Here is a 54,767-nt window from a genome sequence, read left to right as displayed (position 1 = left end):
GTGGCGGCGTCTTCCGACTTTTGAGGCTTGCTTTCGTGACGCTTTACGCGCTCACGACGCTTGTCGCCGTCCTGATGCTCCCCGCGCATGCGGCCGATGGCGTTGGAGCCGCCGCGCCGACGGGCGCGTCGATCACGACCGCTGTTTGCGCCGGCCAGCAGGGTAAAGCCGGGAGGTCCAACCTGGCATCGGTCTGCTGCGATGTTTGCGACTCCAGCGTCTCCACCGGGCTCGAGCCGCCATCCGTTGCGACTTTCCTGATCAGGCACGAATTCTCGACACGCCTGAATTTTGCGCAAAGGCTCGGCCGCGTCGCCGACGCCACGCCCGACGACTTGCGATCCAGGGCCCCTCCAGCCCCCTGATTTTTCGAAAATGGCCCCGCCGCGTCGGCAATCGCGCGCGGACCCCGGAACAAGCTCCCATCTCGCGCATCCAGCGCCGGCGTCTCGCGGCTCGCATCGGCCTTCGCATGGCTGCGGCCGTTATCGCTGGCGGCTGGCGGAGCCATCGCGCACCGTCTCAAAGGAAAATGCTCATGCAAAAGAACGCGATTAACGGCGCCGCGCTGGCGGTCGCCGCCGTCTCCATCGTCCTCGCCGGGGCAGCGCCGCCCGCGAAGGCGGCGGCGACCGCAAAGGTGCAATGCGTCGGCGCGAATAGCTGCAAAGGCAAATCCGACTGCCATACGCCGAAGAACGCTTGCAAAGGCATGAACGCCTGCAAGGCGCAGGGTTGGGTCTATGCGGATTCGGCAAAGGCCTGCGAGGAGGCCGGGGGGAAGGTCCGCGACTGATTGGCGGCGCGCGCGCCAAGCCCCCGCGCGCCGTCCGGCCGGCGTCCGCCCCCTGTCCCTCTACGGGCGCCGGCCTTTTTCTCTGCGCATCCTTATGCGCGCCATCGCTTCGCGCGGGGGTTAACCGCCCGCTCGGGGACTCCCTCCCAAACTTGCCCCGCCTCGCATTCGAGGCGGGGTCTTTTGTCTAGCAGATCCGCGGCAATTGCTCGCCCGCGAGCCAATCGACGATGCGGGAGCCGCCGAAAGACGACTTCAACTGCACGAAGCGCCGATCGTCTTCCGCCGCCACGCCGATGAGCGCCGCGGCCTGGCCGAGCGGATGCGCGCGCATGGCGTCGAGGAGCGCGTCCGCCGCTTCAGGAGCCGCAACGGCGACGAGCTTTCCTTCATTGGCGACATTGAGCGGATCGAGGCCCAGCAATTCGCAGGCGGCGGCCACTTCAGGCTTTACGGGAATAGCCGCCTCGTCGAGCCGAAAGCCGACGCTGGACTGCTGCGCAATCTCGTTGAGCGTCGCCGCAAGGCCGCCTCTCGTCGGATCGCGCATCAGCCGCAGCGAACCTCCCGCCGCCGCGACGATATGGGCGACGAGGCCGTGCAGCGCCGCTGTGTCAGAATGAATCCCGCAGTCGAATTCGAGATTTTCCCGTTTCGACATGATGGCGACCCCATGGTCGCCGATCGAACCCGAAATCAAGACGACGTCGCCGGGCCGAGCTTTGTCGCCAGAGAGATCGAGGCCTTCGGGGACGACGCCGACGCCGGCGGTGGAGATGAAGACGCCGTCCGCCTTGCCGCGCTCGACGACCTTGGTGTCGCCGGCGATCACCGGAACGCTGGCTGCGCGCGACGCCGCGCCCATGCTCTCCGCGATGCGCGCCAGATCCGAGAGCGGGAAGCCTTCCTCAATGATGAAACTCGCGGAAAGATAGAGCGGCCGCGCGCCCGACATGGCGACGTCGTTGATCGTGCCGTGAACGGCCAGCGAACCGATGTCGCCGCCAGGGAAGAAAAGCGGCGAGACGACGAAGGCGTCGGTCGTCATCGCCATGCGGCCTTTGACGGTCTCGAAAACCGCCTGATCGTTGCCCTGTCTCAGCCAGTCATTGTCGAGCGCTTCGTGGAAGATTTCGGCGATGAGCTGCGCCATCGCCCGCCCACCCGCCCCATGGGAAAGATCGACACGCCCGGCGAGGTCGAGCTTGCGGCGATACGCCTTGATGGTCACGGCGGCGATTTTCCTTTCCCGCGCTAGGCGGCGTGCGCGTCGAAGCGGCGATATGTCCATTGCGCCGCGCAGGCGCCCTCCGACGACACCATGCAGGAGCCCATCGGCGTCTCGGGCGTGCAGACGGTTCCAAATAGCTTGCAATCGCGCGGACGCTTGGCGCCCCGCAGGATCGCGCCGCATTCGCAGGCGGGATTGTCCTTCGCGGCTGGGGTTTCTATCCCGAAGCGCCGCTCCGCGTCGAATGACGCATAGGCGCCTCGCAGCCGCAGCGCGCTATTTGGGACGGCGCCCAATCCGCGCCATTCGAAGCTTTCTCGCACTTCGAAAATTTCGGAAATCTCGGCCTGCGCTTTCACGTTCCCGCTCGAGGCGACCGCTCGGCCGTACTGGTTTTCGACGTCGCTATGGCCTTCATTCAGTTGACGCACGAGCATGACGATGGCCTGCATCACGTCGAGCGGCTCGAAGCCGGCGACGACGAGCGGCTTGCCGAATTCCGTCGCGACGAATTGGTAGGGTTGCAAGCCGATCACGGCGGAGACGTGGGAGGGCCCGACAAAGCCGTCGATCGCGTGGTTCTCCTCGCTCTCGAGGATGGCCCGCATCGCTGCGGGCGTGAGCACGTGATTGCAGAAGACGGTGAAGTTCGCGAGCTTCCTTTGCATCGCGAGCCTGATGGCGAGCGCCGTTGGCGGCGTTGTCGTCTCGAAGCCGATGGCGAAAAAGACGACCTCGCGGTTTGGTTCTGATTCTGCGATGCGGATCGCGTCGAGCGTCGAATAGACCATGCGAATGTCGGCGCCATCCGCCTTCGCCTTCATCAGACTCGCGCCGTAGGAGGCGGGAACGCGCATGAGATCGGCATAAGTGCAGAGCGTCACCGCCGGCTGTTTCGCCAGCGCGATGGCGGCGTCGATGCGGCCGATCGGCAGCACGCAGACCGGGCAGCCCGGACCGTGGATCATGCGAATCTTCGGTGGCAGGAGATCTTCGAGGCCGTGGCGCGAAATGGCGTGCGTATGTCCGCCGCAAAACTCCATGAAGCGATAGTCGCGGTCGCCCCGCGCAACTCGGGTGAGCGCTTCGGAGAGTCCGCGCGCCAGCGCGCCGTCGCGGAATTCGTCGACATATTTCATTCGGCGGACCCCGCAATTTCGCGGATCATCGCCAGCGTCCGTTCCGCCTCCGCCGGGTCGATTTTCGACAATGCGAAACCGACATGCAGGATGACATAGTCGCCAATCGCCGGCTCATCGACAAGCGCGACGGAGATCGTCTTGGTCACGCCGTCGAGCGAAACTCTCGCCATCTGGTCCGGCAGCAATTCCGTCACGCGCACGGGAACGGCTAGACACATGCCAAACTCACTTTCTCCGTTTGTCCGCAGCGGAAAGCCGCTCTCGCGAGCGCCGCCTGCCCGAGCGAAATCCCACCGTCGTTGCAGGGAACCGCTCGGGCGAATAATGGCGTAACGCCTTGCGCGCGCAAGGCGCTGGCAAGGCCTTCCGCAAGCACGCGGTTCGTCATGCAGCCGCCGCCGAGCGCGACGCGGTCCTGCCCATGTGCGCGCGCCGCGGCCCCGATCCAGGCGGCGCAACCGTCGATGAGCGCGCCGTGAAAATACTCGGCCGCTTCGCGCGGGCTCGGACGCTCATTTGCGATGAAGGCCAGGATCGGCGCGAAATCGAGAACGCCGTTCTGCAACAGATAGGCGCCCTCGAAGCGCCGCGCCTCCTCGACGAGCGCTTCCAGCTCCATCGCCGCCTGACCTTCATAGGCCTGCTCCACGCGGAGCCCCGCCAGCGCAGCGGCGGCGTCGAAGAGGCGGCCCATGCTGGTCGTCCGGGGGATATCGCGGCTGCGCAGCCGATCTGCGATTTTTTCGGCGAAGGGCGCATGAGGAAAGAGCGCGCGCGCCAAGTCGAGACGATCGACCGCCGCCAACGCCGCGAGCCCCATGCGCCACGGCTCGCGCGCCGCGCGGTCGCCGCCAGGCAAGGCAAGCGGCGCGAGATGGCCGAGACGTCGCCACGCCGGGCCGTCGATCATGATGAGCTCGCCGCCCCAGGCCCCCTGATCGTCCCCCATGCCATAGCCATCGAGTGCGACGCCGAGCATGGAGCCAGCGACGCCATGCTCCGCGGCGATCGCCGCGATGTGGGCCGCGTGATGCTGCGCCTTGACGAGCGGCAAGTCCATTGCTTCGGCGAAGCGGGTGGAGAAAAAGTCGGGGTGAAGATCGCAGGCGGCGATTTCCGGCTTCACGTTTAGGATCGAGACGAAATGACGGAGCGTCTCCTCGAAGAAGCGCACGCTTTCGACGTCGTCGATGTCGCCAATATGCTGCGAGACGAAGGCTTCGCGCCCCCGCGTCACAGTCACCGTTGTTTTTAGATGCGCGCCAAGGGCGAGAACGCAGGGCCCGTCAGTTCCAAGATCGATCGGTTCCGGCGAAAAGCCGCGCGCCCGGCGCAGAAAGGCGGGCGCGCCGTCCATGACGGCCATGACGGAATCATCCGCGCGCGTCACGATAGCACGATCATGTCCGACGATGAGGTCGGCGACGTCCGCAAGACGGCGATGCGCTTCCGCGTCATCGACGATGATCGGCTCTCCGCCGGGATTGGCGCTCGTCGCGACGATCACGAAATCGTTCTGCGCCTCACGCCACTCGTTGTCCGCAGGCGCGCCTGCGGCCGCGTGGAACAGAAGAGAATGCAGGGGCGCATAAGGGAGCATGACGCCGATGCGATTCAGGCCCGGGGCGATCGAGGGCGCAAGAACGCCTTTTGACGCCATGACGACGATAGGGCGTGCGCGGCTCTGCAAGAGGTCGGCTTCCGCCGCACGCGGCCTGGCGAAAAGCGACACGGAAGCGAGATTGGCCGCCATTACCGCGAAGGGCTTGGCGTCGCGTTCCTTGTGGCGGCGCAGCGCACCGGCCGCCGTCTCGTTGCGCGCGTCGCACATAAGATGGAACCCGCCAATTCCCTTCAACGCGACGACGGCGCCGTCCTTGAGCGCCGTGACGATCGCCTCGGGCGTCTGTGCGAGACGCGGTCCGCATCTGGCGCAGGCGATGGTCTCGGCGTGAAAGCGCCGGCTCTCCGGATTGCGATAGTCGCGCGCGCAGTCCGGGCACATGGGGAACCGCGCCATCGCGGTGCGCGGCCGGTCATAGGGCAGCGACGAAGCGATGGTGAAGCGCGGGCCGCAATGCGTGCAGGTGACGAAAGGGTAGAGATGGAAGCGGCTGGCTGGATCGAAAAGATCGTCGAGGCACGTTTCGCAAGTCGCCGCGTCGGCGACGATGCGGGTGGTCGCCCCGCCAGCGGCGCTGCCACGGATCGAAAAGCTCCGATCCCACCGCTGTTCGACGCGCGTTATGTCGATGGAGTCGATCACGGCGAGCGGCGGCTTTTCGTCGCGCAAGGCGCGCACGAATTCGTCGCAACGCGCCCCCTCGATCTCGAGCAGCACGCCATCGGCGTCGTTCTGCACGAAGCCCGTCAGCCCATAGCGTCGCGCGAGATTGTGCGCGAAGGGGCGAAAGCCCACGCCCTGCACGGCGCCGCGCAGACGAAGGCGCAGTCGCGCGGGTCCAATCGACGACGCCTCTCGGGCCATGGCGTCCGGCATGACGTCACCCGGCCTTCGCGGCGCCTGCGCCAGACGCGGCGAGGGCGGCGCGCGCTTCGATCCAGGCGTAGAACGCCGCTATTCCTTCGCCCGTCGTGGCCGAAACGACCAGCGTCTGCAAAAGCGGGTTCACCCTCAGCGCATTGGCGAGACACGCGCCGACGTCGAAGGCTAGATGCGGGAGGAGATCGGCCTTGTTCAGCAGCATGAGATCGGCGGCCGCGAACATGTCCGGATATTTGAGCGGTTTGTCTTCGCCTTCCGTCACGGACAGGACGACGACCTTGTGCGCCTCGCCGAGATCGAAAGCCGAGGGGCACACGAGATTGCCGACATTCTCGATGAACAGCGCGCCCCCCTTGCGCAGCTGAAGGCTTTCGAGCGCGTGCCCGACCATATGAGCGTCGAGATGGCAGCCCTTGCCCGTATTGATCTGAATCGCGGGCGCGCCCGTCGCGCGAATGCGTTCGGCGTCGTTCGACGTCTGCTGATCGCCTTCGATGACGGCGACGGCGAGCCTCTGTTTCATATCGTTGATCGTTCGCACCAGCAGCGTAGTCTTTCCCGAGCCGGGGCTCGAGACGAGATTGAGAGCGAGCGTCCCGCGCTGCGCCAAGAGGGCGCGATTGTCGCGCGCATAGGCGTCGTTTTTCGAGAGGATGTCGCGCTCGATGCGAACGATGCGCTCCTGGCTCAGGCCGGGCGCATGCACGCCGGCGAGTCCTGCGCCGAAATCGATCGCTCCGCCGCGTTCGTCATGCGTGTGATGCGGGTCCGCGTGATCGTGGCGATGATCATGCGGATGGTCGTGGCTGTGATCGTGATGTGTATGCGCTGACTTTTCCGCGCCCGCCTTCTCGCCTTCGACCGTCGCCGTTCCGCAGCCGCACACGGTGCACATTAGTCGACCTCCAGTTCCTCGATCCGCAGCTCGTCGCCGGAAGTCATCCGCACATTCGACCCGCCGCATTCGGGACAGGCGCCGAAACGCTCCTGAAGGGCGACGGTCTTGCCGCAATCGAGACACCAACCTTCGCCCGGCGCTCTCACAATGTCCAGCGTCGCGCCTTCCGCCACCGTACCCCGCGAGACCGCGTCGAAACAGAAGCGCAATGCCTCGGGTTCGACATGCGCCATGGCGCCGACCTGAAGGCGAACGACGCGGACCTTCCCGAAGCCCTGCTTGCGCGCCTCTTCCGATACGATGTCCACGATGCTCTCCGTCAGCGCCATTTCATGCATCGACGCGTTCCCAAAGGCCGATCTGGAAAGCCACGCGGGCAGCCGATCGCCTGGCTGAGCAGCGTGGCGACGTCGGGACCCGCCGGGTAAGAATTCTATTCAGTCGGGGCACATCGAATAATCCGAAATCGCGCTTGTCTTGTCGAGGCCGCCCAGGGATGAAAGGCCCGTCGCCCATCGCCGCCCGTCGCCGCCGTCATGGCTTCGCTTTCGCCCGCGCCATCATATCAGCGTCGCACATGTTGGGCTCCTGCCGGCATCGAGCGTGCGTCCTGCTTTTCTCTGCGGCGAAAAAATTACGGGGGCGGCGACGGTCATGCCGGGAGGGCGCGCCGCCCTATCTCTGTCGGACAGAGCGACGGAGCAGCGGGATGGCGCCAGGCATTCGGTTTACAGGCGAATTCGAGGCCGCATCGCTGTCGGCTCTGATTCCCGGCCACTGGTATGTCGGCCTTGCTTGCGTTCGCTGCGGCGGACGTTTCGCAATCATGAACGAGCCAAGCAATACCGGGATCGTCGAGATTTCCGGCGACGCGCAATTTCACGCCGTATGTCCCAACTGCGGCGAACGCGCGAAATATCGCGCCGAAGACATCATATCGTTCCAGTCCGCGCAAGGCGGGTCAATATCGACGACGTGACGCGGAGCCTGATCCAGGCTCCGTCCTCGCGCGCCATCGGGAGGAGGCTTTAAAGATGCCGCTTCGGTCAATCGCATCGCTCCCGCCTCTTGCCCTGGCGCTTCTTCTTTCGCCCGCGCTGGCGCAATCGCTTCCGCCCGACGCCACCTATCGGCCGCTACCCACGCAACCTTTCGACGCCGTGCGAGCGGATGACGAAGCGCAGAAGCCGAGCGTGATGGAGCGGCAGCAGTCGCTTTTGCGAGAGCGTTACGAGCTCTCGGATCGCCCCATCGCGGGCGTGACGATGTCGGGCGGGCGGAAGGCTGTGCAAGGCGGCGTTCGCGTCAAGCTGCCGCAGGGAGCGAGTTGGGAAGCCCTCGCGGCGATGTCGCCCGACGACATCCGGCAGAAGGGCATGCTGCCGGCCGGCTTCATGCCTTTGCCGCATGTCAAGCAGGCGACAGGCGGCCAGGTCATCCCGAAGGAGCAGATCGACGAGATCAGCCGGCAGGAGAAGCGCGATCTCAAGCGCTTCGACGTCGACTTCGATCTGCCGGCGCATCTCACGCCCGAATTCCCGCCGCCGATTTATCTGACGACCCATCCGGAGCTCGGCGACGTTTCGCGCGGGCAATTGCTCACGATCAAGAACTATTACACCCTGATGGTTGGTTTTCTCACGCCTGTGCAGATGGAAGGGCTGCGGTTGCTGCTGACGCCATTCCCACAGGAAGAATTCAATCAGACAGAAGATAGGAAGGTCGCCGAACAGTCGCTCGGGATAACTTGCCTGGATTGCCATTCCAATTTCCACACGAACGCGGCCTTCCACCTCACGCCGGATGTTCGCCCTCAGGCGTCGCGCTTCCGGCTCGACACAGTGAGTTTGAGGGGGCTTTTCAACCAGCAGATCCACGGTTCGAAGCGTTCATTGCGCTCCGTCGAGGATTTTTCCGAGTTCGAGCAGCGCACCGCCTATTTCAACGGCGATCAGGTCAGCGCGCAGCGCAAGGGCGTCCATCTGCCCAACCGCCCCGATCAGGTCGCGATGATGGCGCAGATGCAGAACGTGATCGACTTCCCGCCGGCGCCGAAGCTCGATCCCATGGGCCGCCTCGACCCCAGCAAGGCGACCCCACAGGAGCTTGCGGGTGAAAAAGTCTTTTTGGGAAAGGGTCGCTGCGCGGAGTGCCACATACCGCAGCTTTCCTTCCTCGATAACAATATGCACGATCTGAAGCTGGAACGGTTTTACGATATCGGTCAGACCGTCAACGGGCTCGTCATGCTGCCGGACGGCCCCATCAAGACATTCACCCTACGCGGCGTGAAGGACTCGCCGCCCTATTTGCACGACGGGCGTCTGCCGACGTTGGCGGACACCGTCGAATTCTTCAACCTCGTGCTCAGTTTGAAGCTGACACAGGACGAGAAGGACGCCCTGGTCGCTTACATGCTCACGCTCTGAAACAGCTCGCCTTGATGGAGCAAGACATGCGACTTGGTCATTGGGCTCTCGCCCTTATCCTGCTTGCGTCGCCAGCCCTTGCGCAAGCGCCCGGCCCGGCGCCGGCCAATCCGGCTACCGCGCCGCCCGCGCCACGGGATAAGGGCAAGCCGGAGGCGGCGACGCTCAACGACGCCGATCGCGCTTTCATTCGGGAAGCCAGGACTGCGAGCGCGTTTCAGTCGGACCTGGCGAGGCTCGCGGACGAGAAGGGGGCCGCAGCCGACATCCGGGAATTTTCTGCGGGCATGGCGAAGGGTCACTCCACCGCCATGCAGCGTCTCGACGCTTTCGCCGTGCGGACGAGCGCAAGCGGCGAGGACAAGAGGCGCTCATCAATGTTCCAGGAACTGAAAGGATTGGCGGGTCAGGAATTTCAGCGCCGGTACTGGGCGGCGCAAGCGGCGGAGCATCAAGGGGCCGCGCAATTGCTGGCTTTTGAAATCGGGTCGGGACTCAATCCCCAGTTAAAAGCCTTTGCAGGGGAGATGCTGCCCGCGGTCTTGCGTCATCTGCGACAGGCGCAGGCAAACGCGATTCTCTCGTCGACCAAGTAGCGTTCCCGCGCGAGGGCCAAGCAGGGGCGAACATTCGAAAGCACTAAACGATGGCGCCCGGCGTGACCCTTAATATCGGGGCCTGCCGAGCGCCAGTGTATTAGGTGCGACCTTACGTCCTGCTTAGTTGGGCAGGGCGAAGACGGTCAGCACGCCGCCGAGGGCGGTGTAGTTGGCGAGCGAGGCGTAGTTGCCCACCGCGCCGAGGCCTTCGTTCGACTTCGACAGGCCGGCCGCAAGGCCGATGCCCGCCCAGCCGCCAACGCCTGACAGAACCGCCACATACTGCTTGCCAGCGGATTCATAGGTCATCACGTTGCCGATGATGCCCGACGGCGTCTTGTACCGGTAGAGCTCCTTGCCGGTCTTCGTGTCGACCGCCTTCAGATAGCCCTCCAGCGTGCCGTAGAAGGTCACGCCGCCATCCGTCGACACCGCGCCGGACCACGCCGAGAACTGCTCCTTGTTCGACCAGACGATCTTGCCCGTCTTGGCGTCCCACGCGATGAAGTTGCCCGTGTGGTTCGTGCCGTCGCCCAGCACCTTGCCGGCCGGGAACATTTCCAGCGTCGCGCCGACATAGGGCTGACCCGCCGTGTAGGACACGCGGAACGGCTCATAGTCCATGCAGACGTGGTTCGTCGGCACCATGAACAGGCCCGTCGCCGGATCATAGGACGCCGGCTGCTCGTCCTTCGAGCCGAGAGCGGCCGGGCAGACGTTCTGGGTGTTCGTGTCCTCGCCATTGTGCTGCGTCGAATATTTGTCGACGACCAGCGGGCGGCCATAGGTCTTGGACGACTTGTCCATGTCGACCTTCGTCGCCCAGTTCGTGGCGGGGTCATACTTCTCGGCCACCAGCAGCTCGCCATTGGTGCGGTCGAGCGTATAGGCGAAGCCGTTGCGGTCGAAGTGAACCGCGGTCTTCACCGTCTTGCCGCCAATGTTCTGGTCGGCCAGGATCACCTCGTTGATGCCGTCATAGTCCCACTCGTCGTGGGGCGTCATCTGATAGACCCACTTCACCTTGCCGGTGTCGAGGTCACGGGACCAAAGCGTCATCGACCAGCGATTGTCGCCCGGACGCTGAGCCGGGTTCCAGGTCGACGGGTTGCCCGAGCCGTAGAAGATCTGGTTCAGCTCCGGATCATAGGAATACCAGCCCCAGGTGGTGCCGCCGCCCGTCTCCCACTGATTGCCTTCCCAGGTGTTGATGCCCGAATCCTTGCCCACCGGCTTGCCGAGATGGGTGGTCTTGTCCGGGTCGATCAGCGTGTCGGCGTCGGGGCCCATCGAGTAGCCGCGCCAGGCCAGCTTGCCGTCCTTGACGTTGTAGGCCGTGATGTGGCCGCGCACGCCGAACTCGCCGCCGGCGATGCCCACCAGCACCTTGTCCTTGAAGACGTGCGGAGCGGCGGTCGAGGTCTGGCCCTTCGACGGGTCGCCGTTCTTCACCGACCAGACCAGCTTGCCGGTCTTGGCGTCGAGCGCGATCAGCGTCGTGTCGGCCTGGGCGAGGAAGATCTTGCCGTCGCCATAGGCGAGGCCGCGGTTGACCGTGTCGCAGCACATGACCGGAACGACCGACGGATCCTGCTTGGGCTCATACTTCCAGAGGATCTGATGCGCCGGGTCCTTCGCGTCGAGCGCGTAGACGATGTTCGGGAACGGCGTGTGAAGATACATCACGTCCGTCGTCAGCGTCTTGCCGGAGGTGTCGACCACCTGCACATTGTTCAGAACCAGCGGCGCGCCCTCGTGGCCGCGAAGAACGCCAGTCGAAAACTGCCAGGCCGGCTGGAGGGTCGCGACGTTTTCGGCATTGATCTGCTTCAGGCCGGAGTGGCGGAGATTCGCGTAGTCCCCCGTGGGCGAGACCCACTGCTTCGGGTCCTTTGCGAGCGTAGCCAACTCGTCGGTCGCGTTCGCGGCCGCAACCGGGGCCGGGGCCGCCGCTTCGGCCGCGGGAGCGGGCGTAGCCGCCGGCGCTTCAGCGGCGGCGGTCTTGGCCGGCGCAGCTTCCTCAGAAGCGGCGCTTTCGTGGCCCGCGGGTTTCCTGGTCTCGGTTGAAGCGTTGCCCACGAAATACGCGGCGCCGCCGGCAAGCCAGATGATCGCCGTCGTGGCGAGAAGATTTCTAGTGTCGGGTTTCATGTTCTCTCCCTGTCCAATTGGCGGCGCTTTCCCGCGCCTTAGCGGGCCGCCCGCTCGGATTTTTGGCCCGTTTTGCCCGCGCCGGCTGTGACGCCTCGGCAATTTTTGTCGCTTTTAGTCCATTGTGGCGGTTTGGGCCAGTGTGATGGGCGACCTGGCCGCCATCCGGGAAAGGGGGCGGTCGCCAGGAGGCACGAGGGGCCTGCCGTGCGGCGGCCGCCTGCGCTGCGGGACCCCCATTTCCGGACTTTGACGCGCCGACGCTCGCCTTGATTGACGCGGGCGCTGGTCGATCTACGTAAACTTGAGATCGCCGCAGCAATATCCCCAGGGCGCCGAGCAGATGCGTCTCGAAACGCAAACCCAGAACGGCAAGGTCGTGATCTCCGTCAAGGAGGAGCGTCTGGACGCGCACAATTCGAGCGAACTCAAGGAGCACATCCTGAAGACCCTGGAAGAAGGCGGCCGGGATTTGGTCGTTGTTCTAAGCGACGTCAAATTTATCGACAGCTCGGGGCTGGGCGCGCTGCTTTCGGGCTATAAGAACGCGAGCCAGCGGTCCGGTACGTTGGTGCTCTCGTCGCTTCAGCCCCGTGTTCTCTCGATGTTCGAGCTGACGCGCCTCAACCGCGTCTTCGAGATCTACCCACGCCTCCAGGATGCGCTAAGCAGCCAGGGCGTCAGCTAGCGTTAAAGACATGGCCGAGACCGTCATGAGCGTCGACATCGTGGTGCCAACCCAGACGCGGTATCTGCGCCTGATCGGGAATATCGGCGAACAGATCGCAAGGGAGCTGGAAACGGAAAGCTGCGATCGGGAGACTCTGGCCTATCACCTCAATCTCGTTCTGACCGAGGCCGTCGCCAACGCAATTGAATATGGCGACGCCGCATGCCCGGATCACACGGTGAAAGTGTGTCTCAGCATCGAAGACAAGGATCTGCGGATTTGCGTCTATGATCACGGCCAGGGCTTCGACATTTCGCAAGTGCCGTTGCCCGACGCCGAGAAACTCAGCGAGCGGGGCCGTGGGATCTTCTTCATTCGGAATCTGATGGATTCGGTCACTTATCAGAAGAGCGCGACGGGGAACGTTCTCGAAATGCACAAAAGCCTGAAATAACGGCTCGGCCCGATTCACTCTCCCGGGAAAGCGCGCGTCATGGAAAGGGATGCCGACCTGCGCCAGCTTGCAAAGGATGCTCCTCGGGCGCCTGAGGGGAAGGCGCTTCTTCGCTCAACCCATATCGAGTTCCCGCCCGGCTACTGCGACCTCGTCTCGCCACGGCAGCGCTTGCGGGATTTGTTGATGCTCACCCGCGCATCAGAGGGGGACGTGCTCGATCTTCGTCGTCTGCACGGGGGCAGTGAATTCGATCTTCGCATTTACGGCGCGAGCCTGCGCGCTCTCGATGCGCTGACGCCCCTTCTCCATAATCTCGGTCTGCCGATCGTCGACCATATCCAGTTTCCGATCGCCTTCGGGACGGAGCAACGTTTCGTCCGCAGCTGTCTTATCCGCCCGCCCGACAGCGACGGCGTTCTGAAGCACAGGACGCAAGTCGTGGATGCGCTCGCCGCATTGCTGTCCGGCGACGCGGAAGACGATCCTCTCAATGGCCTGGCGTCGCGCGTCGGCTTGAGCTGGAAGGAGGTCTGCGTTCTTCGGGCCTATGGACATTATTACCTGCAGCTTGGCGTGCGGATGGACCGGTCGCGCCTTTACGAGGCTTTCCTCCGCGAGGTCGAGGCGACGCGTCTTCTCTTTGACTATTTCGCGACGCGGTTTCGACCAGATGGCGCCGCAGCCGGTTTCGACGCGCTGTCCGACGCGAGGCAAAGGCTTATCTCGGCGCTGGACAAGGTGACGAACCTGACCAACGATCGTGTCCTGCGCGACATGTTCAACCTGATCGACGCGACGCTCCGAACAAATTTTTATGCGAAGGACGCGCAAACCAGGACGCTGGCGCTCAAGATTGACAGTCTCGGCGTGATAAGCGCCCCGGCGCCGAAGCCGATGGTCGAGATCTTCGTCTATTCACCCGCGATCGAAGGAATTCATTTGCGGGGCGCGAGGATCGCTCGGGGCGGAATCAGGTGGTCGGATCGCGAGCATGATCTGCGCACGGAAATACTAGGTCTGATGCAGACGCAGATGGTGAAGAACGCATTGATCGTTCCGCAGGGCGCGAAGGGCGGCTTCGTCTTGAAGACCGATAGCCGGGACGCCGCTCTCCGCAACGAATTGGGCAAAGCCGCCTACCGCGACTTCATTGCCGCGCTGCTGGAATTGACCGACAACCTTGGCCGGGTCAGCCGAGCCGACCGCAGGGATTATGACGGCGCCGATCCTTATCTCGTTGTCGCCGCCGACAAAGGCACTGGCGGATGGTCTGACGTCGCAAATGAAATCGCCCGGTCGCGAGGCTTCTGGCTGGACGACGCCTTCGCTTCCGGTGGTTCCAACGGTTTCCATCACAAACGCCTCGGAATAACGGCGCGAGGCGCATGGGTTTGCGCGCGCATGCATTTCCGCGAGCTGGGCCGAAACGTCGACGAGCAGGCGTTTTCGGTTGTCGGCGTCGGCTCCATGGACGGCGACGTCTTCGGCAACGGGATGTTGGAGATGCAGACCATTCGACTGCTCGGCGCCTTCAGCGGCGAGCATATTTTCATCGACCCGAATCCAGACCCTATAACGTCCTACGCCGAGCGGCGCCGTCTGTTCGAAACGCCGCGCACGAGCTGGGCCGATTACGACAAATCGAAAATCTCCGCCGGCGGCGGGGTTTACAGACGCGATGCAAAAGACATCGAATTGAGCGCCGAGGCGCAGTCCTGGCTGAAGACGAGAAATCGCCTTGTCGACGGGGAGGCGCTCATCCGCCTCTTGCTGAAGGCGCCGGTCGATCTGCTTTGGATGGGCGGCGTTGGAACTTACGTCAAAGCGAGCGACGAGACCGACGAAAGCCTGGGAGATCGCGCCAATGACGGCGCAAGAGTCAACGCGAGCCAGCTGCGAGCCAAGGTTGTCGCGGAAGGCGCGAATCTTGGATTCACGCAGCGCGCGCGTGTCGAATATGCATTGAGCGGCGGGCGGATCAATACCGACGCCCTGGATAACTCCGCCGGCGTCGACCTTTCGGATCATGAGGTCAATCTGAAGATCTTGCTGCGTTACGCAGGCGATTCCTCGGGGGCTGCGGAGTTGCGGCCCATTCTGGATAGCGTCACGGAAGAAGTCTGCGCGGCCGTTCTCGACGACAATTATCACCAGAGCCTGTGCGTTTCGCTGGAGCGCGCGCGGTCAGTTGCGGATGTGACGCCTTATATGACCCTCGCGGACAGGTTCGAAGCGTCGGGGCAACTCGATCGCGCCGGCGACGCCTTTCCAAGCCGGCGGGATTTGAGCGCCAGGAGCGACAAGGGCCTGACCCGGCCGGAATTGGCGCTGCTGATGGCCTATGGGAAGCTGGCGTTGAAGCGTGAACTTCTGGAGGCGCCGGGCTTTGGTCGCGCCGACTGGATCGACTCTTTCCTCCTCTCCTATTTTCCAGCGTCCATTCGCACGCGTTACAACGACAGGATCAAGACCCATCCTCTCGCGCGGGAGATCTCCGCAACTGTCATTTGCAACCTTATCGTCGACCAGGCCGGCGCGGGATTCCTGCTGTTTGGAGACCCGACTGTCCCTGAGGCGCTTTTCGACGCGGCGCGCGCCTATCTTTTCTTCAATGAAGTTCTCGAAGGAGACCGCTGGCGAAAGGCCGTTAGAAGTTCCGATGGGCGAATCGGTAGCGCGACCCAGATCGAGTATCTCCTGCAGCTCGAGGATTCGCTCGCTTATCTCTGCAGATGGGCCCTGAAGAATCGCCTGTCGCTGGCGCCAGGCAAACATGATGTTCCGATATGGCGCGAGCATCTGCGGAAATATCTCGTCCATTTCAGCCAGAGCGAGGAAGCGTCGCTCCTCGTCTCCAATGCGCCCGCCGCCTCCCGAGAAATGTTTCTCGACAGGCTTCGCGACTTCCCGTTTCTCGTAAGTCTTGCCGCAGGCGGACGCGCGGATATGGGCGAGGCCGCCCGGGTTTTTGAGGAAATGGTTGCGTTTCTGGGGTTGCGCCAAATCGCCTCTCTGGCTGCCGAAGCGAACGCCAGAGACGTCTGGGAGGGCGAATTGCAGGCGACGATCGACGAGCGCCTTCGTTCGGCTCCCGCGCGCCTCGCCGCCATCGTCCTGCAATCCGCGACGGTCGCTCCTGATGACATTTTCGCGGACGCCATGCTCGCGGCGCGTTTGGCGCGGTTGCGCCGGCTGCGGGCGGAGATCGTCGCAGCGGAGCCGAAGTCAGTCGCGCCCTTCGCGCTTTTCGCCTCCGAACTCGAATTTCTCGCGGAGGCATGCGAGGCGGCGCGGCGCGTCCCGTGAAGTCGGGCGAGAAGGATTTGACGACCGTGCAAGAAAAGCCGCTCGCTCACCTGCTCCTTGAAGCGAATTCCGAGGCGGCCTGTCTGCTGGACGCGGGCGGGCGCGTGCTCGCACTCAATAGCGGCGCCGAGCGCATGACGGGGTTTCGGGAGGAGGAGTTGGTCGGGCGTTCCTTCCCGGGCCAGCCAAAAGCGGCTCTGGGCGGCGCCGAAGGCGCCGCAGTCGCATGGCTCCTCGCGCCCGCGCGCCAATGGATCGACATTAAAATCAAGCGAAAGGATGAGCGAGAGATCGACTCCGTTTGCGAGATCACCCGGCTCGGCGCCCAAAGCGTCGCGGGCCTTCTGCTCAAACTGCGCCCCGAAGGGGGGATGGCCGCGGACGGCGCGGCGCTCTCGGACATCAAGGTCAAGCTTGAAGCGATTTTCGGCGGCATGGCGGACGGCCTCGTTCTGATCGACGAGTTCGGCAAAATCCTCCTGTTCAGCGCCGGCGCCGAGAGGTTGTTCGGCTATTCCGCAAAGGAGACGCTTGGCGCGAACGTCAAGATGCTCATGCCGTCTCCATACCGGGAGGAGCATGATGGCTATCTTGCGGCTTATCGCAACACTGGGGTGCGCAAAATCATAGGCATCGGGCGGGAGGTATCGGGAAGGCGCAAGGATGGCTCCGTGTTCCCGATGTACCTGTCCATTGGCGAAATGTGGCTGGAGGGGCGCCGCTTCTTCGTCGGCGTGACGCACGATCTGACAAAGGCGAAGACCGTCGAGAGCCGGCTGTGGTCGCTCTCGGCCGCCGTCGAACAGAGCCCGGTCGCCATCATGATCTCCGACGAGGAAGGACGCATCGAATATGTCAACGGCTATTTCACCAAACTGACGGGCTACAGCGAAGACGAAGTCGTTGGAAAGAATCCGCGAATTCTGCAATCCGACGCTACGCCGCAAGAGCAGTACCAGCGCTTGTGGCGGACGATCAGCGCCGGCGCCGAATGGCGCGGCGAAATCGAGGACCGCAGAAAAAATGGCGAGCTTTACTGGGCGTACGAAACGATATCCCCGTTGCGCGACGACCAGGGAAGGGTGAGACGCTATCTCGCCATTCAGCAGGACATAACGGAACAGAGGCGTGACAAGGAGGCGCTCGCCGAAAGCGAGGAGCGGTTCCGCAAGGTTGCCGAGATGGTCGGCGAGTGGCTTTGGGAGCAGGACGCGGAGGGACGCTATATTTATTGCAGCGATGCGGTGCGCAACATTCTCGGACTGGAGCCACAGGAGCTGCTTGGGAAAAGTTATCTTAGCGTGCTCGCTCCGGACGCGAGCGCGTCAAGGTCGCAGCTCTTTCTCGACACGCGTGGCTTGACGACCGCCTTCCACAGAATCGTCAATACCTATCGCCGCAAGGACGGTCGGCGCGTCTTTACGGAATCCAGCGGCACGCCGATCCTCGACGAGAAGGGCCGGCTGCTGAAATGGCGTGGCGTCGATCGGGACATCACCGCTCGAAAGGAATATGAGGACGCGCTGCGCGTGCGCAACCGCGCGATGGATTCGGTGCATGTCGGCATCGTCATCTCCGACGCCCAGACGCCGGGAAACCCGAATATCTATGTCAATCCGGCGCTTTCGCGCATGACCGGCTATTCCCAGGAAGAGCTGCTGCGCGGCGACATGCACATGCTGCAGGGGCCTGGGACGGACTCCTCGGCGATCGGCGAAATCCGGCATGCGCTCGAAACTGGCCAGAGTTGCGAAGTGACGCTGAAGAACTATCGCAAGAACGGCGAGGCCTTCTGGAACGAGCTTTTCATTTCCCCCGTGCCCGACGAAGCTGGAAAAATCACACATTACATCGGCATCCAGACAGACGTGACCGAGAAGCGGCGGGCAGAGGAAAGCCGCAGGGAGCTCGAGATCGCAAAGCAGATACAGCTGTCGCTCTTGCCGGGGGCTCCGCTGAGGCTGGCCGACGCCGAAATCGCCGGAGTTTGCATGCCCGCGATGCATGTGGGCGGAGACTATTTCGATTATTTCGAAGACGGCGACGGCGTCGACGTGGTGATCGCGGACGTTTCCGGCCACAGCGTTGGGGCGGCGCTGATCATGACGGAAGTCAGAAGCCTGGTGCGCGCGGCGTTTCGAGGTCCAGCCAACGCGCATCCCGCGTCCGTGCTAAGCGATCTCAACGAGCTGCTTCATCAGGACCTCGATCGCTCGGAACTGTTCATTACAATGTTCTTCTGCCGCTACGAGCCAGGATCGCGCCGCGTCAAATACGCCAATGCGGGCCATAACCCTGCTCTCCTGCTGCGGGCGGGTGAGATGCGCTGCTTGCAATTGGACGGTGACGGGCTTGTACTCGGCGCGAGGCAGCGGGTCGATTTCGAAGAGCGCGAGCTGACGCTTTCGCCCGGAGACAGGCTTCTCTTCTACACGGACGGGATCGTCGAGGCGCAAGCGCCGTCCGGCGCCTTCTATGGCCTCGAACGGCTCTGTCAGTGTTTCGTGGCCAATCGAACGCTCGGGCCGCAAGCGGTCATTCGGGACATTTTGAGCGAGGTCAAGGAATTCTGCGCGCCTTTTTCGCCCGCCGACGACATGGCGCTCGTCGTGTTGCACGTATCCTGAGCGCGTCGCCGCGGCTGAAAGCCGGTCTAATTAGAGGGCGAGGACAACCCTCGGAGGGATAACGAGATGGCATCCCGTCTGGCCGGCTCTTTCGGGCGCCGCAAGATCGGCCTTGCCTTGAGCAGCGGCGTGGCGAGGGGCTGGGCGCATATCGGCGCCATTCGGGCGCTTGCTCGTCTGGGAGTGTCATTCGACATCGTCGCCGGTTGCTCGGCAGGCGCCTTCGTCGGGGCGTGCCATCTCGCTCAGGAGCTCGACGATCTGGAAGCCTGGGCGCTTTCGCTCACGAAGCGACGGATCGTGCGCTATATCGATCTGCATTTTGGGCGGGGGAGCCTGCTCAGCGGCAATCGCATCGTCGAAGAGATGCGGCGGCTGTTGGGAGGGAGACGGATCGAAGACCTGCGCAATCCCTTCGTCGCGGTTGCGACGGATCTCACGACCGGACATGAGATCTGGCTTCAGAACGGCGGTCTAGTCGAGGCTGTCCGCGCTTCCATGGCGCTGCCGGGACTCCTGCCGCCGATGACCTTCGGCGATCGGACGCTTGCCGACGGTGCGCTGGTCGACCCGTTGCCTGTCGCGCCATGCCGCGCACTGGGCGCCGATCTTGTCGTGGCGGTCAATCTGAACACCGACATCATCGGCAAGATGGTGCGAACGGCGGCGACTCCGCGCACGGCGGTCGGCTTCGACCCGATGGTTCTGGGCGTCGAGGACTCTGTCGCCCAATCGGACCCAGGTAAGCAGGAGACCCAACCCAGCCTGTTCGGCGTGATGACGACATCCTTGAGCATCATGCAGGACAGACTGACCCGCTCCCGGCTGGCGGGAGATCCTCCGGACGTTCAGATCACGCCGCGCGTCGGACATATCGGTCTGTTGGAGTTCGAGCGCGCCAGGGAGGCCATCGCCGAAGGCGAGATCTCGGTGGGGCATAAAGAGAGCGAATTGAAGGACCTGCTCCGCGCGGCGTCCCTCTGAAGAGGCTACCGCCTCCCTGAGCTTTCGTAAGCGCCGAATCTCAGTCGGTGGCGAGAATCACGTCTTCGGGCGCAAATTGCGCCGCAATCCGGGTGCCCTCGTCGATTTGCCGGGCCTCTATTTCCCGTCTCGGAAGCACCGCCGTCATCGTCTTGCCGGAGCCGATGTCGATCAGCAATTCGCTGTTGCGCTCTGCGTCCGTGCGGCGCGTGACGACGCCAACGAAAAGATTGCGGGCGTCGGCCGGCTGATCGCCAGAGGCGAGCTTCACGAAGGAGGATTTGACGAGGGCGATAGCCTTCCGACCCGGCTTGAGATCGAGCTCCATCGCAGCCTCATTGGTGATGATGGAGTGGATGGTGTGCTCGCCCGAAATTTTCAGCGCGACTTCCACGTCGACCGGCCATTTCTTCACGGTGACGACTTCCGCGCGAAACACATTGCGCGCCGAGATTCGGAGCCCGAGACTCCACAGCAGGAGGTCGTCCTGCCCTTCGAGCCCTTCCTGGGCGATGATCGAGGATATTTGGGACAGGCGGTCTTCCAACTTGTGAAAGGTCTCGATAAGCTTGAGGCCTTCCGCCGTCACTTCCGCGCCGCCGCCGCTCTTGCCGCCGGCCTTGGTGACGAAGGCGGGGCTGGGTAGGAGATTGTTGATCGCGCTGACGGCGTCCCATGCGGCCTTGTAGCTGAAACCCACAGCCTTGGCGGCTTTGGATATGCTCTTGTGCTCTGCGACCGCTTCGAGAACCTTGACGCGGTCGCGCCCGATAAGGAGCTTGCCTTCGCTCCGGAGGGCCAACAAAGCGTCAATCTTTCTCGGAGACATTCCCGGGCGTCCACCTGACCATCGACGCCGCCAATTCTGCTATATTCCGGCAAAAGTCAAAAGGACCTCCTACGCCCGCGTTCTTGCTGAGCTCCCGCGCGGCGGGAGCGTCGCTTGTGGCGAAAGGCGCCGTTTGACCCGCATTTCCAGCTGGCGCCGATTATGGATAGAGGCCTTGGACTGGTCAAATCAGCTGTATTGATCCAGTATATAGCGGTCCCGCGAACTCATGGCGATCCGTCCCGGCCGCCGACATCCGCCGCCGTAAACAAGGAGAATCGGATGCTCGACCTACGTCCCGCCGCGTTGTTCGACCTCACGCCGGCGGAATGGACGGCGATCTGGCTCTCGCTGAAAATCGCGACAGTCGCCACTTTGGCGAGCCTGCCGCTGGGGATTTTCACCGCTTACGCGCTGGCGCGGTGGGAGTTCCCCGGCAAGATGCTGCTCAACGGGATTGTTCATCTGCCTTTGGTGTTGCCGCCCGTCGTGACAGGCTTCATGCTGCTGCTTTTATTGGGCCGCAAGGGGCTGCTCGGCTCCTATCTCGCCGAGATCGGCATTGTGTTTTCCTTTCGGTGGACGGGCGCGGCCGTCGCCTGCGCTGTCATGGGGTTCCCGCTCATGGTCCGCGCCATGCGTCTTTCCTTCCAATCGATCGATCGGCGGCTCGAATTCGCCTCGGAGACATTGGGGGCCAATCGGCTCTGGACCTTTTTCATGGTGACGCTTCCTCTCGCCACGCCGGGGGTGATCGTCGGCGCGATACTCGCTTTCGCGAAGTCTCTCGGGGAGTTCGGCGCAACCATCACCTTTGTTTCAAACATTCCCGGAGAGACCCAGACGATCTCGGCGGCGATCTACAGTTACACGCAAGTCCCCGGGGGAGACGAGAGCGCAATGCGATTGACCCTCGTCGCCGTCTTCATCGCGCTTTGGGCGCTCGTCGCTTCGGAAGTGGTCCAATGGCGAGCCGAGAAGCGCCTGGGAAACGCCGAATGATCGAGGTCGACGTTGGGCTCACTATTGGCGCCTTCTCTCTGGATGTGGCCTTTCGGAACAACACGGGCGTTACCGCGCTCTTTGGACAGTCGGGGTCCGGAAAGTCCCTCACTCTCGGCATCATCGCGGGGTTGATGCGACCGGACTCCGGCCATGTCCGGCTGGACGGTGAGACTTTGGTCGATGTGGAAGCGGGCGTCTTCGTTCCGGTTTCACGACGCCGCATCGGGCTCGTTTTCCAGGATTCAAATCTCTTCCCGCATATGAGCGTCAAGCAGAACCTGCTCTACGGCCGCTGGTTCGCGCCGCGCGACGCAAGTCGCATCGATTTCGACGCGGTGGTCGAGACGCTTGGGATCGGCACACTCCTCTCCCGCCCGCCGGCGCGCCTTTCGGGCGGCGAGCGCCAGCGCGTCGCGATTGGCCGGGCCTTGCTGTCCTGCCCCAGACTGCTTTTGTTCGACGAGCCGCTGGCGGCGCTCGACATGCAGCGCAAGCTCGAAATCATGCCGCTGATCGAACGCGTGCGCGACGAGTTCAAGGTGCCGATTGTATATGTGTCGCACGCGGTGGAGGAGGTGGCCCGACTCGCGCATCGCGTCGTCGTCATCGAGTCGGGGCGCGTGAAATTCATTGGCGATCCGGCCGCCGCTTTCGGGCAGCTCACAGCCGCGCCGGCCGAAGATCGGTTCGACCTCTGCTCCGTTCTCGAGGCGCGCGTCGCGGACAGGTCGCCTTCCCACGGCCTTGTCGCGCTGGATCATCCGGCGGGCGTCATCTGGGTCGCGGGGCCCGTTGGCGCGCCGGGAGCGCCCGCGCGCGTCATCGTCAAGGCGACGGACGTCGTCTTGTCGCTTACGCGACCGCAGGAGATCAGCATGCGAAGCGTGCTCGCGGGCAATGTTTCGAGAATCAAGCTCGATGGACCGCTCGCGGTCGTCGAGGTCGAACTCTCCGAAAGCAGCCATCTGCTCGCGACGATCACAAGGGGCGCGCTGGAAGACCTTTCCTTGAAGGCAGGGTCGCGCGTCCATGCGCTATTTAAATCCGCCGCGCTCCACGAACAAGCTGTCAGCGTCGGCGACGCAGTCTGATGAAGCGAGAAATCAACGCTCCCGCGCAAACGCCCGAGCCAGCGCGTCGCGCGAGGCTTTGGGCAGCAGGCTCTGGTCATAGATCGTCGGTCTCGGGCAGGCCCAGCGCGGTCCGCAGTTTGCCCAGCGTCCGAGCGTGGGAAAGGTCGCCTCGGGCGACGAGTCGCCGCGATACCAGGAATAATTGTCCGAGAAATCCCAATTGGTGACCATCTTCACCGCGTTGCAGGAGAGCGCGGTGGAAACGAAGCTGTAGGTGTAATCCGCGACGAGCTTGTCCCGCTCGGCCATATCCTCGATCATGCAGTCATTGACGTCGAGCTCGGTGATATAGACCTTCAATCCGAGCGCGGCGATATCGTCCAGGAACTTCTTGAACGGTTTCCAGTCCGGCCTGCGCGGATCGTCCATCCATTGCGGCATCAGATGCGCTTCGAGGCCGACAGCGTCGATCTTGCGTCCGGCCCGCATCAGGCCCTCGACGAGTTTCAGCAAAGCGGGGCGCATGCTGGGGCCGAAGCGGTCGCTCTCGCAATTGGCTTCGTTGAGATAGAACGCCGTTCTGGTCGAGCCGCCATATTTCTCTGCGAATTCGAACGCCTTGTGGATGTAGCCGGGCGCGCCGTCGGGCGCCTCGTCGAAGGCGGAAAGCCAGGGGCCCGTGCGCCAGGGGCTGCCGCCGCTCTTGAGGCTCCAGGGTTCGAGCGGTTCGTTGACGAGCCCGCACCACGGCATGATCTGGCCGCCCTTTTCCCGGTCGAGCGCATCGAAATGCGAGAAGACGTCGGCGAAGTGTCGTTCAAAGGCTTCTTGCAGTTGCGCGCGCCAGTTCTTCCTGCGGCCTTTTGCGAGTTGCCGGATCCAGTCCGGAAGCCAATCGTTCCAGATCAATGCGTCGCCGCGAACTTTTGCGTCGAAGCGCCGGGCGACGGCGACAATGTCGTCCACCTCGGTCCAGGTCGAATATTTTTGTCCGTCCGCTTCACGTTCGCAGGCGAGCGACAGAGGGTGGAGGCTGCCATATTTGAGGCTGCTGCCAATGGCGATGACGCCCGGCTTCTCCCGCCCCAGCGCCTCGATAAAGGCTCGGTCGTAGATCGTCTCGCCTTCGATATGCGCGCCCCACAAGACGTAGGGGTCGATCTCGCCGAGCGGCGTCTTCCCGACCCGCGCATAGGGCGCCCCAGGCGTGGCGTCCCGGCACATTTTTTCGGCGAAGGCGCGCGACGGCGCCAGCGCCGCGCCGCCGAGCAAGGCGAGGCAAAGGTCGCGGCGGGAAAGATCCCGCCTCTTGAGGTTCATGCCTGACATCGGGCCGCCAGCTTTCGTCGCAGTTGTGCAGTCGAAGAAATATGGCGCGCTATTTAGTAAATATGCAGGTGGTTTACGCACCGGTCCCAGGAAAAGCAGATTAAGGATTAATTCGAGGAGGCGGCCGCTTCGTCGCGCGCAAACAAAACCAGAAGCAGGATCGAAAACTGGGCGAAGATGAGCGTCTTGGCGCCGAGCCCGATGGCGGAGCTGATGATGGTGATGAAATAAACGAAGAGCAGCGTGACGCCCGACCGGCCGCGCCGCCAGAACTCGAAGAACAGCGCGAACAGCCCGAGCGTGAAAAAAGCCGCCATCCACGCGCCATATTGAAACAACCACGCAAGCCAGTTGTTTTCGATGCCAATCTCGATGCCGAGGAATTTCAGTCCCGAGTTGACGAGTTCCGGGCGCGGCCCGATCATCAGATCTCCCAGATCGAACATGTTGAACAGCTCGAGGGCGATGAGTCGCGCTTGGCCCGAGCCATTGTCGTCGACATATCGCGCGACGAAGGCGTCAAAGGCTCCTGCCTGCGCCGCGCCCGCGACGCCGCCGATGAGCAGCGGCGCGATCACGAGAGCAGCCAGAACTTTTTGGATGTCGATTCGCGCGCCGAGAAGAAACGCCACGAAGCCCCTGAGCCCGAGCAGGAGGATGATCAGAGATGACGCGGCGATGGCGGTGCGGCCGCCAAAAGCGATCATCCCGAGCGCGGCCAGCAGCAGAGCGAACATACGCCAGAATGCGGGTAGTCGACTGTCGCCTCCCATGACGAGGCAGAGGATATAGGCGCCGGTGGTGCTGGCGTTCAGCAATGGATGCCCGAGAAGCGCCGTCGAGCGGAAATCTCCTTCGACCTCGACGCCGCCGATGACGTAAGGGAACAGGCGTCCATGCGTGAAATATTCCACCACGCCGATGAAGGCGTTTACGAGGATCGCGGCATGAAGGAAGAGGCGCAGAAAATTACGGCTCCGATCGCCAATGTCGTCGATCATGAAGAGCGCGACCAGGGACAGAGCGTAGGGCTCCACGAGCGCAGTGAATTGGGCTTGCTGGTTGAGGAGGCCATGCGCGATCAGCAGCATCCACATCGCGATGAAATACATCGCAGCCGGAAAGCGCGTCACGATCTGTTCGATGCGGCGCAAAGGATAGGGACGCGCGACGACGTCGATGAGAATGGCGAGCATCGCCACCAGCGTGCAAGGATGCAGCTTCTGCCAGAATGGTCCTTCCGGCAGATCATATTTGACGCCGACGAAGGCAAGCGCCATCGGCGATAGGGTAAAAAGCAGGATCACGGCGAGAATCAGGAGTCGGGCCGCCCATCGGGGCGCGTCGTCGGTCGCCTGACTCGCGGACAGCCCGCTCATCCCGCGGCTGCTTGTGTCTGTTCGACTTTTCGAAGCAAGTCGCTTTCCGGCCGCTTCGCGTTGTCGATTGCAATCAGACGGCCGCGCCGGGCGCCGTCCTCCCAGCCTTCGAGATAGACTCCCGCATTGATCGTCGCGTCGGCAGCGGGGGAGCCGGAGGCGCCGTAGTCGAGAAGAACTAGGTCGAAATGCGCGTCGAGCCAGCGTTTGAGGCGCGGCAAACCGCCGTCGCTGTGGGAAAGATAAATCCGCCCCCCGCTTTTCGCGTCGCGCCGGCAGACGAAGATTTCCGCAGCTTCCTCATCGCCCGGGCCGACCAGCTTGAGATGAGGCAGGAGCTTCTTCAGGGCCCGGCGGTCGGAGGCTTCGACGATCAGAACGCGCGCGCCGGTCTCGCAGGCCAGCAGCGCGAGCGAAAGCGCGAGAGAGGTGGCGCCGGCGCCAGGCTCCCGCCCGCCGACGGCGACAATCGGCGCCGGGTCCTTGGGCAGTTCGTCGCAGAGCGATCGATACAGCCGCACGACGGCGCGCCGATAGGGCGCTCCCGGCGACTCCATGGCGTCGATGACTTTCTCGATGGTCGTTTCGCTTCGGGGCGCGCCGCCAGTCTGCGCCGCGGCCGGATGGCCGAAATCCGGCAAGGAAAACTCCTTGCCGGCCTGTCGGGAGGCGGGACCCACGCGGGACGGTTTCGGCGCGAGCGGCGGCGCGTCGCCGCCGCGGCGAGCCAGATATTCCGTCACGAGCGCGGCGACGATCCATAAATTCACGCCGCCGGCCAGAGCAATGACCAGCGCCGGCAGCGTCTTCGGGCTGACGCGTCCGGCCTGGGCGACCGGCTGGTTGATCAGGACAGGATTGGGCGACGTCACGATTTCGCGCCGCGTGCTTTCCCTCGCCGCGAGCGCCTTCTGATAATTGTCGCGCAGCGATTCCGCCTTGCGTTCGAGTTCGTTGAGCTCGATGCGCCTTCCGCCCGAATCGGTGATCGCCTTCTTGAGCTGGACGACATGGGCCTCGGCTTCGCGTTCGACCTCGCGCGCGGCTTCCAGGTCGCGGCGCTGGGTCTCCTTCATGTTGCGCGCCTCGCGCTCGATCTGCGCGCGTTGCGCGGCGATCTGCGATTGCAGGGCGATGGCGGAAGGGTGGCGCGGCCCGAGCGTCATCTGCTGCTGCGCGGCCTCCCGGAGCAGGGCCGTATATTCGACCCGCAGCCTCTCCATCAACGGCGAACGAAGAGTTTCCGCCGCGCCCCCGCGCATCGCCGCGAGGAATTGCTCGTATCGCGCTTCGGCTTCCGAGCGTCTGCTGCGCGCATTGACCAAAGCGGCGTTCGCGTCCTTGAGTTGGTCTTCGGGGGGCGTCAGCCCGGCTGTGACCACGATGGCGTTCTGCGCGCGAAACTGCTGTACGCGCGCCTCCGCCGCTTCGAGACGGCGGCGCAACTCGTCGATCTTCTGATCGAGCCATTTCGTCTCCTGATCAGAGATCGAATCCCGCATCTCATTATTGGCGTCCATGAAGGCCCTGGCGAGCGACTTCGCCAGGCGCTCGGCCTTTTCGGTGGATGACGCGCGCACTTCAAGATCGATCACATAGCTTTTATCGGCGCGCTTGACCGTGATCATTCGCGCGAGCGCTTCGGCAAGCTGGATTTCCGTCGGCCCGGTGCGCGGCTTTCTGAAGAGGAAGTCCTTGATGCGGCCGAAAAAACCGGGTTCGTTGAATTCCGGATCGTCGCGCAGACGCTCGTTTTCAGCGACGCGCTTCAGCACCGAGTTGGACTGCAGGAGCCGCATCTGGTTCTCGACGAGCGCGGAGTCGGGGCTCTGCTGCACCGGCGTTGCATCCGAACCGACCGGAGGCCGCTCCCTAGTGTCGACCAGGAACGACATGGTGGCGGCGTAGCGCGCCGGCGTGAAGATGATATAGGCGCCGGCGACGCCGAACGTCAGCGCGAGGCATAACGGAAGGAGTCGCCAGCGCGTCGCGAGCGCGCGATAAAAATCGCGCATATCGAGATCCGTGCGCCTTTCGGGAGGCCGGGAAAGCCCAGCCCCTGCGGCGCGGTCCACGCCGCTCATGGCCGATCTTCTCCGATTGCAGGAACGATCGCCGCCACGGAACGCGCGCGCAGCGCGGACGGAAACGCAGCCGCCCTTTTCCGTGATTTCCAGCCCATGCGCGCGAAGCCTTCCAGAATCTTAATCTCCATTAAATTGGACGATTTATGCTTACGAATTGGTTAGCGCCTCGCAGAATGCGCGTTTCCGTGGACGATATCGCTGATCAGCGCGTCGTAGGCGTCTAGCGCCGCATCCAGCGAAAAAGCTCGAGCGCGGCCTTGACGCGGCGCGGGGTCGCCCGGATAGCTCAGCGCCGCCTCGATGCGTCGCGCCAGCGCCTCGACGTCGCCGACGCGAACCGGCGAGCCATCCGCCGCAGGGCCGAGCACTTCCGCCGGTCCGCCGCAATCGGTCACGATGACGGGGAGCCCGTAGGCCAGCGCTTCCACGCAGGAGAGGCCAAATGTCTCGCGTTCCGAAGAGACGACCAGACATTTCGCGCGCGCAAGCTCGCGTCCAATGTCCCTGGTGAAACCCGGCAGGGCGACGCGCGCCGCGACGCCGAGGCGCTCCGCTTCAAAGAGAAGTCTGGCGCGCTCGGGCCCCTCGCCGAGGATCACCAGGCTCGCCTCGGGATTCTCGATACGCGCAAAAGCCCGGATCAGCGTCATGAAATCCTTGTCGGGGACGAGCCTGCCCATCGCCAGGACGATCGGCGCCCGCGCCACAAGATCTTCCGCGGTCGCCTCGGCGGGAAAAGGCTCCGGCGCGGCGGGATTGTAGATCGTGCGGATCCGCGCTTCGGGGACGGAGAAGCGCTTGACGAGATCGTATCGCAGGGCGTTCGAGACGGCGACGGCGCCCCCGGCCGCGCGGGAGAGAAGCGGCGTGAGGCGGTAGCCGATATTGCTGAGCCGCGCGGCTTCGCTCTCATAGAATCCGTGATAAGTGATGAGCGCGCGCCCAAGGCCGCCGGCCAGCGTGGCGGCGACGGCGTGTTTCAGATTGGAGACGCTGATCGCCGAGAGGCTGGCGTCGAAGCGCTCCCGCCGCAGGAGTTTCGCGAGAGCGAGCGTCGCCGGCCCATGGCCGCGCGGCAGAACCACGAGGTCGACGTCGCGCGACAGCAGCGCTCGATTTTCCTGCGCCTCGAAATCGACCGCAAAAGTCACGCGGTCGCCGCGGTCGCTGAAGCCCGAGGCGAGGCGCGCGAAGACGCGCTCGGCTCCGCCGCCGGCGAGCGCATGAGTGTAAAAGAGCAATTTACGACGCTGCGTCATTCCCATTCCCGTTCGCAAATCGTCAGGCGCATTGTGCTAGCCGTCTTGCAGCAGAATAGTTTCGGGAGCGAGAAGAATGACCTCGGTGCGGATTTTGTCGCCGGAAGGCGAGTTGCGTCGCTGGCACCGGAAGCTCTTCGAGTCGCTCGAACGCGACGGCGTCCGGGTCGGCTTCGACTGGCGAGCGGGGCCGCCCCGGGCGCTCGAGATCGCTCTGCTCGACGAGTTGGAGCGGCTGCTCCTCACGCGCCGGCGCGACAATCTCCTCGATCGCGAAACGCAGACCGACGACCTTCCGCGTTGGAGGGACGCGGCGGACGTCCTCATCGATCTCACCGGCAACTCGGAACCGGCTGTGGGCGCCGTGTTCCCAGTCTATTGCGGGGTCGCGGGGGACGACGCCCGCGACGCCATGCTCCTCGCTGGCGCGCCGCCGCATGTCGGGCTTGCGAAACGGGAAGGGGATCGGACGGTCCTCGTCGCCGACGCGCGGATCGCCCTCGAGCGGCCCGAAATTCTCCGCAGCGCGCGGGAGGCGGTCGTCACCCGTCTCATCACGCTCATCCGAACGCTCGTGAGAAAGGGAGGCGCCGACGTGGCCATCGCTGAGGCTTTCGAGGCCCCGCGCGGCGGCAGTCCTGCCGGCTTCCTCGCCGGATCTCTCATTGGTCGCGTTCGTTCGCGGATCGGCCGCCTCGTTGCGCATGAGAACCATTGGCGCGTTGGCTGGCGCGCGCTCGCCTCTTCCAACGACGCCACGCAAGCCCGGCTCGATTGGCCTGCGGACGCGCGCTGGACCTGGCTCGAGGACGACAGGCGGCGCTACTTCGCCGATCCATTCCTCTTCGAGAAGGACGGCGTCGTTCACCTCTTTTGCGAGGAGTTCCCTTACGAGACGGGAAAGGCGGTCATCTCCTGGCTCCCGCTCGACAAGAGTGGCGGACCCGCGCAGCCGCCGCGCATCGTTCTGGAGACGGATTGCCATTTGTCCTACCCGTTTCTCTTCCAGTGGGGCGGCGAGATCTGGATGATGCCGGAAAGTTCCAGCTCCCGTTCCCTCGCCCTCTACCGTGCGGACCGCTTTCCGGAAAAATGGACGCTTCATAGCGTCCTCATGGAAGGCCTCGACATTTCCGACGCGACGATCTTCGAAGTGGACGGGCGGTGGTGGATGACCGCGTCGACGCGTGAGGACGAGGGTTCGACCTGGGACTGCCTCTCCCTCTTTGTCGCGGACTCGCCGCTCGGACCCTGGCGCCGATGTGGCGAGGGACCTGTGCTGATCGACGCGACGGCGGCACGGCCCGCCGGAAACGGATTTCGTCGAAAGGACGAATTGTGGCGCCCGGCGCAGGATTGCTCGGCGGGCTACGGCTCCGGCCTGTCGCTGTGCCGCATTGACGGCTTGGACGAGCGGGGTCTCCGGCAATCCGTCAAAAAGCGTCTCGCGCCCCCGCCGGGGACGGGCGCGTCCGGCGTCCATACGCTCAATGTCGGCGGCGGCTTCGAGACGATCGATATCTGCGGCTGGCGGAAAAAATGAAGCCGTCCAGGACGCACTCTCGCTCATCGCGCCTCCGGCGCGTGACGCCCGCGCGCATTCGCGCCTTGCACGATTGAGAATTCGCTGCGGTCAACAAGGCCGCGAAGGAGAACGCCAGCGAAAAAAGTTCCGCAGCGCCAGTAGCGCGGCGCAAGCCGCTTGGGATGGCTCATGAGCCGCCAGAGCCATTCCAGCCGCCAGCGCTGCATGTGCGCGGGCGCGCGCACGGCGAGTCCGGAAATGAAATCCATCCCCGCGCCGACGCCGATGAGCCCTACTTCCGGGCAGAGGCTCCGCATCCGATAGGCGATCAATTCCTGCTTGGGCGAGCCCAGCGAAAGAATGCACAGTCTTGCGCCCGAATCCGAAATACGCTTTGCGAGCTGTGAGAGAGTATCCTGATCCGCCTCGTCGGATAAAGACGGGCACTCGGCGCCGACGACATTCAAGCCAGCGCAGCGCGTGCGCAGGGTTTCGATCGCCCGTGCCTGCGAGGCCTCGCCCGGGCCGACGAAGTAAACGCCAAAACCCTCTCGGGCGGCCGCTGCGCACATTGGTTCGATCAGATCGGCGCCTGTGGTGCGCGTGACTTCCACGCCCTGTCGCTGCAGCAACCAGACGACCGGCCAACCGTCAGCGGAGACCAGTTCAGCCGATCGATACGCTTGTGCAAACTCGACGCTCCACGGAAGCGTCGACAGATGATCGAGATTCAAAGTGTAAAAGCAGAATCCGAAACCGGCGTCGAGACGCTCGACGGCCTTGTCGATCGCTGTTCCCACGCCGTCGATATTGACCGTCACACTTATCGGAACGGCCCGAGCGCGCATTCGCGCTCCGGAAATTGAACTCATTGCCGTGCCCCCGTATTTCGACGCCAAAAGTGCGACGTCCCCCAAGATTTATCAGCAACTGACGCGCCATGTTTGGCAGCATCTTGATTCAAGAAGACTTTGAGCTGATTGACCACGCTGCGCCGCTTCGTTTCGACACAAGGCGTTCATGCCCGACCGTCCAGGAATGAAACGCCCCCCTTTTTGTCAAGACGGCTAAGTTGGCGCTCGCGCGCGCTCCCCGATGTCCACCTTTCGATCGCATCTCCGTTCAACCGCCTGGACCAAGCGCGCGCCAAAGCGACGACCGGGCTCTTCAATAGAGCGATAGGTCATCCAGGATGTGAGAAGTACGGCGACGATTACGGTTCCGAAGAGGGCGTCGCCGAGCCAGGACGAACCAATGTCGAGCATCTGACCATGCGGGCCCGTGTGAGAAGCGATATGCGCGACCCTCTTCAGGACGATCTTGAACACATACAAGATCGGCATATGCGTCAGGTAGATCGAATATGAAACGCGGCCCAAAAATTGGGCGGCCGGCCTCGCGAGCAACCGCGCGACGGCCCCGCAATCATCCTTGAGCGTCGCAGTCAGCGCGACAAAGACGAAAATGATGAGAACGGTCGCGCCGCCGCTCGCGAGCGCCATGATAGCGAGAGCGAGAAGAGCGGCGGCGTCTGCGACAGAAGGCGCTCCGAACCAGTTTCGCGGCGAATAGAGCCAGACGGCCACGCCGAGCGAAAATCCCGCCAAGCACCTTACAAGACCGAGTCTGCCGGTCACGTCGAGCGTGCCCGCGCTCGACGCGATCATCAAATAGGCGACGAACGAAACCGCACACAGCGCGGCGATCGGCCATCCGCGCCTTACGAAACCCGCAAGCGCGGCCCAGGCGAAAAGTAGGTAGGCGACGCACTCCGCCCCGACGCTCCATGCCGGGGGGTTCCATCCAAGCCGGTCTTCGAGACCGACGCCCTGCAGCATCAGGAGATTCTCTGCAAGCAGCGGAATTGAATTGGGGCCGGTGAAGGGCGCAACGTCGGAGGCGCCTTCGCCCTGCGCCGCCCATTTCACGATTTCAAGCCCGACCAGCGCGAGAAGGATGGCGACGTGCAGGGGGTACAGACGAAAGAACCGCTTCGTCAGAAAGACGCGCAGGTCTCCCATATCGTTGATTCCCGCAGCGTAATTCGCGGCAATGACAAATCCTGACAAAATGAAAAAGAAGTCCACCGCGAGATACGCGTTTCTCGCGATCTGGAGATCGGAGAAATGCGTGATCCACGGCGCGTGGTAAAAGACGACCGCGAGCGCCGCGACGCCGCGCAGCCCATCCAGGGCGAGGTAACGTTTAGGAGTCATGTAGCGCACGCATTTGCCAGTCGCGCGCATTCGACGGCGCGGCTCTTAATTTAGCGTTGCAGAAATGCATGAAGTAAGCCAGCAGTCGGGCGCGTAAACTTTAATTTCCATTTTTAGTATCCAGAACGCGCCAAAGAGCGCACAGAAGCATTGGCTGTGCGATACACGGAGCCCATTATAGGCGCTGGCGCATGGCCCGCGTCAGGAACTGGTCGTCGTCAATGGCGGAACATTTCAACAAACTTCTGCACAGCACGATCCTGTATCTGCCGGCGCAATTCGTGCCGCCTTTGGTGCAGTTCGCCACCACGGTCGCCTGGACGCATCTTCTCGATCCCGCAACCTTCGGCTTCGTTAACTTCATCATTTCGGTGCAGGAGATCGTCTCATTTGCGGGACTGACCGGCTGGACGCTTTTCGTTTTGCGCTTCCGGGAGCGCTTTCGCGAACGGAGCAAGGAACGTTTCGTCGCGATGGATCAGCGCATGGCGGTCCTCAGCGCCCTTTTGCAGATCGCGCTCACGCCCGCCGTCCTGTTCATGTTGGATTTGCCGCTCGATGCGGCGACGATCGCCGGAACCGCGGCCTATCTCGTCACCCGGATGCTCGTCGCGCATTACAGCGACTGGGCGCGCGCCGATCATGCGATCCTGGCCTATTCCGCGGCGCAGCTCGTCGGCTCCGTCGCCGGCGCGGTTTTGTCGATCGTCGCCATTATTACGTTCGGGCCGACAGCTGCAGTCGTGCTCGTCGCCCAGTCGATCGGCCAGGCCCTCGCCATTGTCACGCTCGTGCTCACGAAGCAAATCCGGTTCGGGCTCGGCGCCTTCGACTGGGATTTGTTCGGTGAGTTGCGCCGCTATGCGGGTCCCATTCTGATCGGGGGCGTGATCGGCTGGGGGGCCGGCAACGTCATTCGCGTGCTTGTGCAATATATGGACGGTCCCGTGGCGTTGGGGCTTATCTCCGTCGGTTGGGGGATCGGACAGAGAGTTGCAAGCGTCCTCGCCATGCTGCTGACGGCCGCCGCCTATCCGCTTGCGGTCAAGCACTATGAAAATGGAGACCGCAGAGGCGCCCTTGCGCAGGTGTCCTTCAATGGGCTCCTTCTCTTCGGCGTCCTTCTGCCGGCGGTCGTCGGACTGACGTCGCTCGCGGAGCCTGTCGTAACGCTCCTGATCGCCGAAAAATTCCGAGAAACCACCATCGTCGTACTGCCGATCGCAATGTGCGCGGCGAGCCTGCGCTTCTTGCGCATTCATACCTGCGAACAGACGATGTACCTCGTCGAGCGGCAGAGCCTTGCGTTATATGTCCTGATTGTCGAAGCGGTCCTGAATGTGACGTTCTGCGCGCTCGGGCTGTATATCGGCGGCTTTGCCGGAGCGGCGACAGGCATGCTTGTCGGCACGCTCGTAGCGACAATAGGCTCCTTCGCCTTTTGCTTCACGAAACTCGATCTCCCTGCGCCGTCCGCGAGGTCCATCCTCAAGATCTGCGCCGCCTGCGGCGTCATGGGCGTCGTCCTCGGTTTCGTCACGGTCGCGCCTCGGTCTCTCTCCGTCGCCACTGCAATCTTTGTCGGCGCGTCGATCTATGCCGCGCTGATCCTCGCCTTCTTCCCTGAGATCCGGGCGCTGATCGCGCAGCGGCTCCAGCGGGCTTCAAGAGAGCCGGCTATATGAACGTCGCCCGCGCAAACACGCCTGCCACGCCCCGCGTCGCCTTTTTTCATCAAAATGACGTCTTCGAGACGCAGGGCGGCATTGAACGTTATGTCGCGACGATCTTCGAAGGCGCGCCCGAGCGCGTTGTGCTCGTATCAGCAGGCGGCCCACGAAAGTCCGCGCGTCTGTTCGGCCTTGACGTGAAGCCCTCGACGGGCGCGCCGCGATGGGTGCAGTTTCTGCGCGCCGTCTTTGCGCAGCGCAAGGCGATAAGCGCTTTTCTGCAGGATAACGATGTGCAGGTGCTGGAGTTCAGCCGGCCCGAATATATTTTTCTCGGCTTACTCTTTCCAGGGAAACGCGCGGTCACGATCCACGGCACCGGGCCCGGCCCCGGAAACCGCCTGCACTGGCTCTTGCATCACGCATGCTGCCTGCTGTTGCCCTTCCTTGCAGATCGCGTGCAAATCGTTGGGCGTGATCCATCCGGCGTTCCAAAAGTCGCACTGCGGATGCTCGGCGAAAAAGTCGCTTTTTTCGATGCGTGGTACGACGAATCCTTCACGCCCGCGCCTTTGCCGCCTTTGGCGAAGGCAGACCCGCTTCGCATCTTTTACGGAGGCCGCATCGCGCCCCAAAAAAATCCAAAGCTCCTGTTCGAAATCATCCGGGAATCCGCCCGCCTCGCGCCCGGCGACTTCCAGTTCCATTATTTCGGCGCGGATTTCGACGCCATAGAACGCGAAGGCCTGGCCGATCTCGTCGTCAATCACGGCTTTCTCGGGCCTCAGGCGCTGGCGGAAGCGATGCGCTCCTGCCATCTCGGCTTGATGTGCTCCGCCTTCGGAGAAGGTTCGCCATATGTTGTCGTGGAAGGCTTGGCCTGCGGACGGCCCTACATCCTTCCAACCCTGCCGACCTTGCGCGCCGCCTATCACGGCAATGTCGGAGTTCGCTTCGTCGAGCGCTATTCAGCCCAGGCTTATCTCGCGGCGATGCGCGCTGTGCGGTCTGAAATGCTCGCTGGCGACATAGACTCAATGAAGATCGCCGCTGAAATGACGTCACGCGCGCGCTCGCATGCCGTGCCGAGACTCGTGCACGATCTCATGAGACTCACGCCGCGCAGCATCGTCGAGGGCATCGCCTGATGTTGATCTTCGATCTCATTCTCGCGACCCGACGCCCGGAAATGACGGGCGTCGAGCGCTATGGCGTCAATCTCTTCGAAGCCGTTCGGAAGGTGCGGCCCGACACGATCGCATTCGTGCGCGACACGACGCCTTTCTCGGATGAGCGCGGCCTCGTGATGGTCGACGACGTCTATCGCGGCTGGTTGTCTCTGCCGCAAAACATTCATCGGAGAGGACTCGCTCCGGACGCGGTTGTCTTTCCGACCGCTCCCGCCAGTCCACTCTTCCACCTTTCCGACGTTCATCTCTGCCGGATCGCCCATGACGCCTTTCCCTGGTCATGGGAGCGGCCAATGCCATGGAAAGGGAGACTGCTTTATCGCTACGTCGAAAATCTGATGGCGCGGCGATATGACAACCTACTGGGAACGACGCAGCCGGTAGCGGAGGATCTTCGCGCCCTGTTCCGTCGCGCCGACATAGGCTGCTGTGGCAATGCGCCGGGCCTCGACGTCGGCGGGCCTGCAATGCGACCCGGCGGCGCGCCGGACGATTTCATTCTCGTAGTCGGCACGGTTGAACCGCGCAAGGACTATGATCGTCTCATCGATCTCGTCCAGAAGGCGCCGAAGGACGCGCCGCCGATCGTTCTCGTCGGCAGGCCAGGTTGGGGGGAGGTCGTCGAGCGCATCGACCAACTGGCCATGGGCAATCCGTCGCGCTTTCTATGGTTGCGCGATCTCGAGGATGATGGGCTTCGCTGGCTGTACAGACATGCAAGCTGCTTTTTGTCGCTGTCGCTGGCGGAGGGGTTCAACATGCCGCTTGTCGAGAGCGGCGTCAGCGGCCGCGCAATCGTGTGCAGCGACATCCCCATCCATCGGTGGGTGGCGCCGTCCTGGGCGGCCTTTATCAGGCAGGACGACAACGCGGAGCGGATCTGGACCGCCTTGCAAACGGCGACGCAGCCTGAGCGCGCGCAGGTTGAGGTCTATCGTCAAAAATATTCCTGGGACAGCGTGGCGGCGCGTCTTCTGGATCTCGTGGCGTCTCATCGGATGGCTGAAAGAAGGTTCAGGGCATGCTGATCTCTGTCGTCATCACCAACTACAATTATGGCCGCTTCCTCGGAGAAGCCATCGACTCCGTCCTGTCGCAAACTTACCCGCACGTCGAATGCGTCGTGGTCGACGACGGCTCCACGGACAATTCCCGCGACGTCATCGCATCGCGCGCCGGCGTCGTGGCGATCTTCAAGGAGAATGGCGGACAGGCGAGGGCGCTTCGCACCGGCATGGAGGCCGCGCGCGGCAGCGTCGTCATCAGCCTGGACGCCGACGACTGGTTGCTGCCGGAAGCCTGCGCGCGAATTGCGCAGGCCTGGCGCCCCGGAATCGTCTGCCTCAATTACCGTCTCAGCATCAACGGGGATCCGGCGCAAGTTTGGCCGGGCGAACCCTTTCTTGATGACGGGCACGCCGAATTCCTGGCTGCGAATGGCTATTACCCATCCGCACCGATGAGCGGCAACGCCTTCGACAGGGACTTTGTAACGACGATTCTCTCGCGCGCGGAAGGCATGGACGGCGACGGCGTCGACGCCTATCTCCTCTACTCGGCGCCGGTGTTCGGCAAGATCGCGCATGTCGACGAGGTCCTGGGCGTCTATCGCACGCATGGCGGCAATGTCTCGATGACCTCCGGCCGAAGGACCGTTCGCAATCTCGGAGATCACGCCTACTACCAATACTGGGCGCAGCAGAATGCGCAGCGCTTCGCAAGGGAGAGGGGCGCTTCTCTTCCCTCGCGCAACCATCTTGTGGGCGCCTATCCTTCGCTTTGGCTGATACTGGCGAAGGATGGCGGTTACAGTCGTCGTCCACTGCCGGATCAGCCGCATGTCGTGACAATCGTCGCGGCGATCAGAGGGTTTATGTTCCAGCCCGCGATCGCCCCGGTCCGCCGGGTCAAGAATGTCGGCTTCCTCCTCGCGATGGCGGTTCTGCCGTCAGCGTCGAGGCGCTGGCTCGCGCGGAAACTGATCTTCGGCGACGCGCCGGAAGGTTCTCCCCAACCTCGAATCGAGGGAGCTTCCGCCGCAGACAGTTGTGAGGCCTCCAGCTAGATGGGGTGTCCCGGATTTTGGGCGCCCGGCTCTTCGGCGCGGTCGCGACCCTCACCGCAAGAGCAGGGCCTCGCGGTTGCCGCGATTGCGCAGTGAAGCGATGCTGGTGCGGTCGAGAATGAGTGCGATGGAGTCGCGCACATCCAGCATGATGTCCCTGATCGCACAGGCGTCTTCGTCGGGACAATCAGCGCAGCGTTGATAGGCCGTGCGGCTGGCGCAGGCGATGGGCGCCAGCGGGCCGTCCAGGATGCGAATGATTTGACCGACGGTGATCTTCTCGGCCGGCCGCGCCAGCTGATAGCCGCCGCCTTTGCCTTTGCGGCTGTTGAGGATGCCGGCGTTCCGCAATTCGACGAGGATCGCGTCCAAAAATTTCCTTGGAATGTTGTTGGCGGTCGCGATGTCGCCGGCGAGACATTTCTCCTCCGCCGCGGCGAGATGGATGAGCGCCTTCAGGCCGTATTTGGCTTTGTTCGAGAGCATATTTCTCTGGAGGCGGGAAAAACGCCCGCTTGGGCCTGAGCGAAGCGGGTCTGCCCGGTCAGGCTTTCCAGGCGCTCAAACTAGCTATCATAGGGAGAAAAAGGCGGAAAGCCGCAAGGAGCTTTCCGCGTCTGCTGCGCTCGCGAAGCGCCAAGCTGCCGGAAGACGCGGCATATCAAAGCTAAGCAGTTGAGATCCGATAGCTAAAAACCGCTTTTCATTCCCTACCGAGGGAATATCTTTCCATTGCGGTCTGTGGTTGACGGAGCAGGAGTTCCGAATGGCTGGAATGGCGCGGTCCGGTCGCGTGAGCGGCAATGTCATCTGGCTGGATTCGGGCCGAGACCACAGCATGGACGCGCTGTCATTCTCGTTCAATCTCATCGCCTTCGCAGCGATCCTCTGCGTTGGATGCCTGGCGGCTGACATTCTCTCTGAGGCGATCGTCGCGTGGCTTGGGCGCGATCTCGGTTGGGCCCCGGGCTATGTTTCGGCGACGGCCTTTCTCTAAGGAGCGGGCGTAGGCGGCGCCTTGGGCGCGCGCGCCGCGAGGAGCGCCGTCGGCAAAGAAATTCTTCTGAGCCGCGGGCCAGCCTCCGAAGGTTTTGTCGATCGTGAACAGTTCGATTTTGGCGAAGCGCTTGCGGTCTTCCCTGGCTGCGCGTTCGGGGAAGGCGGGACGATAGCCGTATTTTTCCCGCTGAGCGCCCGGGCCTGATCGGCCGGGTTGCGAAGCCGGCCGCCGGGCATTATGGAGAGCGGGCCGCTTTGGGGCGTCGCCAAGTGGTAAGGCAGCGGATTTTGATTCCGCCATACGGAGGTTCGAATCCTCCCGCCCCAGCCACGCAGTTTCCCGATTCCCGAAACTTTGCCGAAGACCGCCGAAAGGCCCGCATACCGTGGGCTTTTGCGGGCGCGGAAATCAGAGACCGGCCGGTGGCGGCGTCTGGGGCCACTTTTCGGGCCCCGGTCTCCAATTAACGTTTTCCCATTTCCGGAATTACGGCCCCGAGACCGGTTCGAGTGCGTCTGAGACCGGTTCGCAAAAACCTCCGACAGGCTCGCGGACCTGCCGGAATGAAAACGGGGCCGTAGTCGGCCCCTTCCCTCGCAGGCGCTGCCGCGTTTCTTGTTGAACTACCCTCGGCTCAGTCCGAGACGCTGCTCCTGCTCGCCCCATGCAAGCGGCAGGTTGCGCGAGAGAGCCGTGGGGGTGAGGTCGGCTGGAACCTCGCCATCCGCGATGGCGTCGATGACCTTTGGCGACAGAAACGCCAGCGGCATCAAAAGCCGGATGTAGCGCTCGCTGAGCTTCTCCTTTGCGGCGACGACGGCGAAGTCGAACACGGGATCCTTGAGCGCCGCCTCCGTCCAGCGCTTCGCCCTGGCGATCGCGATCAGCAGCGCAGTTCTGCTCGCTTCGGAGAGCTCTCGTTTCGCGCTGGCGCGTGGGCGACGCCCTTGCGCGGGAGTAGCGGCGGCGCGAAGGGGATCAGGAGCGCCTCGATTGCGCCAGACTCGGCGCCGTCTGCAGCGCGGAGCGTCTTGAGCTGGATTGAGATGCTGTCTGGCCCAATGACAGCCCGGCGCAAACGCCGGTCGACGATCTCGCGATCGGATTGGTCCCTCTCGACGGCGCCGTTCACACGCAAGGCGTCGACGATCAGCTTCTCGATCTCCTGCGCCGAGACGCGCGGAACCGACCCGGCGTCAGCCTTCCGCCCCTGTAGCAGGGCGTGGGAGACATAGTAGCGATAGCGGATCCCCTTCTTGCTGGCGTAGGTCGGCGTCATTGGGTTGCCCCGGTCGTCGCAGAGCTTCCCGGCAAGCACGGCGGACGAGGACAAGCGCCTGTTCGATCGCTCGACGGCCTGCTCTTTGAGGCGCTGCTGCACCGCCTCGAACAGCTCGCGATCGAGAATGGCCGCATGCTCGCCCGGGCAGATCTCGCCCCGATAGACGACCTCACCGAGATAGAAGCGGTTTTTCAGGAGATGCGCGAGCGGACCAACGCGATAGCAGGCCGCCTGGATGTCCTGGCCGTTGGCGAGCCGTCTGGGTTTCGGCTTCAGCCCTTCCGCGTTGAGCGCATTGGCGAGCGCGCCGATGGAGCCGAGGTCGAGATAGGTCTTGAAGATCTTTCGAACCAGCGTGGCTTCCTCCGGGACGATCTCCAGCTTCTTGTCGACGCTGCGGTAGCCCAAAGGCACGGGACCGCCAACCCAGAGCCCCTTGCGCTTCGAGGCCGCGATCTTGTCGCGCACCCGCTCGCCGATCACTTCCCGTTCGAACTGGGCGAAGGAGAGGAGCACGTTGAGCGTCAGCCTCCCCATGCTGGACGTCGTGTTGAAGCTCTGCGTCACCGAGAAGAAGGAGACGTCATGGGCATCGAAGAGTTCGACGAGCTTGGCGAAGTCGGCGAGCGACCTTGTGAGCCGGTCTACCTTGTAGACGACGATCACGTCGATCTGCCGCCCCCGCACGCGGTTGAGAAGCTCCCGCAGCGCCGGACGATCAAGCGAGGCGCCGGACAGGCCGCCATCGTCGAAGCGCTCGCGCAGGAGCGTCCAGCCCTCATGGGCCTGGCTCTTGATGTAAGCCTCGCAGGCTTCCCGCTGGGCGTCGAGGCCATAGGCCTGCTCCTGCAGCCGATAGGCGGCGCGGGCGAGGAGGTCTTTTGAAAAGGCTGGAGGCGGATCAGCGCCAAAAAACCTCTCGCCATTGGATGCGCAGCGCGTTGACGGCCATCGCCGCGATAAGCGAGACCCGCGTTTCTAAACTCTCGACCGGTTCGCTGACCCGCTGCGTCTTTCGGCTGGACCGCCGCATGCTCAGGCTCCCCTGGCCGGAAGCGCGCAGCATTGAAAATCAAGGCGTTTGCCGATTGATAGCAACTTTATGACAACAAAAAGCCCGGCATGGCGCAGGGCCAGCCGGGCGAGAACAAAGAGCGTTCTTCTGGTTTCGTTCTAGCGAGGGAAGCCGACCGCTTTCGTTTGAGGGGCGAGGAAATCCATAACCATTTGCGAGCGCTCGTCATGAGCGGCGCGCAGCTCGGCGATCGCCGCGTGAGCGGCCGTGAGCTCGTCGCGCAAATCGGCCTCGCGCTCGATCCATTGCCTTTCGCGCTCGTCGCGGCGCTTGTCCATCTCGTCGCGCTCGCGCATGGCCGCGCGCAGCGCCTCGAGCTCGCTGCGAAGGCCGCGGTTTTGCTCTTGCACCATTTCGGCGACCTGGCGTGCCGCCTTCAAGATAACGTCGGCCTCGATCGCATGCGCCTCGGCGGCCGTTTTCTCGGCGCTAGCTTCCGCGTCGATCAGCGCGGCCGACGCCTCGGCCTCGCTCTTCCTCGCGTCGGCCTCGTTTTTCCGTCGCGCCGTGAGCCAACCGATTCCGCCGGCGGCGATCGCGACCGCAAGCGGCTTGATGATTTCGACGAGCTGCGACGCGAGCTCGCCGGTATTCCCCGGATCCGTTGCTTGCAATGGCATGGCTCCCCAGCCCTAACCGATGCTTAATCCCTGGCTGGGTAAATGCTTCCCAACCGCTTGAATGCTCAACCCATTTAGGCGGCCAGAGACGGCCGGGCGTTGGCGCGCCCGGCCGGCTCGATTATTGCAGCGCCAGCGGCCCGCAGAAGGAAAGGCCAGACGTATCGTTAAAAGTCGTGTTTGTAATATTCACGCTTTGCGCGCCGTTAACAAACAGTTTTATAAAGGCGGTCGACGATGTTACGACAGAAAACGGTGCAGGCTCAGGCGGAGTTATAAGGTTAGAATGCTTTGAGATCGGCAAAACTTGATCGTCTGATGAGCTTGTAAATGGAAGTCCGTTAATAGTCGCCGGTCCCGTCGACGTTCCTTTCGACAAAAGCGTGAAATTGCCGCACACATAAGTCATCTTCAACCCCGTGCGGCGATACCATCCCGACCGGCTCGCATAGGTCATACCGGCAGCCGCGCCGCCGAAACGAAGATCAGGCAACCACGAAACTTTATATTCAGACTGCGTTGCCGTGCCGACGTTATTAAATTCGCCGGCCGTGCCCGCGTCCCAAACGCCACCAGAAACGATTGTCCCAACCGCGCCCGAATTGACGCTTACCGGGTAACGATGCTTCGAACCAGTTATATTGTTATCTTTAACAACTGTATTTAGCGGCGCGTCAAATGAATTGTTACCAATCGAAATCGCATCGATATTCAAGTGAGAATTCATATTCGCGTTTTCAATTGTATTGTCTGCTACTCTTACTCCGATCGACGGCCCGGCTCGGCCCGACCTAACCGTAATCGCATGATTACCCGTCCCTATAATCTTGTTTTGCAAAACGTCGAGACGCGCCCCCTCGCCGGCGCGGATCCCCTGGCCGCCAAAATTCGAAATTGTGTTTCCGGTCGCCTCCGAGTCATTCAACACGCCATACGAAAACGGGCCGGCGCCCGACGCGCAGGGGAGATTATCGCCAGAATAACACAACCCCGTTAGGTCGATCGCCGTCGCAACAGAGGCCGGGAAATCGTGGATCGAGTTTGATAAAACGTGGATATTGTCGCTTGTATTTACCGCGTAGTTTGTTGCGATCGCATTAACGACGACACCATTTTGCGCCTTTGCGGTCGATCCTCCGGCAATATCATTTGCGTAAATCCAGCCATATTTCGAGCCATCCCACGAGCCGATAGCGGTTACTAGCGCGCTCGTGCGGTTATGCGTCACGAAATAACTAGAGCTATTGATAAGAGCGACGCCCGTATAAGTGTTCGAGTCTGCGTTATCTCGGCCCTTTATTGTCAATCCGTCGACAGTTAATCCGCTCGACTTATAGAAGGCGATTACGTGCATTTTCTGAGGCAAAAGCGCAGATGCATCGATCTGGAAATGAGCCAGCGAAATTCCAGAATTGCCGTTTATCCAATCGGCGTTTTCAAACACAGCGCCGCCAAATGTCGGCGCGAGAACGGCCCGATAATTTGACGCCGCGCCGCTCATGGCGCTCGACACCTTGAAAACCGTGCACTCGCCACGCCCATCGATAAAAGCGCTCGAGGCGATCTTTACCGTCGAGGCGATCAAAAACGTCCCGCACGGCGCGGCGATATACACATTTCCGCCCGCGAGCAGGCGATTGATCCCGGCGTCGGAATTTGCGGCGCCGGTCGAGTCGACGCCGACGTCGTCGGTCAGCAGCACGAGGCGGCGCTTGGCGGCCGCGGCGAGGCCGTAAGCCTGGCGCGCAGTAGTTTCCTCGCCGGCCTGCGCGAGCGAAGCGAACACGAAAAGCGCCACGAGGGCGCGCGAAAGCGTCTTGATCATGGGGGAGATCCGATAGTCGCGGGGTTGCTACTGCGCGCCGAATTCGCGTTGCACGCCGTCATAAAAAGCGGCGTCGCTTTCGAGCCGGCGATTCGCCTCGGCCGTCGCGGCGCGCTGCTCAAGGCCGAAAACTTGCAGGCTTTTGCCTTTGCTCGGCTCCGGTTGCGGGACCGGCTTGCCGAAATTCTCAGGGGCGGCGGGAAGCGCCGCGCGGCATGCCTGCGGCGTCCAATGCGCGCACGCGGCGAGCGAAAGCGTCGTCGATACGGCCAGGACAAGCCGGCACGGAAAGAGGCGGGAGAGCGACAGCGGCGGCGGGCGCGACATGGCGGGCGGGATCCTCTCGCTTGAGATCGTCGATAATGGTTTGCTGGCGGCGCGCGGCCGCTTGCGATTGCGCGAGGCGATCCGTCGCCTCGGCGGCGAGCTCGCGCGTCGCGGCTTCCTGGCGCGCCAGCTCCTTTGCGGCGGCGGCCTCGGCCGCCGAGCGGGCGGCCGCCTCGCGCGCAGCGCAGGCCGTCGCCGCCTGATGATGGCCGGCGCCCCAGGCGAGGGCGAGCGCCCCCGCCAGAAGCAAGGCCGGCAGATTGCCGCGGATAAAGCCCACGGCGGCCGAGATGGCCGGCCACATGGCATTAGGCCCCTACAGGCGCGGCAAGCCGCCGCTTGTCGTAAACCGACCACGCGGCGAAGGAGATCGACGAGACGCCAGCGACGAACCATTCGGCGATCTCGCTCGTCACCCAGCCCTTGCCGATCGCATAGGCAACCCACGGCGCGCCGAGATTGCGCACGACATTCGCCCACTTGTCTCGCGTAATCGCGCCATCCGGCGCGCGGTTGGCGACGAGACCCCAAACGAAAGTCGTGAGCGAAACGACGCCCGCGAGAAAATCATTCGCGGCCTCGGCCGGGAAGAAGCCGCGCGCCGCAAGATACATGAGCAGCGGCATGCCGAGATTGCGCACCAGCGCGCCGACGAGATCGGAAGCGATAACCTTATCCATTGATCGAACCTTTCGAGAGAAGCCCGGAAACCGCCGGGCCGGTTTACGCCTCGTCGCGCGAGACGATCCCCGCCGAGCCGAGCCAGATGCGTTGACGGGAAGGGGGAGGGCCGACGCGCCAGCGCGGGCGCCGCGCGGCGAGCAGGCGGGATTTTTCGACGGCGACGATCGACACGGCGTCGCCCTGATTGCCGCCGATCACGTAAAAGACGCCGGGGCCTTCGCCGACATAAAAGCCGACATGGCCCGCCGATCCGCGCGAGAAGACGAGCACGTCGCCGAAAGCCGGCCGCTCGGCCGCAACGCCGAACGCCCGCCAGTTGCGCGCCCAAAGCGGTTGTTTGGGCGTCTGCGCCGCCCAGCCGGCACGCGTCGCGACGAGCGCGGCGAAGAGGCCGCACCATGGGATAGAGTCGGCGCTGTAGCCGATCGGCGCGTCGATCGCGCGCTCGACTTCCGCCGCCCATTTCAAAATAGCGGGGTTGCTTTCGCCGCCCGGCTTTTCCTTCGTGCCGAGCAGGCTTGCGGCGACCTGGATCGTCCGGGGCGCGCCAGGATCGAAGACATGATGATACTTAGCCGGCGTTTGCATGCCGGGCCTCCATTTTGACAGGAATTTTAAGGGGAGCGGCGCGGGCCGCTATTGGCGGATTTCGGCGCCGCCGGCGGCCGTGCCCGAATATTCGAGCCGGCAGGACTCGCCCGACGCGGCGGTCTGGAATTCCCAAATCCCGGCCGTCGTCATGACATACATTTGAAGATTTTCGACGATGAACGGGAGATAGTTATTAGCCCCCGGCAGGCTGCATTTCAGCGTCACGCCGCCGGAGGGAATCGGCGCGCTGAGATAGATGCGCGTCGGCTTGCGCTCTTCCGGCGTGAAGGCCGCCGAAGGCCCTGCGCTCGAAAAGCTGACTGAGAACGTCACGCCCGCGACGGCCGGGAGCGGCGCGAACGCGAGGGCGACGGCGAGGGCGAGTCGTTTCATGTCGCGTCCCTTTCCGGCGAGAGATCAGCCCGCGAGCGCAGCGCGGAGGTCGCGAAGCGTCTGCGCGGCGCCGCGATGCGCCATGAGCTGCGCATGGCACTCGGCCTCGGCCTGCTCATGAAAGGCGAGGCGGCGGTCGATCTCGTCGAGCGGCGAGGGCGGCGCGGCGGCCTTTCCCGTCTCGGCGGCGGCGAGCTCGTCGGCAGGCGCGCGCGCGGCGTCGCCCGCCGGCATGGCGGTCGATTTCTGGATCATGGTCTATCCTTTTGGGGTTGGGTTAGGCCTTCAGAAGCCCATGGCCGCCGGAGCTCGTCGCGACGTGCAGATCGTTGAGCAGGGCGGCGAGGGTTTGCGAGACGGTCGCCAGGCGGTTGGCGATCGTCTGGACTTCGGATTGCGTATAGCTCGCGGAAATGGTCGGGGCCGTATGCGAGGCGAAGGCCGCGCGCGAAAGCGTCCCGCTCGGTGCGCCCCAAGCCGCGCGGGCCGCGCCGACAACCCTATCTTGGCCGACAAAGAGATTGCCTGCGTTATCGACGCCACCCTTGATGGTTTCCGTGAGTGGGTTGGTCCACCAGACGCCATATTGACTCGCGACAAGGCCGAGCGTGCTTTGCCCGGCGATCGTGTCGTCGCGCAGGAAAAAGCCGCGCGCGCCGGTCGTGTCCTGCGTCCACTTGATTTCATGATGCGGCGCGAGCTCGATCGCCACGGCGCTTGTATTGGTCAGCGTCGCCGCGCCGGATCCGCTCGCCGTTGCACTGGTCGAGAGCAGCACCCGGTTAGACGCCAGCACAGCCCGAATGAACGTCCAGACTGCAAAATTCGCATGCGAAACGAACATGCCGGCGACGACGTCGGTCACGTCGGCGAGCGTGGCGATCGGCGAGTCGAGAACGCTCGTCAGGGTTTTTGTCACGGCGCCCGCGCCGTTCGATCCATAGATCGCATCCCGGCCGAAGACGACGCCGCGCATGAACTGGCCGCCCTGGTTGAGCTTGCCGAACGTGACGCCCGCCGAATTGGGGTAAGTGTCGCGGCCAGAAAAACGCGTGTCGGCGCCGCCGTCGAAGCCGAGGCCGATCGTCGCGCCGTTATTGTTGAGCTGAAAAGGGTTGATCGTCGGCGGAAGGCCGTAATAGTTCGGCGTAACGACTTCCGCGCCGATCGCCGAAGCGCCGGCGACGATGGTCGGAACCTCGAGGTAAAGCGCCTGCGCGCCGGATCCCTCGACGGCCGAGTCGGAAATGATGTAGGCGCTAAACGCCGACGCCCATTTCCAGCCGCCGCCGCCATTGCTGTAATCGCTCGACCGGCCGATGACGCCGAGGCCGACGCCGCCATTCGCCATGCCGATGACGCATTGCGCGTCGCGGCCGATGTAATCGGCGCCGTAATTCGCGCCGAAAGTCCAAGTGCCATCCGGCACGCTCGACGTCTCCGGCTTGCCGATCGCCGAGCCGCAGCGCCACTTGTCGCCGAGATTGACCGTGCGAGGATGCGGCGCCGAAAAGTCCGAATAGAAGGTATGCCCCGGCGTCGCCGGGAAATTGAGAAGCGGCGCAAGGGACGAGGCGACGAGCGCCGCCGGCGCGCGGAACACGTCTGCGCCCGTGCTCGGGTCGAAATTCACGATAAAGGAGTCGATCCCGCCGGAGATGGGGAGATCGGGGCCGCGCATGCCGGTCATATGTCGAGCCTTTCGATCAGGGGGCAGTGAAGCCTTGCGCGTTGCAGAAAACAGCGCCCGTGACGCTGGAAAGGATGGCGATTTCAAGCGCGGCGTTGAGCGCCGGCTTTATTGGAATCATGAGGGGAGGACTTTGCAGGCCGAAACCGCCCGTCTGGATTTTGATGCGCCACAGCGTCGCGCCGCCCGTCTCGCGCAAGACGAATTCGGTCGCCGCCGAAAGCGGGTCTGCGCTGATCTGGATTGACTGGATATAGCGGCGCAACGTCGAGCCGGGGGCCGTGATGATCTGCGCCGGCGTGACCCCGGTTAGGCCGCCGGGCGGCGCGGCGAAGCTCCAGAAGCCGCCGAGCGCGTCGCCGCCCGGCTGGGGAGAGACGCAGGGCAGGAACGGCCCCACGCCCGCGCCGCTTTCGTCGAGCTCGCGCATCTGCTTTTGGTTGGCCTGATAATCGAGGATTGTCAGCGTCGCGAAACCCGCCGGCATTAGACTGCTCCCAACATAAGGTATTGCGAATTACGCGCCGCGTTGAAGGCGAGCGCCGGCACATAGCCGTCGAGGATCTCGCCGACGCGCGGCGACCATGCCGGCGCGGTTTCGGCGTCGGTCTCGGTCGAGATTTCGGGCGCATGCGGAATGAGCGTCAAACGCCGCGCGAGATTGTCGGCCGCCTCGACGTCCTTGACGACGCACTCGATCGACTCTTGCCCCAGCGGCCCGAATTGCACGAGATCGCCGATCGCCGGCATGGCGTCGCCGGCGGCGCAAAAGAGAAGATCCGTCGAGATCGTCCCGTCGCCATTCGGCGCGCCGTAGAGCGCGAGCTCACTTTCCGAAAGGACGCGCAGGCGGCGCAGCGTCGAGACGTCTGGCGCATCGTCGCTCGTCGGGAGCGAACGGAAGCGCACGCCATAGGCGACGCCAGCGGCGAGCGTTACAACGCCGTCGATCTGGACATAATCAGGCCCGACATATTTGACGCGGGCCGCGCCCTGCGTTTCGAGCAGAACGTCGTGATTGAGCAAGACGAGATCGCCGCGGCGCGCCGTGACGCCCTCGAAATCCATCATGAGCGACCAGCGCTCGCGGCGGTGGATAAGTTCGCGCATGCGACGGCGCGCCTCGCGGTAAGCCTGCGCCGCATCCGTGACGCCGGGAAAGCTGATGCTTTCGACGCGCGTCGGCGTTCCGACAAAGCCGATCCACGGAACAACGCGCGTCGCCGGCTTGTGCATATTCTCGCGATCGTTGAACTTGACCGCGAAGGCCTCGGGAAAGATCGGATAGTCGATTTCGCCTGAAAAATCCCAACTATTGGCCGGCGTAATGTGTTGCATCACGATCGTCTGCGGCCGGTCGATCACGATGCCCCATTGCTCGCCGTCGAAGCGCGGCGACGCGCGACCGGCGGCGCAAATGTCGCCCCAAACGTCGTATTCCGACGCCTCGTAATCGACGACGCGATCGAAGGAGAGGCCTTTCGCTTCGCAGAACTCGGAAAACTCGGCGAGGCCGACAAGGTCGATCATATCGTCGGGCATGGCATAGCGCGCGCCGGGGCCTTGCATCGCCCAGCGCAGCGCCGCCGCCGGGTTGCGCGTTGCGCGCGACGTCCACGTCTGCGCGCCGGAATCCCAATCGAGCGCGACGCGCTTTACGCGGCAATTGAAATTATCGACGACGCCTGCGAGCTGTTTCGAGGCGCGGATCTTCAACGCGACGAGCGCGAGCGGCTGATCGAAATTGACGGGATATTCGGGGCGGAAAGAGCGGATCGCGGATAGGATCGAAACCGTTACATATTTGTCGGTTTCATTCCAGTTGTTCAAATCGTCATAGTCGATCGACAGCCGCTCGACTTTGATCTCGTAACGCCCGCGCGTCGGGAATTTGAAACGGTTTGTGAAGGTGATCGCCTCGGTTGAATAGCCGTAGCACGTCCAGAGCGGCAAAGCCGTCCACGCGCCCACGCCGTTCAAGCGATAGGAAACGAGGAAATCGACCGACGCAGGGAGCGGGACCGTATGCGGCGGGTTTCCGAATGTGTGATACCACGACAAGCCAGAGGGAAAGCTCATGTCGAGCTGACACTCGGCGGCGTCGCTCGCTGTGAAATGGCGATAGGGGCCGGTTGCGTCGACAACCTGTTTGATCGAAACCGTCTGGCGCTCTTCGAGCACCTGTTTCGGATAGAGATGCGAATAATCGTCGCCGGGGAGACCGAGGAAAACCTCTGTCTGGACTTCCTTGAAATTCTCGATCGGCGTGTCGCCGAGTTTCATTTCTGAAATCTCGACCGGGCCGGGGCCGATCAGGAAAAGCGCGATCACATAATTATTGCCGCCCTCGGCCGTCGTGTAGGGGAGCGCGGCATAGGGCGGCGCAAAGACGACGTCGCCGAAGACGTAAGGAATCACGCCCTCTGGATTTGCGACATTGCGCAGGCCGGTGATCTGGTAAGTCGGCGAGGATTGCGGGCCGCCGCTCGTCGAGGCGTCGCGGCGCAGCGGCACGAGCGAATTGATGAGCAGCGTTCCCGCGAGCAGCGTCGTCGCGGTAATGAGGCCGCCGGCGACGCTCGTCGCGCCGGCGACGCCCGAAAAGCCGAGCGCGCCGACGAGCGGGGACGCCCACACCCCGCCGAGCGCCAGGGCGGCGACGCCGACCGCGATCGAGAGCACGCCGCGCAGCGCGCCGCCATTGCCCGGCGCGACCGTTATCACGATCACGGGCAAGTTATCGTTGCGCGGCGTGAGCCGCACGCGCGGCCAATAGTCGGGCGGGACGATCTCGCCGTCGAGCGCGACGCGGGCGTATCGCGCGCACATCTCTTCCGCCATGCCGGGGAGCGCCATGGCGACGCATTCGGCGACGCTCGCGCCATAGGGCGCGATCATGTCGAGACGCGGGCCGCCCTCGAGATAGGGTTGCGCGACGAGGCGCGCGCCGTCGCGCGTGGCGGGGAGCATGGCGGAAGAGGCTTTGCGCATGTGTTACGCAGTAAGGCCCTTTACAGCCCACATAACCGCCTCTTCGATCTTCGTTTTAGCGATCGAATATTCGCGGCTCTGGCCGAGCGCGTCGATCTTCTCTAGGAAGGCGGCGCCGAGGTCTTTAAGCGCGACCATGGCCGCCTTTTCCTCGTCACTGAGCACGCGATATTGATGGCGCACGCCATTGTTTGCCGTGCGAGCGTCGCTCGCCGAATCCACATTCGACATAGTTTTCTCCATTGCCGGGAAGCGCCGGCGCGCTAGGCCTGGCTTTCGTGTCGCCATGCGCCAATGAGGCGCGGAAGCCATTTGCCGTCCGCATAGAGCTCGACGCCGGAAAGCCGGCCGCTCGTCGCGTGCAACATGAGGCGCGGGCCGCAGACAAGGCCGACATGCGTCGGGAGCGCATAGGCGCGGAAGAGCAGGACGTCGAATTCGCGGGCCTGGCTCGGCTCGATCCGCCGCCACGGCCCGGCCTCGCTTTCGCCGACCGCGAGCGCCGCGATCTCTTGGCTTTCCTGCGTCGAGGCGTAGCGGCCCGCGAGCGGGTTAAGCGCCACGCCGAGATGCTCGGCATAGGCGAGGCAGATGAGCCCCCAGCAATCGACGCCCGCGCGCGAGCGGCCGCCGTCGAGGAAAGGGAGGCCGACGAAACCGGCCGACCAATGCGGCGTCACAGGCTTAGGGTTTCCTGCTTTGGAGGCTTTGGCGCCTCGACAAAGAGATCGGGGCGCGCCAGCGCGTCGGCGATGCGACGGCAGGCAATGTCAAAATATTTCGGCTCGATCTCGATTCCAGTGAACTTGCGGCCGAGCTTCACGGCCGCGACGCCGGTCGTGCCGGATCCCATAAAAGGATCAAGGATTGTGCGAGCGTCTTCCGGCAGATGGCCGATGCACCAACGCATAACCTCGATTGGCTTCTGCGTTGGGTGGTCGCCGCGCGGCTCGTTATTTTGCCGCAGCATTCCATTCCATCTGAATTGAATGCGCCGCACAGCCTTTCGCATATTTGTCCAAGCGAGCTCGCAGTCCGCAAATTCGCCCGTGTTGAGCTTGTCCCAAACGAGCCAACACGACGTCGGCGGAAGATCATAATAGTTTCCGCCGAATACGATTGCGCTTTTCGATAAGCGAATCGCCGCATCAATTTCCGCCTGCTTTACTTCCTTGTCCCAATCGGCCCGGCCATAGTCTTTTGGCTTCGCCAGCTTACCGGAGCCAATCGTCCCGCGAGCCGCCGCATTGATGCCATAGGGGGGGGTCCGTTACGAGCGCGTCGAAACGCCCAAGCGTCGGCAAAATCTCGCGGCAGTCGCCATTGTAGAGCGTCACGCCCTCGGCGAGTTTCTCGATACGTTGAGAGCTCACGCGTTCGGGATCCCAAAGAGGCCGGGAAAGCGTTGCTTGGTCGCCTTGCGGCCGAATTGCCGCGAGGCGTAGTCGTCGAAAGAAAGGTCGAGCGTCACGCTTTGCGCGTCGTAGCCGGCATGAATGACGCGCAGCCAGTTGAAGGCCTGAAAAACGACGTCGGGCGAAGAGGCGAGCACAAGCTCGATTTTCACGGTCGCGCGCGTTTCCAACCCGCGCAAGGCCGTCACCATGTCGGCGCCCGTATTGTCGAAGACGAGCGCGGCGCGCGGGGGCGTTTCCTTTTTGTCGTCGGGCACGATCGCGCCCTTGAGCGCGAAAACGAATTCGAGGCCGCGTGAACGCGTCCCATAGCGCAGCGGCTCGATCGACAGGCGGTCGGCGGAATCGGACGAAAAGCGCAGCGGCTCGGAAAGCGAGGCGTGAGAGAGCGTGACGAGCGCGACTTGAACCTCGTCGGACTCGCGCGCATAGGCCGCGCCGCGAACGTCGAGCGGCACATATTGCGCCATTACGGGAGAACCTCGAGGGCGAGCGAGCAGCGCCAGGAAGAGCCGACCGAGGCGAATTGCGGCGCCGAAGCGAAGCGCACAAGCAAATGCGACGAGACGAGCAGCGGCGTTCCGTCCGCGCGCGTGATCACGGTTTTGTCAGCGCGCAGCAACGGGGCGTTATGGGCGAGCGGATTAGGGAAAGAGAAAACCCGCGCACCGCCGAGCGTTTCCTCGGCGTAAAACCGATCGAGGCGCGCGCGATCGGCGAAGTCAAGCATGAGCGTCCCGGCCAGGGACGCGACTCCCGTCGCCGTGCGGCGGCGCACCTTGCCGGGGCCGGTTTGCATCTGCGCGCGCAAGAGCGAGTCGGGCATAGCGCCCGATAGCGCGTCGCGCAGGAAAGAGCAGGGGAGCTGCGCAGGCCAGCGAATAACCGCCATTGTCACCAATCCGAGAGGGGTTGACGCATGCCGTATTGGCGCATGGCCGGGAGAGATCCCGGCGCCGTGACGCCGCTAACCGCGCCCTCGGCAAAAACGACGTCGAGCCGGCGGCCGCCGCGCGAGTCGCGCGTTTGCTTGACGGCCGTCCCGGCGGGGGCGTTATGGACATTGACGACGAGCGGGCCGCCGCCCATGCTGCTCGCCACATTGGCTTGCTGGGCGCGGTTGAGGATGATCTCGCCAGGATGGGCGAGGATGGGAAAACCGCCATCCGGCGCGAGCGCGCCGCCCGCCGCATAGCGCGGCAAATGGGCGAGCGAGACGAGGCCGCCATCGGCGAAGGGGAACAGCCTCTTGAGGAAGCCGCCGAGGCCGCCAAGGCCTGCGCCCCCGCCGCCGCGCAGCGCCGCGCCAAGGAAGCCGAAGACGCCGCCCGGCGCGCCGTTCTGGCCCTGCGTTCCGAGCAGGCTTGCAAGCGGCCCCTCGCCGAGCAGCGCGGCTTTTAAAACGGCCTGCTCGATCGACTTGGCGAGGCTTTGCATCGTGTCTTGCAGCTTGCCCGTGCCCGTGGCGAGGCGCTCGATCGCGCTATAGGCCGTCTCGCCGAAAAATTTCATCTGGTCGTTTGCGGCGGCCTGCGTCTTCTTCGTCTCGTCGATCTGCGCGCGCACGGCCGCATGGCGATCGGCGAGCTGCGTCAGGTTGCGAATCTCGTCTTCGGTTAGCGGCTTGCCGCGTTCCTTGGCGATCTCTTCCGCTTTGGCGAGATCGAGCGCGCGCTCTTTCTCGGCGTTGCTCTTGCCCTCGGCGTCGGCCTCGGCCTGTAAAAGCCCGATGCTCTTTTCGAGGCTCTTGAGGTAGTCGCCGAGCTCGTCTTTTTCCGCCTTACCGGCGCGCGCGCGGCCGCCGCCGCGAGCTTTTGGGGCGGCCCTGCCGAGCCCTTCCGGCCTGGACGGCGGGAGGGGCGTGTTTTCGATCGTAATATCGGGCAGCTTGACAGCGCCGCGCGGCGCGCCATCCAATCCGAGGGCGTGCTCATAGTCGGAAATCGAGCGACCCTGCGCGCCGACGGCCGCCGCCCGCTCGCCGAGCCCGACAGCGTTCGTCAGCGCCGACACAAAATTCGTGACGCCCCGCACGCCGGCGGCGATCCAGTCGACGAGCTTCGCCCAAGCCGAAACGACATTGAGCGAAAGGCGCGCCAACTCTTCAACGGCAGGGTTCAGCGCGCGCGAAAGATGATCGCTTGCGGTCGCCAGCTCTTGGGAAACCTGCTTCTGCGCCGTCAAAATGTCATCCGACCAGATCCGGCCAGTTTCTTCGCTTTTCGACGCGAGCTCGTCGACCGTCACCACGCCGTCGCGCAGATTTTCCGCGATCTTGCGGCCAGAGTCGCCCCATACTTCCGTCGCCGCGTTCACGGCTTCCGTGCGGGCCTGATTGGCGTCGAGCGCGCGCCCCTGATTCTGGAGCTCTTGCGCGGCGTCATAATAATCCTTCACGAGCTGCAGCGCGGCGCGGTGCATCTCGTCGAGCGTCGTCGCCTCGGCGGCGAGGTTTTTCGCGGCCGTGTCGTGGCCGAGCACGTCGGAAAGATTATTGGCGCGCTGCGCAATGCGCGATTGCCCGCCGTCGAGGCCGAGCGCCGAGAAATTGTCGACCTGGCCGGCGAGCGTCTGCCCGGCGTGTTGAATCGCTTTCTCGGCGTCCTCGACCGTGAGGCGCAGGCGCGTCGCGTAATTGATCCACACTTGAAAGAGCTGGCCCGAAACGCCCGCGCCGCCCGCGCCCTCGTTTATCTTTTCGAGCTCGTTATATGTCCCGACGAGCTCATGAAAGGCGGCGAGCGCAACGCCCGCGCCGGCGGCGAGCGGCGCGAAGCGGGCGAGGATCGGCAGAAGCTTTTCAAACGTCCCGCGCACGCCGCCAAACGCCTGCGTAAGCTGGCCGCCCTGCTGCATGAGGATCGTCATTGGCGACGCGCCCGTCGAGAGCGACGCGACGACGTCATTGACGGTATAGGTCAGCGCCAGGCTTTCGTTGCGCGTGAGGGCGAGCGCGCCGGCGGCGCCCGTCGAGCTCGTTTGCAACCGCTGGAAACGCTCACGCGCGAGGTCGACCGAGCGCGACATAGCCTCGGAAACCTCAAGCCCACGGGCGCGCGCCGCGGCGACGAGCGCCTCGCCCTGCTCAAGTTTCTTGAGCGCCTTTTCGGCAGGGTCGAGCGACGCCGTATAGGCCGCCATACGCGATTGCACGCGCGTAAGCGAGCGCTCGACGACGGTTTGCGCGCGGGCGAGCAGCTCGGCCGAGTCGGCCGCGCTCGCCTCATTCGCGCCGAGCGCGCGCATATCGGACGCGGCCTTGTCAAAGCCGGTCGTTACCGCGCGCAGCTCGATTGTTTCGCGAATATTGTCGACCAAGTCTTTACCTCAACAAAACGAGGATCGCGGGTTGGCGCAGCATCTTGACCGAGCCGGAACGCCGCCGCAGCGACACGCCCTTGCCGGCGGCCCATTTGTGCAAGGCCGTCGTCGTTTCTTCCGGCTCGGCGTA

General features: G+C 63.6%; 55 protein-coding genes and 1 tRNA gene (1 of these 56 cut by a window edge). 21 read left to right on the top strand and 35 right to left on the bottom strand.

Annotated features, from left to right (window positions below):
* Nucleotides 1-35: 35 nt before the first annotated feature.
* Nucleotides 36-365 (top strand): hypothetical protein, encoded by a 330-nt coding sequence (locus ACPFMJ_RS12295; RefSeq protein ID WP_424360306.1) that lies wholly within the window; start codon nt 36-38, stop codon nt 363-365.
* Nucleotides 366-538: 173 nt separating this feature from the next.
* Nucleotides 539-796, top strand: a complete 258-nt coding sequence (locus tag ACPFMJ_RS12290) for a hypothetical protein (RefSeq protein ID WP_424360305.1) — start codon at nt 539-541, stop codon at nt 794-796.
* A gap of 187 nt (nt 797-983) precedes the next feature.
* Here ACPFMJ_RS12290 and hypE read toward each other — a convergent pair whose 3' ends face one another.
* From hypE to hypA, 6 genes are read right to left on the bottom strand one after another with little or no spacing between them, the layout of a single operon-like run.
* Nucleotides 984-2,027, bottom strand: a complete 1,044-nt coding sequence (gene hypE, locus ACPFMJ_RS12285; protein WP_424360304.1) for a hydrogenase expression/formation protein HypE — start codon at nt 2,025-2,027, stop codon at nt 984-986.
* A gap of 23 nt (nt 2,028-2,050) precedes the next feature.
* On the bottom strand, nt 2,051-3,166 hold the full coding sequence (gene hypD, locus ACPFMJ_RS12280; RefSeq protein ID WP_424360303.1) for a hydrogenase formation protein HypD: 1,116 nt from the start codon (nt 3,164-3,166) through the stop codon (nt 2,051-2,053).
* A complete protein-coding gene (locus ACPFMJ_RS12275; RefSeq protein WP_424360302.1) occupies nt 3,163-3,387 on the bottom strand; it encodes a HypC/HybG/HupF family hydrogenase formation chaperone in 225 nt (74 codons plus the stop codon). Before ACPFMJ_RS12275 ends, hypD begins: the two co-directional genes overlap by 4 nt.
* Complete coding sequence (gene hypF, locus ACPFMJ_RS12270; RefSeq protein WP_424360301.1) at nt 3,378-5,669, bottom strand: carbamoyltransferase HypF; 2,292 nt, start codon at nt 5,667-5,669, stop codon at nt 3,378-3,380. The genes ACPFMJ_RS12275 and hypF overlap by 10 nt, the downstream gene beginning before the upstream one ends.
* A 4-nt stretch (nt 5,670-5,673) precedes the next feature.
* The gene (hypB, locus tag ACPFMJ_RS12265; RefSeq protein WP_424360300.1) at nt 5,674-6,570 is read right to left on the bottom strand and encodes a hydrogenase nickel incorporation protein HypB; all 897 of its coding nucleotides are present in this window, start codon (nt 6,568-6,570) and stop codon (nt 5,674-5,676) included.
* A complete protein-coding gene (hypA, locus tag ACPFMJ_RS12260; RefSeq protein WP_424360299.1) occupies nt 6,570-6,911 on the bottom strand; it encodes a hydrogenase maturation nickel metallochaperone HypA in 342 nt (113 codons plus the stop codon). The genes hypB and hypA overlap by 1 nt, the downstream gene beginning before the upstream one ends.
* Before the next feature lie 371 nt (nt 6,912-7,282).
* Here hypA and ACPFMJ_RS12255 point away from each other — a divergent pair, with 371 nt between their 5' ends.
* The 3 genes from ACPFMJ_RS12255 to ACPFMJ_RS12245 are packed head-to-tail and all read left to right on the top strand — an operon-like array spanning nt 7,283 to nt 9,598.
* Nucleotides 7,283-7,552 carry a hypothetical protein gene (locus ACPFMJ_RS12255; protein ID WP_424360298.1) on the top strand — a complete coding sequence of 90 codons (270 nt, stop codon included), beginning with the start codon at nt 7,283-7,285 and terminating at the stop codon, nt 7,550-7,552.
* A gap of 55 nt (nt 7,553-7,607) precedes the next feature.
* Nucleotides 7,608-9,002, top strand: coding sequence for a cytochrome B6 (locus tag ACPFMJ_RS12250; protein ID WP_424360297.1), 1,395 nt, complete (start codon nt 7,608-7,610; stop codon nt 9,000-9,002).
* Nucleotides 9,003-9,028: 26 nt separating this feature from the next.
* Nucleotides 9,029-9,598, top strand: a complete 570-nt coding sequence (locus ACPFMJ_RS12245) for a DUF4142 domain-containing protein (RefSeq protein ID WP_424360296.1) — start codon at nt 9,029-9,031, stop codon at nt 9,596-9,598.
* Between the two features lie 123 nt (nt 9,599-9,721).
* Here the strand turns inward: ACPFMJ_RS12245 and ACPFMJ_RS12240 are convergent, their stop codons facing one another.
* A complete protein-coding gene (locus ACPFMJ_RS12240) occupies nt 9,722-11,752 on the bottom strand; it encodes a methanol/ethanol family PQQ-dependent dehydrogenase (RefSeq protein ID WP_424360295.1) in 2,031 nt (676 codons plus the stop codon).
* A gap of 343 nt (nt 11,753-12,095) precedes the next feature.
* Between ACPFMJ_RS12240 and ACPFMJ_RS12235 the strand changes: the two genes are divergently transcribed.
* The 5 genes from ACPFMJ_RS12235 (at nt 12,096) to ACPFMJ_RS12215 (ending at nt 19,796) form a co-directional block, all read left to right on the top strand.
* Nucleotides 12,096-12,440: an STAS domain-containing protein gene (locus ACPFMJ_RS12235; protein WP_424360294.1), complete on the top strand. Its 345-nt coding sequence runs from the start codon at nt 12,096-12,098 to the stop codon at nt 12,438-12,440.
* Between the two features lie 10 nt (nt 12,441-12,450).
* A complete protein-coding gene (locus ACPFMJ_RS12230; RefSeq protein ID WP_424360293.1) occupies nt 12,451-12,876 on the top strand; it encodes an ATP-binding protein in 426 nt (141 codons plus the stop codon).
* A gap of 39 nt (nt 12,877-12,915) precedes the next feature.
* Nucleotides 12,916-16,185: an NAD-glutamate dehydrogenase domain-containing protein gene (locus ACPFMJ_RS12225; protein WP_424360292.1), complete on the top strand. Its 3,270-nt coding sequence runs from the start codon at nt 12,916-12,918 to the stop codon at nt 16,183-16,185.
* Nucleotides 16,182-18,812: a PAS domain S-box protein gene (locus tag ACPFMJ_RS12220; RefSeq protein WP_424360291.1), complete on the top strand. Its 2,631-nt coding sequence runs from the start codon at nt 16,182-16,184 to the stop codon at nt 18,810-18,812. The genes ACPFMJ_RS12225 and ACPFMJ_RS12220 overlap by 4 nt, the downstream gene beginning before the upstream one ends.
* Nucleotides 18,813-18,878: 66 nt before the next feature.
* A complete protein-coding gene (locus ACPFMJ_RS12215) occupies nt 18,879-19,796 on the top strand; it encodes a patatin-like phospholipase family protein (protein WP_424360290.1) in 918 nt (305 codons plus the stop codon).
* A gap of 40 nt (nt 19,797-19,836) precedes the next feature.
* Here the strand turns inward: ACPFMJ_RS12215 and ACPFMJ_RS12210 are convergent, their stop codons facing one another.
* A complete protein-coding gene (locus tag ACPFMJ_RS12210) occupies nt 19,837-20,625 on the bottom strand; it encodes a TOBE domain-containing protein (RefSeq protein WP_424360289.1) in 789 nt (262 codons plus the stop codon).
* Nucleotides 20,626-20,907: 282 nt separating this feature from the next.
* On the opposite strand from ACPFMJ_RS12210, the gene modB reads away from it, so the two are divergent.
* Both modB and modC read left to right on the top strand, forming a co-directional pair.
* Nucleotides 20,908-21,627: a molybdate ABC transporter permease subunit gene (gene modB, locus ACPFMJ_RS12205; protein ID WP_424360288.1), complete on the top strand. Its 720-nt coding sequence runs from the start codon at nt 20,908-20,910 to the stop codon at nt 21,625-21,627.
* Entirely contained in the window at nt 21,624-22,721 is a 1,098-nt protein-coding gene (gene modC, locus ACPFMJ_RS12200; protein ID WP_424360287.1) for a molybdenum ABC transporter ATP-binding protein, read from the top strand. The genes modB and modC overlap by 4 nt, the downstream gene beginning before the upstream one ends.
* Nucleotides 22,722-22,733: 12 nt before the next feature.
* Here the strand turns inward: modC and ACPFMJ_RS12195 are convergent, their stop codons facing one another.
* The 4 genes from ACPFMJ_RS12195 to ACPFMJ_RS12180 form a co-directional block, all read right to left on the bottom strand.
* A complete protein-coding gene (locus ACPFMJ_RS12195; protein ID WP_424360286.1) occupies nt 22,734-24,023 on the bottom strand; it encodes an endo-1,4-beta-xylanase in 1,290 nt (429 codons plus the stop codon).
* 116 nt (nt 24,024-24,139) lie between these two features.
* Nucleotides 24,140-25,411: a VpsF family polysaccharide biosynthesis protein gene (locus ACPFMJ_RS12190; RefSeq protein ID WP_424360285.1), complete on the bottom strand. Its 1,272-nt coding sequence runs from the start codon at nt 25,409-25,411 to the stop codon at nt 24,140-24,142.
* Nucleotides 25,408-27,495, bottom strand: coding sequence for a GumC family protein (locus ACPFMJ_RS12185; protein ID WP_424360284.1), 2,088 nt, complete (start codon nt 27,493-27,495; stop codon nt 25,408-25,410). Before ACPFMJ_RS12185 ends, ACPFMJ_RS12190 begins: the two co-directional genes overlap by 4 nt.
* 161 nt (nt 27,496-27,656) lie before the next feature.
* Entirely contained in the window at nt 27,657-28,757 is a 1,101-nt protein-coding gene (locus ACPFMJ_RS12180; RefSeq protein WP_424360283.1) for a glycosyltransferase, read from the bottom strand.
* A 76-nt stretch (nt 28,758-28,833) separates the two neighbouring features.
* Here ACPFMJ_RS12180 and ACPFMJ_RS12175 point away from each other — a divergent pair, with 76 nt between their 5' ends.
* Nucleotides 28,834-30,300 carry a glucosamine inositolphosphorylceramide transferase family protein gene (locus ACPFMJ_RS12175; RefSeq protein ID WP_424360282.1) on the top strand — a complete coding sequence of 489 codons (1,467 nt, stop codon included), beginning with the start codon at nt 28,834-28,836 and terminating at the stop codon, nt 30,298-30,300.
* A gap of 23 nt (nt 30,301-30,323) precedes the next feature.
* On the opposite strand, the gene ACPFMJ_RS12170 is transcribed toward ACPFMJ_RS12175, so the two are convergent.
* On the bottom strand, nt 30,324-31,130 hold the full coding sequence (locus tag ACPFMJ_RS12170; RefSeq protein ID WP_424360281.1) for a WecB/TagA/CpsF family glycosyltransferase: 807 nt from the start codon (nt 31,128-31,130) through the stop codon (nt 30,324-30,326).
* A gap of 219 nt (nt 31,131-31,349) precedes the next feature.
* Nucleotides 31,350-32,528: an acyltransferase family protein gene (locus ACPFMJ_RS12165; RefSeq protein WP_424360280.1), complete on the bottom strand. Its 1,179-nt coding sequence runs from the start codon at nt 32,526-32,528 to the stop codon at nt 31,350-31,352.
* Between the two features lie 161 nt (nt 32,529-32,689).
* Between ACPFMJ_RS12165 and ACPFMJ_RS12160 the strand changes: the two genes are divergently transcribed.
* Genes ACPFMJ_RS12160 through ACPFMJ_RS12145 form a run of 4 tightly spaced genes read left to right on the top strand, consistent with a single transcriptional unit; the run spans nt 32,690 to nt 37,423 of the window.
* The gene (locus tag ACPFMJ_RS12160; RefSeq protein WP_424360279.1) at nt 32,690-34,183 is read left to right on the top strand and encodes a lipopolysaccharide biosynthesis protein; all 1,494 of its coding nucleotides are present in this window, start codon (nt 32,690-32,692) and stop codon (nt 34,181-34,183) included.
* Nucleotides 34,180-35,316, top strand: coding sequence for a glycosyltransferase (locus ACPFMJ_RS12155; protein WP_424360278.1), 1,137 nt, complete (start codon nt 34,180-34,182; stop codon nt 35,314-35,316). The genes ACPFMJ_RS12160 and ACPFMJ_RS12155 overlap by 4 nt, the downstream gene beginning before the upstream one ends.
* Entirely contained in the window at nt 35,316-36,386 is a 1,071-nt protein-coding gene (locus ACPFMJ_RS12150; RefSeq protein ID WP_424360277.1) for a glycosyltransferase, read from the top strand. Before ACPFMJ_RS12155 ends, ACPFMJ_RS12150 begins: the two co-directional genes overlap by 1 nt.
* Nucleotides 36,380-37,423, top strand: a complete 1,044-nt coding sequence (locus ACPFMJ_RS12145) for a glycosyltransferase family 2 protein (RefSeq protein ID WP_424360276.1) — start codon at nt 36,380-36,382, stop codon at nt 37,421-37,423. Before ACPFMJ_RS12150 ends, ACPFMJ_RS12145 begins: the two co-directional genes overlap by 7 nt.
* Before the next feature lie 51 nt (nt 37,424-37,474).
* Here ACPFMJ_RS12145 and ACPFMJ_RS12140 read toward each other — a convergent pair whose 3' ends face one another.
* On the bottom strand, nt 37,475-37,909 hold the full coding sequence (locus ACPFMJ_RS12140; RefSeq protein ID WP_424360275.1) for an RrF2 family transcriptional regulator: 435 nt from the start codon (nt 37,907-37,909) through the stop codon (nt 37,475-37,477).
* A 280-nt stretch (nt 37,910-38,189) separates the two neighbouring features.
* Here ACPFMJ_RS12140 and ACPFMJ_RS12135 point away from each other — a divergent pair, with 280 nt between their 5' ends.
* From ACPFMJ_RS12135 to ACPFMJ_RS12125, 3 genes are all read left to right on the top strand, one after another.
* Complete coding sequence (locus tag ACPFMJ_RS12135; protein ID WP_424360274.1) at nt 38,190-38,420, top strand: mechanosensitive ion channel family protein; 231 nt, start codon at nt 38,190-38,192, stop codon at nt 38,418-38,420.
* Between the two features lie 21 nt (nt 38,421-38,441).
* Nucleotides 38,442-38,627, top strand: coding sequence for a hypothetical protein (locus tag ACPFMJ_RS12130; protein WP_424360273.1), 186 nt, complete (start codon nt 38,442-38,444; stop codon nt 38,625-38,627).
* A 51-nt stretch (nt 38,628-38,678) separates the two neighbouring features.
* Nucleotides 38,679-38,753, top strand: a tRNA-Gln gene (locus tag ACPFMJ_RS12125).
* A gap of 293 nt (nt 38,754-39,046) precedes the next feature.
* On the opposite strand, the gene ACPFMJ_RS12120 is transcribed toward ACPFMJ_RS12125, so the two are convergent.
* Both ACPFMJ_RS12120 and ACPFMJ_RS12115 read right to left on the bottom strand, forming a co-directional pair.
* Complete coding sequence (locus ACPFMJ_RS12120) at nt 39,047-39,256, bottom strand: hypothetical protein (RefSeq protein ID WP_424360272.1); 210 nt, start codon at nt 39,254-39,256, stop codon at nt 39,047-39,049.
* Between the two features lie 50 nt (nt 39,257-39,306).
* Nucleotides 39,307-40,503, bottom strand: coding sequence for a recombinase family protein (locus ACPFMJ_RS12115; protein ID WP_424363853.1), 1,197 nt, complete (start codon nt 40,501-40,503; stop codon nt 39,307-39,309).
* A gap of 83 nt (nt 40,504-40,586) precedes the next feature.
* On the opposite strand from ACPFMJ_RS12115, the gene ACPFMJ_RS12110 reads away from it, so the two are divergent.
* Complete coding sequence (locus ACPFMJ_RS12110; RefSeq protein WP_424360271.1) at nt 40,587-40,811, top strand: hypothetical protein; 225 nt, start codon at nt 40,587-40,589, stop codon at nt 40,809-40,811.
* A 67-nt stretch (nt 40,812-40,878) separates the two neighbouring features.
* Here ACPFMJ_RS12110 and ACPFMJ_RS12105 read toward each other — a convergent pair whose 3' ends face one another.
* From ACPFMJ_RS12105 to ACPFMJ_RS12020, 18 genes are all read right to left on the bottom strand, one after another.
* Complete coding sequence (locus ACPFMJ_RS12105) at nt 40,879-41,400, bottom strand: hypothetical protein (RefSeq protein ID WP_424360270.1); 522 nt, start codon at nt 41,398-41,400, stop codon at nt 40,879-40,881.
* Nucleotides 41,401-41,521: 121 nt separating this feature from the next.
* The gene (locus ACPFMJ_RS12100; protein ID WP_424360269.1) at nt 41,522-43,225 is read right to left on the bottom strand and encodes a hypothetical protein; all 1,704 of its coding nucleotides are present in this window, start codon (nt 43,223-43,225) and stop codon (nt 41,522-41,524) included.
* Between the two features lie 187 nt (nt 43,226-43,412).
* A complete protein-coding gene (locus tag ACPFMJ_RS12095) occupies nt 43,413-43,856 on the bottom strand; it encodes a hypothetical protein (RefSeq protein ID WP_424360268.1) in 444 nt (147 codons plus the stop codon).
* A 4-nt stretch (nt 43,857-43,860) separates the two neighbouring features.
* A complete protein-coding gene (locus ACPFMJ_RS12090) occupies nt 43,861-44,232 on the bottom strand; it encodes a hypothetical protein (RefSeq protein ID WP_424360267.1) in 372 nt (123 codons plus the stop codon).
* Nucleotides 44,233-44,275: 43 nt separating this feature from the next.
* Entirely contained in the window at nt 44,276-44,824 is a 549-nt protein-coding gene (locus tag ACPFMJ_RS12085) for a TIGR02594 family protein (RefSeq protein WP_424360266.1), read from the bottom strand.
* Between the two features lie 48 nt (nt 44,825-44,872).
* Entirely contained in the window at nt 44,873-45,220 is a 348-nt protein-coding gene (locus tag ACPFMJ_RS12080; RefSeq protein WP_424360265.1) for a hypothetical protein, read from the bottom strand.
* A 24-nt stretch (nt 45,221-45,244) separates the two neighbouring features.
* Complete coding sequence (locus tag ACPFMJ_RS12075; protein ID WP_424360264.1) at nt 45,245-45,475, bottom strand: hypothetical protein; 231 nt, start codon at nt 45,473-45,475, stop codon at nt 45,245-45,247.
* 22 nt (nt 45,476-45,497) lie between these two features.
* Nucleotides 45,498-46,910 carry a hypothetical protein gene (locus tag ACPFMJ_RS12070; protein WP_424360263.1) on the bottom strand — a complete coding sequence of 471 codons (1,413 nt, stop codon included), beginning with the start codon at nt 46,908-46,910 and terminating at the stop codon, nt 45,498-45,500.
* A gap of 16 nt (nt 46,911-46,926) precedes the next feature.
* Nucleotides 46,927-47,397, bottom strand: coding sequence for a hypothetical protein (locus ACPFMJ_RS12065; RefSeq protein ID WP_424360262.1), 471 nt, complete (start codon nt 47,395-47,397; stop codon nt 46,927-46,929).
* Nucleotides 47,397-49,901 (bottom strand): TipJ family phage tail tip protein, encoded by a 2,505-nt coding sequence (gpJ, locus tag ACPFMJ_RS12060; RefSeq protein WP_424360261.1) that lies wholly within the window; start codon nt 49,899-49,901, stop codon nt 47,397-47,399. The genes ACPFMJ_RS12065 and gpJ overlap by 1 nt, the downstream gene beginning before the upstream one ends.
* A 3-nt stretch (nt 49,902-49,904) precedes the next feature.
* Nucleotides 49,905-50,132, bottom strand: a complete 228-nt coding sequence (locus ACPFMJ_RS12055; protein ID WP_424360260.1) for a DUF7681 family protein — start codon at nt 50,130-50,132, stop codon at nt 49,905-49,907.
* A gap of 32 nt (nt 50,133-50,164) precedes the next feature.
* Complete coding sequence (locus ACPFMJ_RS12050) at nt 50,165-50,581, bottom strand: C40 family peptidase (RefSeq protein ID WP_424360259.1); 417 nt, start codon at nt 50,579-50,581, stop codon at nt 50,165-50,167.
* Complete coding sequence (locus ACPFMJ_RS12045; protein ID WP_424360258.1) at nt 50,578-50,871, bottom strand: DNA methyltransferase; 294 nt, start codon at nt 50,869-50,871, stop codon at nt 50,578-50,580. Before ACPFMJ_RS12045 ends, ACPFMJ_RS12050 begins: the two co-directional genes overlap by 4 nt.
* 244 nt (nt 50,872-51,115) lie before the next feature.
* A complete protein-coding gene (locus ACPFMJ_RS12040) occupies nt 51,116-51,274 on the bottom strand; it encodes a hypothetical protein (RefSeq protein WP_424360257.1) in 159 nt (52 codons plus the stop codon).
* Nucleotides 51,271-51,774, bottom strand: a complete 504-nt coding sequence (locus ACPFMJ_RS12035; RefSeq protein WP_424360256.1) for a hypothetical protein — start codon at nt 51,772-51,774, stop codon at nt 51,271-51,273. The genes ACPFMJ_RS12040 and ACPFMJ_RS12035 overlap by 4 nt, the downstream gene beginning before the upstream one ends.
* Nucleotides 51,775-51,785: 11 nt before the next feature.
* Nucleotides 51,786-52,208: a hypothetical protein gene (locus ACPFMJ_RS12030; RefSeq protein ID WP_424360255.1), complete on the bottom strand. Its 423-nt coding sequence runs from the start codon at nt 52,206-52,208 to the stop codon at nt 51,786-51,788.
* Nucleotides 52,209-52,210: 2 nt separating this feature from the next.
* Nucleotides 52,211-54,634: a phage tail length tape measure family protein gene (locus ACPFMJ_RS12025; RefSeq protein WP_424360254.1), complete on the bottom strand. Its 2,424-nt coding sequence runs from the start codon at nt 54,632-54,634 to the stop codon at nt 52,211-52,213.
* Between the two features lie 4 nt (nt 54,635-54,638).
* Nucleotides 54,639-54,767 carry the end of a hypothetical protein gene (locus ACPFMJ_RS12020; RefSeq protein ID WP_424360253.1) on the bottom strand. Its footprint extends 525 nt past the window's final position, so the window shows 129 of its 654 coding nt (coding positions 526-654); its start codon lies off the right edge, out of view — the gene reads right to left on this strand; its stop codon occupies nt 54,639-54,641.

This window comes from Methylocystis parvus (assembly GCF_049675845.1).
GTDB classification, from domain to species: domain Bacteria; phylum Pseudomonadota; class Alphaproteobacteria; order Rhizobiales; family Beijerinckiaceae; genus Methylocystis; species Methylocystis parvus_A.
Note: the sequence above shows the minus strand (reverse complement) of the source record. Positions and strands in the feature narration are given on the sequence as shown.

What these genes read in the sequence shown, in the direction of transcription:
- ACPFMJ_RS12085 (WP_424360266.1), bottom strand. Translation starts at nt 44,824, where the DNA reads ATGCAAACGCCGGCTAAGTATCATCATGTCTTCGATCCTGGCGCGCCC.
- ACPFMJ_RS12080 (WP_424360265.1), bottom strand. Translation starts at nt 45,220, where the DNA reads ATGAAACGACTCGCCCTCGCCGTCGCCCTCGCGTTCGCGCCGCTCCCG.
- ACPFMJ_RS12250 (WP_424360297.1), top strand. Translation starts at nt 7,608, where the DNA reads ATGCCGCTTCGGTCAATCGCATCGCTCCCGCCTCTTGCCCTGGCGCTT.
- ACPFMJ_RS12100 (WP_424360269.1), bottom strand. Translation starts at nt 43,225, where the DNA reads ATGATCAAGACGCTTTCGCGCGCCCTCGTGGCGCTTTTCGTGTTCGCT.
- ACPFMJ_RS12145 (WP_424360276.1), top strand. Translation starts at nt 36,380, where the DNA reads ATGCTGATCTCTGTCGTCATCACCAACTACAATTATGGCCGCTTCCTC.
- ACPFMJ_RS12170 (WP_424360281.1), bottom strand. Translation starts at nt 31,130, where the DNA reads ATGCGCGCTCGGGCCGTTCCGATAAGTGTGACGGTCAATATCGACGGC.
- ACPFMJ_RS12290 (WP_424360305.1), top strand. Translation starts at nt 539, where the DNA reads ATGCAAAAGAACGCGATTAACGGCGCCGCGCTGGCGGTCGCCGCCGTC.
- ACPFMJ_RS12155 (WP_424360278.1), top strand. Translation starts at nt 34,180, where the DNA reads ATGAACGTCGCCCGCGCAAACACGCCTGCCACGCCCCGCGTCGCCTTT.
- ACPFMJ_RS12240 (WP_424360295.1), bottom strand. Translation starts at nt 11,752, where the DNA reads ATGAAACCCGACACTAGAAATCTTCTCGCCACGACGGCGATCATCTGG.
- ACPFMJ_RS12135 (WP_424360274.1), top strand. Translation starts at nt 38,190, where the DNA reads ATGGCTGGAATGGCGCGGTCCGGTCGCGTGAGCGGCAATGTCATCTGG.
- modB (WP_424360288.1), top strand. Translation starts at nt 20,908, where the DNA reads ATGCTCGACCTACGTCCCGCCGCGTTGTTCGACCTCACGCCGGCGGAA.
- hypA (WP_424360299.1), bottom strand. Translation starts at nt 6,911, where the DNA reads ATGCATGAAATGGCGCTGACGGAGAGCATCGTGGACATCGTATCGGAA.
- ACPFMJ_RS12165 (WP_424360280.1), bottom strand. Translation starts at nt 32,528, where the DNA reads ATGCGCGCGACTGGCAAATGCGTGCGCTACATGACTCCTAAACGTTAC.
- ACPFMJ_RS12105 (WP_424360270.1), bottom strand. Translation starts at nt 41,400, where the DNA reads ATGCCATTGCAAGCAACGGATCCGGGGAATACCGGCGAGCTCGCGTCG.
- ACPFMJ_RS12075 (WP_424360264.1), bottom strand. Translation starts at nt 45,475, where the DNA reads ATGATCCAGAAATCGACCGCCATGCCGGCGGGCGACGCCGCGCGCGCG.
- gpJ (WP_424360261.1), bottom strand. Translation starts at nt 49,901, where the DNA reads ATGCGCAAAGCCTCTTCCGCCATGCTCCCCGCCACGCGCGACGGCGCG.
- ACPFMJ_RS12185 (WP_424360284.1), bottom strand. Translation starts at nt 27,495, where the DNA reads ATGAGCGGCGTGGACCGCGCCGCAGGGGCTGGGCTTTCCCGGCCTCCC.
- ACPFMJ_RS12095 (WP_424360268.1), bottom strand. Translation starts at nt 43,856, where the DNA reads ATGTGGCCGGCCATCTCGGCCGCCGTGGGCTTTATCCGCGGCAATCTG.
- ACPFMJ_RS12210 (WP_424360289.1), bottom strand. Translation starts at nt 20,625, where the DNA reads ATGTCTCCGAGAAAGATTGACGCTTTGTTGGCCCTCCGGAGCGAAGGC.
- hypD (WP_424360303.1), bottom strand. Translation starts at nt 3,166, where the DNA reads ATGAAATATGTCGACGAATTCCGCGACGGCGCGCTGGCGCGCGGACTC.
- modC (WP_424360287.1), top strand. Translation starts at nt 21,624, where the DNA reads ATGATCGAGGTCGACGTTGGGCTCACTATTGGCGCCTTCTCTCTGGAT.
- ACPFMJ_RS12150 (WP_424360277.1), top strand. Translation starts at nt 35,316, where the DNA reads ATGTTGATCTTCGATCTCATTCTCGCGACCCGACGCCCGGAAATGACG.
- ACPFMJ_RS12275 (WP_424360302.1), bottom strand. Translation starts at nt 3,387, where the DNA reads ATGTGTCTAGCCGTTCCCGTGCGCGTGACGGAATTGCTGCCGGACCAG.
- ACPFMJ_RS12190 (WP_424360285.1), bottom strand. Translation starts at nt 25,411, where the DNA reads ATGAGCGGGCTGTCCGCGAGTCAGGCGACCGACGACGCGCCCCGATGG.
- hypF (WP_424360301.1), bottom strand. Translation starts at nt 5,669, where the DNA reads ATGCCGGACGCCATGGCCCGAGAGGCGTCGTCGATTGGACCCGCGCGA.
- ACPFMJ_RS12215 (WP_424360290.1), top strand. Translation starts at nt 18,879, where the DNA reads ATGGCATCCCGTCTGGCCGGCTCTTTCGGGCGCCGCAAGATCGGCCTT.
- ACPFMJ_RS12065 (WP_424360262.1), bottom strand. Translation starts at nt 47,397, where the DNA reads ATGCCGGCGGGTTTCGCGACGCTGACAATCCTCGATTATCAGGCCAAC.
- ACPFMJ_RS12030 (WP_424360255.1), bottom strand. Translation starts at nt 52,208, where the DNA reads ATGGCGGTTATTCGCTGGCCTGCGCAGCTCCCCTGCTCTTTCCTGCGC.
- ACPFMJ_RS12245 (WP_424360296.1), top strand. Translation starts at nt 9,029, where the DNA reads ATGCGACTTGGTCATTGGGCTCTCGCCCTTATCCTGCTTGCGTCGCCA.
- ACPFMJ_RS12235 (WP_424360294.1), top strand. Translation starts at nt 12,096, where the DNA reads ATGCGTCTCGAAACGCAAACCCAGAACGGCAAGGTCGTGATCTCCGTC.
- ACPFMJ_RS12070 (WP_424360263.1), bottom strand. Translation starts at nt 46,910, where the DNA reads ATGACCGGCATGCGCGGCCCCGATCTCCCCATCTCCGGCGGGATCGAC.
- ACPFMJ_RS12055 (WP_424360260.1), bottom strand. Translation starts at nt 50,132, where the DNA reads ATGTCGAATGTGGATTCGGCGAGCGACGCTCGCACGGCAAACAATGGC.
- hypB (WP_424360300.1), bottom strand. Translation starts at nt 6,570, where the DNA reads ATGTGCACCGTGTGCGGCTGCGGAACGGCGACGGTCGAAGGCGAGAAG.
- ACPFMJ_RS12045 (WP_424360258.1), bottom strand. Translation starts at nt 50,871, where the DNA reads ATGCTGCGGCAAAATAACGAGCCGCGCGGCGACCACCCAACGCAGAAG.
- ACPFMJ_RS12255 (WP_424360298.1), top strand. Translation starts at nt 7,283, where the DNA reads ATGGCGCCAGGCATTCGGTTTACAGGCGAATTCGAGGCCGCATCGCTG.
- ACPFMJ_RS12195 (WP_424360286.1), bottom strand. Translation starts at nt 24,023, where the DNA reads ATGAACCTCAAGAGGCGGGATCTTTCCCGCCGCGACCTTTGCCTCGCC.
- ACPFMJ_RS12140 (WP_424360275.1), bottom strand. Translation starts at nt 37,909, where the DNA reads ATGCTCTCGAACAAAGCCAAATACGGCCTGAAGGCGCTCATCCATCTC.
- ACPFMJ_RS12160 (WP_424360279.1), top strand. Translation starts at nt 32,690, where the DNA reads ATGGCCCGCGTCAGGAACTGGTCGTCGTCAATGGCGGAACATTTCAAC.
- ACPFMJ_RS12180 (WP_424360283.1), bottom strand. Translation starts at nt 28,757, where the DNA reads ATGACGCAGCGTCGTAAATTGCTCTTTTACACTCATGCGCTCGCCGGC.
- ACPFMJ_RS12230 (WP_424360293.1), top strand. Translation starts at nt 12,451, where the DNA reads ATGGCCGAGACCGTCATGAGCGTCGACATCGTGGTGCCAACCCAGACG.
- ACPFMJ_RS12175 (WP_424360282.1), top strand. Translation starts at nt 28,834, where the DNA reads ATGACCTCGGTGCGGATTTTGTCGCCGGAAGGCGAGTTGCGTCGCTGG.
- ACPFMJ_RS12225 (WP_424360292.1), top strand. Translation starts at nt 12,916, where the DNA reads ATGGAAAGGGATGCCGACCTGCGCCAGCTTGCAAAGGATGCTCCTCGG.
- ACPFMJ_RS12090 (WP_424360267.1), bottom strand. Translation starts at nt 44,232, where the DNA reads ATGGATAAGGTTATCGCTTCCGATCTCGTCGGCGCGCTGGTGCGCAAT.